Source organism: Pseudomonas sp. FW306-02-D09B, assembly GCF_058782685.1.
On the sequence record NZ_JBYSXY010000006.1, the window covers coordinates 228,646 to 284,434 of the forward strand.

55 protein-coding genes, 1 tRNA gene and 4 pseudogenes (1 of these 60 cut by a window edge) are annotated in these 55,789 nt (G+C 59.1%); 29 read left to right on the plus strand and 31 right to left on the minus strand.

Annotated features, from left to right (window positions below):
* The 8 genes from AC3WK5_RS12955 to kdgK form a co-directional block, all read left to right on the plus strand.
* Window positions 1-574: the 3' portion of a transporter substrate-binding protein gene (locus AC3WK5_RS12955; protein ID WP_054596801.1), read on the plus strand. It extends 275 nt beyond the left edge of the window; the window shows 574 of its 849 coding nt (coding positions 276-849); its start codon lies off the left edge, out of view; the stop codon is at window positions 572-574.
* A gap of 52 nt (window positions 575-626) precedes the next feature.
* Window positions 627-1,289, plus strand: a complete 663-nt coding sequence (locus AC3WK5_RS12960) for an amino acid ABC transporter permease (RefSeq protein ID WP_054596802.1) — start codon at window positions 627-629, stop codon at window positions 1,287-1,289.
* Window positions 1,290-1,299: 10 nt separating this feature from the next.
* Entirely contained in the window at window positions 1,300-1,962 is a 663-nt protein-coding gene (locus AC3WK5_RS12965) for an amino acid ABC transporter permease (protein ID WP_103315229.1), read from the plus strand.
* The gene (locus AC3WK5_RS12970) at window positions 1,959-2,756 is read left to right on the plus strand and encodes an amino acid ABC transporter ATP-binding protein (protein ID WP_103315230.1); all 798 of its coding nucleotides are present in this window, start codon (window positions 1,959-1,961) and stop codon (window positions 2,754-2,756) included. The genes AC3WK5_RS12965 and AC3WK5_RS12970 overlap by 4 nt, the downstream gene beginning before the upstream one ends.
* Window positions 2,757-2,785: 29 nt before the next feature.
* On the plus strand, window positions 2,786-3,175 hold the full coding sequence (locus tag AC3WK5_RS12975; RefSeq protein ID WP_054596805.1) for a RidA family protein: 390 nt from the start codon (window positions 2,786-2,788) through the stop codon (window positions 3,173-3,175).
* A gap of 148 nt (window positions 3,176-3,323) precedes the next feature.
* Window positions 3,324-4,088: an IclR family transcriptional regulator gene (locus tag AC3WK5_RS12980; protein WP_103315231.1), complete on the plus strand. Its 765-nt coding sequence runs from the start codon at window positions 3,324-3,326 to the stop codon at window positions 4,086-4,088.
* Window positions 4,089-4,125: 37 nt separating this feature from the next.
* Window positions 4,126-5,343 (plus strand): amino acid deaminase, encoded by a 1,218-nt coding sequence (locus tag AC3WK5_RS12985; RefSeq protein WP_103315232.1) that lies wholly within the window; start codon window positions 4,126-4,128, stop codon window positions 5,341-5,343.
* 141 nt (window positions 5,344-5,484) lie between these two features.
* The gene (gene kdgK, locus AC3WK5_RS12990) at window positions 5,485-6,420 is read left to right on the plus strand and encodes a 2-dehydro-3-deoxygluconokinase (protein WP_103315233.1); all 936 of its coding nucleotides are present in this window, start codon (window positions 5,485-5,487) and stop codon (window positions 6,418-6,420) included.
* Window positions 6,421-6,477: 57 nt separating this feature from the next.
* Here kdgK and AC3WK5_RS12995 read toward each other — a convergent pair whose 3' ends face one another.
* Complete coding sequence (locus AC3WK5_RS12995) at window positions 6,478-6,753, minus strand: peptidylprolyl isomerase (protein WP_103315234.1); 276 nt, start codon at window positions 6,751-6,753, stop codon at window positions 6,478-6,480.
* A gap of 53 nt (window positions 6,754-6,806) precedes the next feature.
* Window positions 6,807-9,344, minus strand: coding sequence for a PAS domain-containing hybrid sensor histidine kinase/response regulator (locus AC3WK5_RS13000; protein WP_103315235.1), 2,538 nt, complete (start codon window positions 9,342-9,344; stop codon window positions 6,807-6,809).
* 143 nt (window positions 9,345-9,487) lie between these two features.
* On the opposite strand from AC3WK5_RS13000, the gene AC3WK5_RS13005 reads away from it, so the two are divergent.
* Entirely contained in the window at window positions 9,488-10,606 is a 1,119-nt protein-coding gene (locus AC3WK5_RS13005) for a PilT/PilU family type 4a pilus ATPase (protein ID WP_103315236.1), read from the plus strand.
* Between the two features lie 19 nt (window positions 10,607-10,625).
* Here AC3WK5_RS13005 and AC3WK5_RS13010 read toward each other — a convergent pair whose 3' ends face one another.
* From AC3WK5_RS13010 to AC3WK5_RS13060, 11 genes are all read right to left on the minus strand, one after another.
* Window positions 10,626-12,581 carry an acetoacetate--CoA ligase gene (locus AC3WK5_RS13010; protein WP_103315237.1) on the minus strand — a complete coding sequence of 652 codons (1,956 nt, stop codon included), beginning with the start codon at window positions 12,579-12,581 and terminating at the stop codon, window positions 10,626-10,628.
* A 191-nt stretch (window positions 12,582-12,772) separates the two neighbouring features.
* Window positions 12,773-13,546 (minus strand): 3-hydroxybutyrate dehydrogenase, encoded by a 774-nt coding sequence (locus AC3WK5_RS13015; RefSeq protein WP_103315238.1) that lies wholly within the window; start codon window positions 13,544-13,546, stop codon window positions 12,773-12,775.
* 7 nt (window positions 13,547-13,553) lie between these two features.
* Complete coding sequence (locus AC3WK5_RS13020) at window positions 13,554-14,945, minus strand: GntP family permease (protein ID WP_103315239.1); 1,392 nt, start codon at window positions 14,943-14,945, stop codon at window positions 13,554-13,556.
* Between the two features lie 338 nt (window positions 14,946-15,283).
* Window positions 15,284-16,699 (minus strand): sigma-54 interaction domain-containing protein, encoded by a 1,416-nt coding sequence (locus AC3WK5_RS13025; RefSeq protein ID WP_103315240.1) that lies wholly within the window; start codon window positions 16,697-16,699, stop codon window positions 15,284-15,286.
* A gap of 136 nt (window positions 16,700-16,835) precedes the next feature.
* Window positions 16,836-18,416, minus strand: a complete 1,581-nt coding sequence (locus AC3WK5_RS13030; protein ID WP_103315241.1) for an ABC transporter ATP-binding protein — start codon at window positions 18,414-18,416, stop codon at window positions 16,836-16,838.
* Between the two features lie 53 nt (window positions 18,417-18,469).
* Window positions 18,470-19,492: an ABC transporter permease gene (locus AC3WK5_RS13035; RefSeq protein ID WP_054596816.1), complete on the minus strand. Its 1,023-nt coding sequence runs from the start codon at window positions 19,490-19,492 to the stop codon at window positions 18,470-18,472.
* Window positions 19,492-20,550: a microcin C ABC transporter permease YejB gene (locus AC3WK5_RS13040; protein ID WP_103315242.1), complete on the minus strand. Its 1,059-nt coding sequence runs from the start codon at window positions 20,548-20,550 to the stop codon at window positions 19,492-19,494. The genes AC3WK5_RS13035 and AC3WK5_RS13040 overlap by 1 nt, the downstream gene beginning before the upstream one ends.
* On the minus strand, window positions 20,550-22,418 hold the full coding sequence (locus AC3WK5_RS13045) for an extracellular solute-binding protein (RefSeq protein ID WP_103315243.1): 1,869 nt from the start codon (window positions 22,416-22,418) through the stop codon (window positions 20,550-20,552). Before AC3WK5_RS13045 ends, AC3WK5_RS13040 begins: the two co-directional genes overlap by 1 nt.
* A gap of 137 nt (window positions 22,419-22,555) precedes the next feature.
* Window positions 22,556-22,837: a peptidylprolyl isomerase gene (locus AC3WK5_RS13050; protein ID WP_054596819.1), complete on the minus strand. Its 282-nt coding sequence runs from the start codon at window positions 22,835-22,837 to the stop codon at window positions 22,556-22,558.
* Between the two features lie 141 nt (window positions 22,838-22,978).
* A complete protein-coding gene (locus AC3WK5_RS13055; protein ID WP_103315244.1) occupies window positions 22,979-23,860 on the minus strand; it encodes an esterase/lipase family protein in 882 nt (293 codons plus the stop codon).
* Window positions 23,861-24,123: 263 nt separating this feature from the next.
* The gene (locus AC3WK5_RS13060) at window positions 24,124-25,203 is read right to left on the minus strand and encodes a 3-deoxy-7-phosphoheptulonate synthase (protein WP_103315245.1); all 1,080 of its coding nucleotides are present in this window, start codon (window positions 25,201-25,203) and stop codon (window positions 24,124-24,126) included.
* 626 nt (window positions 25,204-25,829) lie between these two features.
* Between AC3WK5_RS13060 and AC3WK5_RS13065 the strand changes: the two genes are divergently transcribed.
* The 8 genes and pseudogenes from AC3WK5_RS13065 to AC3WK5_RS13100 all read left to right on the plus strand — a co-directional run.
* Window positions 25,830-26,588 carry a carbon-nitrogen hydrolase family protein gene (locus AC3WK5_RS13065; protein ID WP_103315246.1) on the plus strand — a complete coding sequence of 253 codons (759 nt, stop codon included), beginning with the start codon at window positions 25,830-25,832 and terminating at the stop codon, window positions 26,586-26,588.
* Between the two features lie 9 nt (window positions 26,589-26,597).
* Window positions 26,598-27,032 carry a GNAT family N-acetyltransferase gene (locus tag AC3WK5_RS13070; protein ID WP_103315247.1) on the plus strand — a complete coding sequence of 145 codons (435 nt, stop codon included), beginning with the start codon at window positions 26,598-26,600 and terminating at the stop codon, window positions 27,030-27,032.
* A 135-nt stretch (window positions 27,033-27,167) separates the two neighbouring features.
* Window positions 27,168-27,809, plus strand: coding sequence for a response regulator transcription factor GacA (gene gacA / locus AC3WK5_RS13075; RefSeq protein WP_081013790.1), 642 nt, complete (start codon window positions 27,168-27,170; stop codon window positions 27,807-27,809).
* A gap of 2 nt (window positions 27,810-27,811) precedes the next feature.
* Window positions 27,812-29,635: an excinuclease ABC subunit UvrC gene (gene uvrC / locus AC3WK5_RS13080; RefSeq protein ID WP_054596825.1), complete on the plus strand. Its 1,824-nt coding sequence runs from the start codon at window positions 27,812-27,814 to the stop codon at window positions 29,633-29,635.
* 33 nt (window positions 29,636-29,668) lie between these two features.
* Window positions 29,669-30,229: a CDP-diacylglycerol--glycerol-3-phosphate 3-phosphatidyltransferase gene (gene pgsA / locus AC3WK5_RS13085; protein ID WP_054596826.1), complete on the plus strand. Its 561-nt coding sequence runs from the start codon at window positions 29,669-29,671 to the stop codon at window positions 30,227-30,229.
* Between the two features lie 63 nt (window positions 30,230-30,292).
* Window positions 30,293-30,368, plus strand: a tRNA-Gly gene (locus AC3WK5_RS13090).
* 86 nt (window positions 30,369-30,454) lie between these two features.
* Window positions 30,455-30,664: pseudogene (locus AC3WK5_RS13095) on the plus strand (Arm DNA-binding domain-containing protein); the annotation flags it as partial.
* 151 nt (window positions 30,665-30,815) lie between these two features.
* Window positions 30,816-31,025 (plus strand): annotated as a pseudogene (locus AC3WK5_RS13100) (PAAR domain-containing protein); the annotation flags it as partial.
* Between the two features lie 310 nt (window positions 31,026-31,335).
* On the opposite strand, the gene AC3WK5_RS13105 reads toward AC3WK5_RS13100, so the two are convergent.
* From AC3WK5_RS13105 to AC3WK5_RS13130, 6 genes are read right to left on the minus strand one after another with little or no spacing between them, the layout of a single operon-like run.
* Window positions 31,336-32,850, minus strand: coding sequence for an ABC transporter substrate-binding protein (locus tag AC3WK5_RS13105; RefSeq protein WP_103315248.1), 1,515 nt, complete (start codon window positions 32,848-32,850; stop codon window positions 31,336-31,338).
* A gap of 32 nt (window positions 32,851-32,882) precedes the next feature.
* A complete protein-coding gene (locus AC3WK5_RS13110) occupies window positions 32,883-33,854 on the minus strand; it encodes an ABC transporter ATP-binding protein (protein ID WP_103315249.1) in 972 nt (323 codons plus the stop codon).
* Window positions 33,851-34,837 (minus strand): ABC transporter ATP-binding protein, encoded by a 987-nt coding sequence (locus AC3WK5_RS13115; protein WP_103315250.1) that lies wholly within the window; start codon window positions 34,835-34,837, stop codon window positions 33,851-33,853. The genes AC3WK5_RS13110 and AC3WK5_RS13115 overlap by 4 nt, the downstream gene beginning before the upstream one ends.
* A complete protein-coding gene (locus AC3WK5_RS13120) occupies window positions 34,834-35,691 on the minus strand; it encodes an ABC transporter permease (protein ID WP_103315251.1) in 858 nt (285 codons plus the stop codon). Before AC3WK5_RS13120 ends, AC3WK5_RS13115 begins: the two co-directional genes overlap by 4 nt.
* Complete coding sequence (locus tag AC3WK5_RS13125; protein ID WP_054596831.1) at window positions 35,688-36,635, minus strand: ABC transporter permease; 948 nt, start codon at window positions 36,633-36,635, stop codon at window positions 35,688-35,690. Before AC3WK5_RS13125 ends, AC3WK5_RS13120 begins: the two co-directional genes overlap by 4 nt.
* A gap of 3 nt (window positions 36,636-36,638) precedes the next feature.
* A complete protein-coding gene (locus AC3WK5_RS13130) occupies window positions 36,639-37,526 on the minus strand; it encodes a proline iminopeptidase-family hydrolase (RefSeq protein WP_103315252.1) in 888 nt (295 codons plus the stop codon).
* A gap of 182 nt (window positions 37,527-37,708) precedes the next feature.
* Here AC3WK5_RS13130 and AC3WK5_RS13135 point away from each other — a divergent pair, with 182 nt between their 5' ends.
* Both AC3WK5_RS13135 and AC3WK5_RS13140 read left to right on the plus strand, forming a co-directional pair.
* Entirely contained in the window at window positions 37,709-38,470 is a 762-nt protein-coding gene (locus tag AC3WK5_RS13135) for a LuxR family transcriptional regulator (RefSeq protein WP_103315253.1), read from the plus strand.
* Window positions 38,471-38,560: 90 nt separating this feature from the next.
* Entirely contained in the window at window positions 38,561-39,460 is a 900-nt protein-coding gene (locus AC3WK5_RS13140) for a proline iminopeptidase-family hydrolase (protein ID WP_054596834.1), read from the plus strand.
* A 15-nt stretch (window positions 39,461-39,475) separates the two neighbouring features.
* Here AC3WK5_RS13140 and AC3WK5_RS13145 read toward each other — a convergent pair.
* A pseudogene (locus tag AC3WK5_RS13145) lies at window positions 39,476-39,772 on the minus strand (integrase core domain-containing protein); the annotation flags it as partial.
* A gap of 228 nt (window positions 39,773-40,000) precedes the next feature.
* Between AC3WK5_RS13145 and moaC the strand changes: the two are divergent.
* The 7 genes and pseudogenes from moaC to AC3WK5_RS13180 form a co-directional block, all read left to right on the plus strand.
* Window positions 40,001-40,474 carry a cyclic pyranopterin monophosphate synthase MoaC gene (gene moaC, locus AC3WK5_RS13150; RefSeq protein WP_054598297.1) on the plus strand — a complete coding sequence of 158 codons (474 nt, stop codon included), beginning with the start codon at window positions 40,001-40,003 and terminating at the stop codon, window positions 40,472-40,474.
* Window positions 40,471-40,716, plus strand: a complete 246-nt coding sequence (locus tag AC3WK5_RS13155; protein ID WP_054596835.1) for a MoaD/ThiS family protein — start codon at window positions 40,471-40,473, stop codon at window positions 40,714-40,716. Before moaC ends, AC3WK5_RS13155 begins: the two co-directional genes overlap by 4 nt.
* Before the next feature lie 4 nt (window positions 40,717-40,720).
* Window positions 40,721-41,167, plus strand: coding sequence for a molybdopterin synthase catalytic subunit MoaE (gene moaE / locus AC3WK5_RS13160; protein ID WP_103315254.1), 447 nt, complete (start codon window positions 40,721-40,723; stop codon window positions 41,165-41,167).
* Between the two features lie 54 nt (window positions 41,168-41,221).
* A complete protein-coding gene (locus AC3WK5_RS13165; RefSeq protein ID WP_054596837.1) occupies window positions 41,222-41,665 on the plus strand; it encodes a CopD family copper resistance protein in 444 nt (147 codons plus the stop codon).
* Window positions 41,666-41,784: 119 nt separating this feature from the next.
* Window positions 41,785-43,152: an oxygen-independent coproporphyrinogen III oxidase gene (locus tag AC3WK5_RS13170; RefSeq protein WP_103315255.1), complete on the plus strand. Its 1,368-nt coding sequence runs from the start codon at window positions 41,785-41,787 to the stop codon at window positions 43,150-43,152.
* 2 nt (window positions 43,153-43,154) lie between these two features.
* Complete coding sequence (hemN, locus tag AC3WK5_RS13175; protein WP_054596839.1) at window positions 43,155-44,543, plus strand: oxygen-independent coproporphyrinogen III oxidase; 1,389 nt, start codon at window positions 43,155-43,157, stop codon at window positions 44,541-44,543.
* 16 nt (window positions 44,544-44,559) lie between these two features.
* Window positions 44,560-44,664 (plus strand): annotated as a pseudogene (locus AC3WK5_RS13180) (short-chain dehydrogenase); the annotation flags it as partial.
* 17 nt (window positions 44,665-44,681) lie between these two features.
* Here the strand turns inward: AC3WK5_RS13180 and AC3WK5_RS13185 are convergent.
* The 11 genes from AC3WK5_RS13185 to AC3WK5_RS13235 form a co-directional block, all read right to left on the minus strand.
* Window positions 44,682-46,175 (minus strand): cytochrome D1 domain-containing protein, encoded by a 1,494-nt coding sequence (locus AC3WK5_RS13185; protein WP_103315256.1) that lies wholly within the window; start codon window positions 46,173-46,175, stop codon window positions 44,682-44,684.
* Window positions 46,172-47,011, minus strand: a complete 840-nt coding sequence (cobA, locus tag AC3WK5_RS13190) for a uroporphyrinogen-III C-methyltransferase (protein ID WP_103315257.1) — start codon at window positions 47,009-47,011, stop codon at window positions 46,172-46,174. The genes AC3WK5_RS13185 and cobA overlap by 4 nt, the downstream gene beginning before the upstream one ends.
* A 70-nt stretch (window positions 47,012-47,081) precedes the next feature.
* Window positions 47,082-48,260: a heme d1 biosynthesis radical SAM protein NirJ gene (gene nirJ, locus AC3WK5_RS13195; RefSeq protein WP_103315258.1), complete on the minus strand. Its 1,179-nt coding sequence runs from the start codon at window positions 48,258-48,260 to the stop codon at window positions 47,082-47,084.
* A 26-nt stretch (window positions 48,261-48,286) separates the two neighbouring features.
* Window positions 48,287-48,790, minus strand: coding sequence for a siroheme decarboxylase subunit beta (gene ahbB / locus AC3WK5_RS13200; protein WP_054596843.1), 504 nt, complete (start codon window positions 48,788-48,790; stop codon window positions 48,287-48,289).
* Complete coding sequence (locus AC3WK5_RS13205) at window positions 48,765-49,208, minus strand: Lrp/AsnC family transcriptional regulator (RefSeq protein ID WP_054596844.1); 444 nt, start codon at window positions 49,206-49,208, stop codon at window positions 48,765-48,767. The genes ahbB (AC3WK5_RS13200) and AC3WK5_RS13205 overlap by 26 nt, the downstream gene beginning before the upstream one ends.
* Window positions 49,201-49,716: a siroheme decarboxylase subunit beta gene (gene ahbB, locus AC3WK5_RS13210; protein WP_103315259.1), complete on the minus strand. Its 516-nt coding sequence runs from the start codon at window positions 49,714-49,716 to the stop codon at window positions 49,201-49,203. Before ahbB (AC3WK5_RS13210) ends, AC3WK5_RS13205 begins: the two co-directional genes overlap by 8 nt.
* Window positions 49,713-50,171, minus strand: a complete 459-nt coding sequence (locus AC3WK5_RS13215) for an Lrp/AsnC family transcriptional regulator (protein ID WP_054596846.1) — start codon at window positions 50,169-50,171, stop codon at window positions 49,713-49,715. The genes ahbB (AC3WK5_RS13210) and AC3WK5_RS13215 overlap by 4 nt, the downstream gene beginning before the upstream one ends.
* 1 nt (window position 50,172) lies before the next feature.
* Window positions 50,173-51,351, minus strand: a complete 1,179-nt coding sequence (locus tag AC3WK5_RS13220) for a cytochrome D1 domain-containing protein (RefSeq protein ID WP_103315260.1) — start codon at window positions 51,349-51,351, stop codon at window positions 50,173-50,175.
* Window positions 51,348-51,674: a c-type cytochrome gene (locus AC3WK5_RS13225; RefSeq protein ID WP_103315261.1), complete on the minus strand. Its 327-nt coding sequence runs from the start codon at window positions 51,672-51,674 to the stop codon at window positions 51,348-51,350. The genes AC3WK5_RS13220 and AC3WK5_RS13225 overlap by 4 nt, the downstream gene beginning before the upstream one ends.
* 16 nt (window positions 51,675-51,690) lie before the next feature.
* Window positions 51,691-52,005, minus strand: a complete 315-nt coding sequence (locus tag AC3WK5_RS13230; protein WP_103315262.1) for a c-type cytochrome — start codon at window positions 52,003-52,005, stop codon at window positions 51,691-51,693.
* A 24-nt stretch (window positions 52,006-52,029) separates the two neighbouring features.
* On the minus strand, window positions 52,030-53,721 hold the full coding sequence (locus tag AC3WK5_RS13235; RefSeq protein WP_103315263.1) for a nitrite reductase: 1,692 nt from the start codon (window positions 53,719-53,721) through the stop codon (window positions 52,030-52,032).
* Between the two features lie 199 nt (window positions 53,722-53,920).
* On the opposite strand from AC3WK5_RS13235, the gene AC3WK5_RS13240 reads away from it, so the two are divergent.
* From AC3WK5_RS13240 to AC3WK5_RS13250, 3 genes are read left to right on the plus strand one after another with little or no spacing between them, the layout of a single operon-like run.
* Window positions 53,921-54,724, plus strand: a complete 804-nt coding sequence (locus tag AC3WK5_RS13240) for a CbbQ/NirQ/NorQ/GpvN family protein (RefSeq protein ID WP_054596851.1) — start codon at window positions 53,921-53,923, stop codon at window positions 54,722-54,724.
* Window positions 54,708-55,295, plus strand: coding sequence for a cytochrome c oxidase subunit 3 (locus AC3WK5_RS13245; protein WP_103315264.1), 588 nt, complete (start codon window positions 54,708-54,710; stop codon window positions 55,293-55,295). Before AC3WK5_RS13240 ends, AC3WK5_RS13245 begins: the two co-directional genes overlap by 17 nt.
* A gap of 11 nt (window positions 55,296-55,306) precedes the next feature.
* Window positions 55,307-55,564 carry a cytochrome C oxidase subunit IV family protein gene (locus tag AC3WK5_RS13250; protein ID WP_103315265.1) on the plus strand — a complete coding sequence of 86 codons (258 nt, stop codon included), beginning with the start codon at window positions 55,307-55,309 and terminating at the stop codon, window positions 55,562-55,564.
* The last annotated feature ends 225 nt before the right edge of the window (window positions 55,565-55,789 follow it).

Below are 55,789 nucleotides of genomic sequence, written 5' to 3' on the forward strand. Positions count from 1 at the left end.
GCGGATTCCGAATTTGCTGACCGACAAGGTCGACATGAGCTGCCAGTTCATTACCGTCACCGCCAGCCGTGCGCAGCAAGTGGCGTTCACCCTGCCGTACTACCGCGAAGGCGTTGGCCTGCTGTTGCCGGCCAACAGCAAGTACAAGGAAATCGAAGACCTGAAGGCGGCCGGCGACAGCGTCACCGTGGCAGTACTGCAAAACGTCTATGCCGAAGAATTGGTGCACCAGGCGCTGCCCAAGGCCAAGGTTGACCAATACGACAGCGTCGACTTGATGTACCAGGCAGTGAACTCCGGCCGTGCCGACACCGCTGCCACCGACCAGTCTTCGGTCAAATACCTGATGGTGCAGAACCCTGGCCGCTATCGCAGCCCGACCTATGCCTGGAGCCCGCAAACCTACGCCTGCGCGGTCAAGCGCGGCGATCAGGACTGGCTGAATTTCGTCAATACCGTCTTGCATGAAGCCATGACCGGCGTTGAGTTCCCGACTTACGCGGCGTCCTTCAAACAGTGGTTTGGTGTCGATCTGCCTTCCCCGGCAATTGGCTTCCCTGTCGAATTCAAATGATCCCGTGAGAGTGGGGCGCCAATAACGCGCCCCGCTCAAGGTACTGCTGACCATGAACTATCAGTTGAACTTTGCCGCCGTCTGGCGCGATTTCGACACCTTGCTGGCGGGGCTCGGCCTGGGTCTTGAACTGGCGTTGGTGTCGATCGCCATCGGTTGCGTGATCGGCCTGCTGATGGCGTTTGCTTTGCTCTCAAAGCACCGCGCATTGCGGGTGCTGGCGTCGGTGTACGTGACGGTGATCCGTAACACGCCGATTCTGGTGTTGATTCTGCTGATCTACTTTGCGCTGCCGAGCCTGGGTATCCGGCTGGACAAGCTGCCGTCGTTCATCATCACCCTGTCGTTGTATGCCGGGGCGTACCTGACCGAAGTGTTCCGTGGCGGGTTGTTGAGCATCCCCAAAGGCCTGCGTGAAGCCGGGCTGGCGATTGGTCTGGGGGAGTGGCAGGTCAAGGCGTACGTCACCGTGCCGGTGATGTTGCGCAACGTGTTGCCGGCGCTCTCGAACAACTTCATTTCGCTGTTCAAGGACACCTCGCTGGCGGCGGCGATTGCCGTGCCGGAGCTGACCTATTACGCGCGCAAGATCAACGTCGAAAGCTACCGGGTGATTGAAACCTGGCTGGTGACGACAGCGCTCTATGTTGCGGCCTGTTATCTCATCGCGATGCTGCTGCGTTACCTCGAGCAGCGTCTGGCGATTCGCCGTTAGGAGCGCTCCGATGTACGAGTCCCCAAGTTGGTTGCATGAGTTATGGGTCGCCCGCGACACCCTGTGGTCGGGCTTTTTGACCAGTGTGCAGTGCTCTGTCCTGGCGATCATGCTGGGCACCCTGATCGGCATCGTTGCCGGGCTGGTGCTGACCTACGGCAAGTTCTGGATGCGCGCGCCGTTTCGTTTTTACGTCGACCTGATCCGTGGCACGCCGGTGTTTGTGCTGGTGCTGGCCTGCTTCTACATGGCGCCCGCACTGGGCTGGCAGATCGATGCGTTCCAGGCCGGAGTGCTGGGGCTGACGCTGTTCTGCGGTTCGCACGTTGCCGAGATCGTTCGCGGTGCGTTGCAAGCGCTGCCACGTGGGCAGATGGAAGCGAGCAAGGCCATCGGTCTGACGTTTTATCAGGCTCTCGCTTACGTGCTGCTGCCTCAGGCGCTGCGGCAGATTTTGCCGACCTGGGTCAACTCGTCGACCGAAATCGTCAAGGCTTCGACCTTGCTCTCGGTGATCGGTGTGGCCGAGTTGCTGCTGAGTACCCAGCAGATCATCGCCCGGACCTTCATGACCCTGGAGTTTTACCTGTTTGCCGGTTTTCTCTTTTTCATCATCAACTACGCCATCGAATTACTCGGCCGGCATATTGAAAAGCGGGTGGCCTTGCCATGACTCAAGCTCAAGTTTCGACAAAGAACGCTAGCCAGGCCCTGCTGGAGATTCGCGATCTGCACAAGCAATACGGCCCGCTCGAAGTGCTCAAGGGCGTCGACCTGACCATGCAGCGTGGCAACGTGGTCACGCTGATCGGTTCCAGCGGCTCGGGCAAGACCACGCTGCTGCGCTGCGTGAACATGCTCGAAGAGTTCCAGGGCGGGCGGATCCTGCTCGATGGCGAGTCCATCGGTTACCACGAGGTCAACGGCAAGCGTGTGCGCCACTCGGAAAAAGTCATTGCCCAGCACCGGGCGATGACCGGCATGGCGTTCCAGCAGTTCAACCTGTTTCCCCATCTCACGGCGTTGCAGAACGTCACCCTTGGCCTGCTGAAAGTCAAAAAGCTGCACAAGGACGAAGCGGTGGTGCTGGCGGAAAAATGGCTGGAGCGTGTCGGCCTGCTGGAACGTCGCGATCACTATCCGGGTCAGTTGTCGGGTGGTCAGCAACAGCGCGTGGCGATTGCCCGGGCGATTGCGATGAACCCGAGCCTGATGCTGTTCGACGAAGTGACGTCGGCGCTCGACCCGGAGCTGGTCGGCGAAGTATTGAGCGTGATCAAGGGCCTGGCCGAGGATGGCATGACCATGCTGCTGGTGACCCACGAGATGCGTTTTGCCTTTGAAGTCTCGGACAAGATCGTTTTCATGAATCAGGGGCGTATCGAAGAGCAGGGGCCACCCAAGGAATTGTTCGAACGCCCGCAATCTCCGCGTTTGGCGGAATTTCTCAAGAACACGCGTTTTTAACATTCAATTTCAGATCAGGAGAAACACTCATGAGTATTACTCGTTACGGCACCGGTAGCACCGCCGGTGGCGGCCAGCCTCGTCCTTTCGCCCGTGCGGTGGAAGCCGATGGCTGGCTGCACGTATCTGGCCAGGTGCCAGCGGTGGACGGCGAAATCATTGCCGGCGGGATCGTCGAGCAGACTCACCAGACCATGCGCAACCTGATCGCGATCCTCGAAGAAGCCGGCTATGGCCTGGAAGACGTGGTGCGTACGGGCGTATGGCTGGAAGATCCACGGGATTTCTGGAGCTTCAACAAAGTCTTCTCCGAATACTTCAGCCCGGAACACGCCCCGGCCCGGGCTTGTGTGCAGGCGAACATGATGGTCGACTGCAAGGTCGAGATTGATTGTGTGGCGTACAAGAAGAAGGCCTGAACCGCGGTGACCCGATCGCGGGCAAGCCTTGCTCCTACAGGGGATCGCGTTTCTCTGTAGGAGCATGGCTTGCCAGCGATGGCGGCCTAACGGTCGGTACAGGACTCTGGTTAAACTCACCGGCGAATTTGAATGAGAACCCACTGACATGACCGAAGACACCATCAAGCGCCGGGCTCGCGGTCTGGACCGGGCGTTCGATATTCTCGATTTCCTCAAGGAAATTGGCCAGCCGCTGCGCCCGAACGATATCGCCAGCGGTATCGGCAGCCCGAAATCCACGGTCTACGAACTGGTCGCGTCGCTGCTTGAACGACGGATTCTCGAACCGGTGGGCAAGGAAGGTCACGTCTATCTTGGCCGGCAACTGTACTTTCTGGGGCAAGCGCATCTGCGTCATTTCGACCTCAGCCGCGAGGCCGATCATGCCTTGCAGGAAATCGTCAGCCAGACCCGTGAAACCGCGCAGATGTGCCTGCTCAATGGGCGCAAGTACACGGTGGCGCTGATGAAGGAGGGCGAGCGGCATTTCCGCATTTCCTCGGACATTGGCGAGAACGCGCCGATCCCGTGGACCGCTTCCGGGCGCTTGTTGCTGGCGCACTTGAGTGACCAGCAAATCGTCGACCTGATCGATGAAGAGGACTTCATCCTGCCTGATGGCGAACGCCTGCCGCTGGAGCGTTTTCTGGCGGAAATCCGTCAGGCCGCTATCGACGGGTTCTTCTCCTTCGACAGCGTCGCCGACACCTTTACCCACTGCTTTGCCGCACCGGTGAAAGACCCGAGTGGCGTCGCCATTGCGACCCTGTGCATCGTCGCCCCAAGGGCCGATGCGAAGAACAATTACAACGACTATCGCCGGGTGCTGATCGACAGCGCGAACAACCTGGCCCGTCGCATCAACGAATAACAGTGGCCGTTCGCGGCCGCGTGTGAGGAGTTAGAACATGCCTTCTGCCTTGAACATCGCTGCCGTGGAAAAGGGCAACGGCCAGCCCGGTGCCAACCTGGTGCGTGACGTCAGCCTGCCGGCGCTGGTGCTGCACCGCGAAGCGCTGGAGCACAACATTCACTGGATGCAGGCATTCGTCAGCCACAGCGGTGCCGAGCTGGCGCCGCACGGTAAAACCAGCATGACCCCGTCGTTGTTTCGTCGCCAACTGGAGGCGGGCGCCTGGGGCATTACCCTCGCCACTGCGGTGCAGACTCGTGCCGCCTACGCCCATGGCGTGCGCCGGGTGTTGATGGCCAATCAGTTGGTGGGGGCGCCAAACATGGCGCTGATCGCCGAGTTGCTGGCAGATCCGTCTTTCGACTTTTACTGCATGGTCGATCACCCGGACAACGTTGCCGACCTCGGGGCATTTTTCGCCGCGCGCGGCCTGCGCTTGAACGTGATGATCGAGTACGGCGTGGTCGGTGGCCGTTGCGGCTGCCGCAGCGAAGCCGAAGTGCTGGCACTGGCTGAGGCGATCAAAGCGCAGCCGGGGTTGGCATTGACCGGCATTGAAGGCTACGAAGGGGTGATTCACGGCGACCAGGCGGTCAGCGGCATCCGCGAGTTTGCTGCATCCCTGGTACGCCTCGCGGTGCAGTTGCAAGACAGCGGCGCTTTCGCGATCGCCAAGCCGATTATCACGGCGTCGGGCTCGGCCTGGTATGACCTGATCGCCGCGTCGTTCGAAGCCCAAAACGCCGGCGGACGTTTCCTCAGCGTGCTGCGCCCCGGTAGTTACGTGGCTCACGACCATGGCATCTACAAGGAAGCGCAATGCTGCGTGCTCGATCGTCGTAGCGACTTGCATGAAGGCCTGCGTCCGGCACTGGAAGTCTGGGCGCATGTGCAGTCGTTGCCGGAGCCGGGGTTTGCGGTGATTGCCCTGGGCAAGCGCGATGTAGCGTATGACGCGGGGCTGCCGGTGCCGTTGCTGCGTTACCGGGCGGGTGTGCTGCCAGCGATCGGTGATGACGTCAGTGCCTGCACAGTGACGGCGGTGATGGATCAGCATGCGTTCATGACGGTCGCGCCCGGGGTTCAGTTGCGTGTGGGCGACATCATCTCGTTCGGTACGTCTCACCCGTGCCTGACCTTCGACAAATGGCGCACCGGTTGCCTGGTGGATGAACAGTTGAACGTCATCGAAAGCATGGAAACCTGCTTTTAAGGTTTGAGACCGAGGCGCGGCCTTCGCGAGCAAGCCCGCTCCCACATTGATCTTGTGAACACTGGAGATCCAATGTGGGAGCGGGCTTGCTCGCGAAGGCGTCCTGCCAGACAACATTGAATCACCAGAGACCCCACAACCATGAACACCCTCAGCCATCTCGGCCCCAACACTCCACGCATCGCGCTGATCGGCGAGTGCATGATCGAGTTGCAGCAGCGCGCCGACGGCAATCTGCAACAGAGTTTTGGCGGCGACACCCTGAACACCGCGGTCTACCTGTCTCGTGAAATGGGTGATGGGGCCACGGTGGATTACGTCACCGCGCTGGGCGATGACAGCTTCAGCGATGCCATGTGCCAGAGCTGGTCCGAAGAAGGTATCGGCCTGGGCATGGTCCAGCGGCTGCGGGGACGTTTGCCCGGTTTGTACTGCATCCAGACCGATGCGTCGGGTGAACGTCGTTTTCTCTATTGGCGCAACGAAGCCGCTGTGCGCGATTGCTTTACCACGCCGGCGGCGGCACCGATTCTTGCGGCGCTGGCGGATTACGACGTGCTGTATTTCAGTGGCATCACCCTGGCGGTGCTGGGCGAAGCAGGGCGTAAAAAGCTCATCGAGACACTGATTGAAGCCCGTCAGCGGGATGCGCGGATCGTCTTTGACAACAACTATCGGCCGCGTTTGTGGAGCAGCGTCGAACAGGCTCGGACGGCGTACCGCGAAGTCTTGCCCTATGTCGATCTGGCACTGCTGACAGTGGATGATGAACAGGCGTTGTTCGGCTTTTCCGATGAGGCGGCGGTGTTCGCGGCCTACGAGCAGATCGGCATACCGGAAGTGGTGCTCAAGCGCGGCGCCGAGCCGTGTCTGATTCGCTGTGACGGTGAGTCGTTCGAGGTTCCGGCGCTGCGCGTCGAACGGGTGGTGGACACCACGGCGGCGGGGGATTCGTTCAGCGCGGCATATCTGGCCAGTCGGCTCCGTGGCGCAAGCCCGGCAGAGGCCGCAGAAGCCGGGCATCGGTTGGCGAGCCGGGTGATTCAGGTGCCGGGGGCACTGATCCCCAAAGATTGAAATACAGTCAATGTGGTGAGGGGGCAACCCCCTCACCACAGGGCCCCCTCTGTGTTCTCAATCGCGGTAAAACACCTGCACCAGGTGATAACCAAACTTGCTTTTGATCGGCCCATGCACGACACGCAGCGGTTTCTTGAAGATCACCGCATCGATGGCGCCAACCATCTGCCCGGGCCGGACTTCGCCCAGGTCACCCCCGCGTTTGCCGGACGGGCAGGTGGAATACTTCTTGGCCAGCACATCAAAGGCTTCACCCTTGGCGATACGTTGTTTGAGCTGTTCGGCCTCATCAAAGGTTTTCACCAGAATATGGCGGGCTTGAGCTTTCATTGGGGCAGTTACCTTGGAGCGGTGGTGGCGGCGGGGCGCGATTATGCCTCAAATCATCCGGTTCGGCGGATCATGTGGCGAATCTTGCCGGCCAGTTGTTCAAGGGTGAAGGGCTTGGCCAACAGGTCCATGCCCTCGTCGAGAAAACCCTGACGTTCGGCGGCTTTTTCCGCGTAGCCGGTCATGAACAGCACGTTAAGCCCAGGTCGATGCTGACGGGCGATTTCCGCCAGTTGCCGGCCATTCATGCCGGGCAGGCCGACATCGGTTACCAGCAGATCGATACGCAGGTCAGATTCCAGCAGCGGCAGGGCGTTTTTGGCGTCTTGCGCCTCATGGGCGATGTAGCCCAGTTCGTTCAGCACATTGAGCACCAGCATACGCACCGCAGGGTCGTCTTCGACCAGCACCACCGACTCGCCCGCCGTCGCATAGGGGCTGCCCAGGCTGACTGCCGCCAGCGAGCTGTGCTGAGGCGCGTTGTGCAGGCGTGGCAAATACAGGCGCACCGACGTGCCTTGTCCCGGCTGACTGCTGAGGGTCACATGGCCGCCGGATTGCTGGGCGAAGCCATAAATCATCGACAACCCCAGCCCGGTGCCCTGGCCGATGGGTTTGGTGGTGAAGAACGGATCGAAGGCCTTGGCCAATACGCGCGGGGTCATGCCGGTACCGTTGTCGCGTACGCCGAGCATCACATAGTCACCGGCCTTGACCGGCTCAAGGGTGCTGATGTCGTTGCCATCGAGGTAGCTATTGGCGGTTTCAATCACCAGCTCGCCGCCCTCAGGCATTGCATCGCGGGCGTTGATCACCAGGTTGAGCAGGGCGTTTTCCAGTTGGTTGGCATCGGTGTTGACCGGCCAGACTTCCGGTGCCAGCTGAAACTTCAGTTCTATATGCTCGCCCTTGGTGCGGCGCAACAGCTCTTCGAGCGAACGCACCAGCGTGTTGGGCTCGAGCGGTCGACGGTCCAGCGATTGTCGGCGGGAGAATGCCAGCAGCCGGTGAGTCAAGGCGGCAGCCCGATTGGCTGACGACACGGCCGCATCGGCAAAGCGGCCGATCTCATCGCTACGCCCATCGGCAATGTAGCGCTGCATCAGGTCCAGGCTGCCAATAATCCCGGTCAGCATGTTGTTGAAGTCGTGGGCGATACCGCCAGTGAGTTGGCCGACGGCTTCCATTTTTTGGGCATGGCGCAACGCATCTTCGGCGCGTTCACGCTCAAACATCTCGTTTTGCAGGCGATGGTTGGCTTCAGCCAGTGCCTTGGTGCGTGTGTCGACCCGTTCTTCCAGCGTCTCGTTGAGGTTGCGCAAGGCTTCCTCGGTCTGTTTGCGCTCGGTTTCGTCGATCACGAAAATGTAGAACCCATTGACCGCACCGTCAGAACCAAAGCGTGGCAGGTACTTCATAAGTGCGTAACGCGGTCGGCCGTCGCGGTGCGGTGAATAGGCCTCGAAACTGCAGGCTTTGCCCGCCAGCGCGGCGCTGATGTGTTCGACGCGGGTGGCATAGAGTTCGTCGCCGAGAATTTCGCGAATGGTTTTGCCGTACAGCTCCTGCGGGGTCATGCCGTACCAGTCCAGGTACGCGCTGTTGTTCAGGCGAAAGCGTTGTTCATGATCGACATAGCCGATCAGCACCGGCATGGCGTTGATGATCAGCTGCAGCTCGGTCTGGCTTTGCCGTAACGCTTGTTCGGTGTGCTTGCGCTCGGTCAGGTCCAGAGCGGCACCGAGAAAACGCAGGGGGCGACCGTGGTGATCCTTGTAGCAGCGGCCTCGGGCAAAGACCCAGCGCACTTCGCCACTGGCTTGCAGCAGTCGGTATTCCTCGGCGTATTCGCTGCCATGGCTGATGCAATGCTTGATGCTGCGGGCGACCATGCCCCGGTCTTCCGGGTGCACGCCGTTGAGGTATTCGGTGATGGGCAGTTGGCTGGCCAGTGCCGGATCAACACTGTGCAACTGGGCGAAGTGAGCATCGGCAATAAAGCGATCTTCGCCGATATCCCAATCCCAGGTGCCCACCGCGTCGGTGGCGGCGAGGGCCAGTTGCAGGCGCTCTTCGGTTTCGTGTTGGGCCTTGAGACTGGCCTCAGAGCGTTGTTTGAGTTCCAGGGCGATGCGTCGGCGCTCATTGGTTTCGATGGCAGTGACCAGGATCCCGGCGACCTGCCCGCGTTCGTCACGAATCGGGCTGTAGGTCAGGTCCAGCCAGACATCCGATTCGCCACCATCGCGTTGCAGGCTGAAACGCTGCTCGCTGTAGGAACGCACTTGGCCTTGTAAGACAGCGCTATAAATGGGGTCGGTGAAGTCTTTAAGTTCTGGCCATGTCTGGTGCGTGGGTTGTCCGAAAGCCTGCGGATGCTTGTTGCCGGCCAGCAGCGCAAAGCCGTCGTTGTAGATCTGCGACAGCTCCGGCCCCCATAACAACAGCATGGGCATGGGCGAGTGAATCACGATGTCCACGGCGGTACGCAGGCTCTGCGGCCAGTGGCTGGCAGAGCCCAGTGGGCTTTGTGCCCAGTCGAGTCGGGCAATCAAGGCCTGGGCGTCGCTGCCGGTAGGGGATCCGTTCATTGGGGTTCCTGCATTAGGGCGGTGCTACCTGTCAGTACTGGTGCATCTACTATTCTTCGAGGGAGTAGACGCTCGGACGCGTGAAAAGTGGCGTGCCTTGGCAATTTTCGTTCAATGGAAGGCTCAATGGATATTTTTTTGCCATGGAAATTCACTCGCTGCTAAGAATGCTGGCCAGCCAGGATGGCTCGGATCTTTACCTGTCGACTGGCGCACCGCCTACCGGGCGCTTCAAAGGGGTACTGCGAGCACTGGCCCATGAAGTGTTCAAGCCCGGCGAGATCGCCCTGATTGCCGAGGCCCTTATGGACGTCGAGCAGCGTGCAGAGTTCGACCGCGAGCTGGAAATGAACCTGGCGGTTTCTCTGGTCGGAGTCGGGCGCTTTCGCGTCAACATCTTCAAGCAGCGCAATGACGTGTCGATCGTGGCGCGCAATATCAAACTCGATATCCCGCGCTTTGAAGACCTCAAACTGCCGGCCGTGTTGCTTGAGACGGTGATGCTCAAACAGGGACTGATGTTGTTCGTCGGCGCCACGGATTCGGGCAAGTCGACATCGCTGGCAGCGTTGATCGATTACCGCAATCGCCACAGCAGCGGGCACATCATCACCATCGAAGACCCGGTGGAGTATATCCATCGCCATCAACAGTCGATCATCAACCAGCGTGAGGTGGGCGTCGATACGCGCAGCTTTCATGCTGCCTTGAAGAACACCCTGCGTCAGGCCCCGGATGTGGTGCTGATCGGTGAAATTCGCGACCGCGAAACCATGGAGCATGCATTGGCTTTCGCCGACACCGGGCACCTGGTGCTCTCCACCTTGCACGCCCACAACGCCAGTCAGGCGCTGGACCGGATCATCAACTTTTTCCCGGAAGAACGCCGTGGGCAGTTGCTCAATGATCTGGGTAACAACCTCAAGGCCTTCGTTTCCCAACGTCTGGTACGCACCCGCGATGGGCAGCGCCGGGCGGCGGTGGAGGTGATGCTGGGTACGCCAACCATTGGCGATCTGATACGGCGCAATGAGCTTCACCAGCTCAAGGAGATCATGGAAAAGTCGGCAGAGTCGGGAATGAAGACGTTTGATACGGCGTTGTTCGATTTGGTTGTCGAGGGCGCGATCGATGAAGAAGAGGCGTTGAAATTCGCCGATTCGGTGAATAACTTGCGCTTGCGTCTGAAGTTGCACGCGGACAGTGTGCCGAATGCCGCCCCCCCATCCACCGAAACCGGTGAATGGGGGCTGATGGACTGACATTCTCTTACGCGGATTTTTAGTTCGCCAGCTCCGGTCGATCCCGAAATTGCTCCAGCGCTTCGGGGTTGGCCAGTGCATCGGTATTTTTCACCGGCTGGCCGTGCACAACATTTCTGACGGCCAGCTCGACCACCTTGCCGCTGATGGTTCGCGGTATATCCGTCACTGCGACGATCTTCGCCGGCACATGCCGAGGCGTGGTATTGGCGCGGATGACCTGGCGAATCTCCTGCTCAAGTTTTTCGTCCAGCGTTACGCCGTCACGCAGGCGCACGAACAACACCACGCGCACGTCATCCTGCCATTGCTGGCCGATGGCGACCGAGTCCAGTACCTGATGGATTTTTTCCACCTGACGGTAGATCTCCGCGGTGCCGATGCGTACGCCGCCAGGGTTGAGTACTGCGTCGGAGCGCCCGTGGATCAGCCAGCTGCCATTGGGCCGTTGTTCGGCGTAGTCGCCCTGAGCCCAGACGCCCGGAAACTGGCTGAAATAGGAGGCGCGGAGTTTTTCCTGCTGCGAGTCGTTCCACAGGCCGATCGGCATCGCCGGGAAGTGCCGGGTGCAGACCAGTTCGCCTTTTTCACCGATCACCGGCTGACCGGCCTCATTCCAGACTTCAACCGCCATGCCCAGGCCCTTGCACTGCATCTCGCCACGGCGGACCGGCAGGACCGGATTACCGGCCAGAAAGCAGGAAATGATGTCGGTACCGCCGGACATCGACGACAGGCACAGATCGCTTTTGATCTCGCGATAAACGTAATCGTAGCTTTGCGGCGACAGTGCCGAGCCGGTTGAGAGCAGGGCTTTCAGGCTGCCCAGGTCGTGGCTCAGGCGCGGCTGGATCTCATTGCTTTCAAGGGCCGCGAGGTATTTCGGGCTGGTGCCGAAGACGCTGATGGCTTCGCTGTCGATCAGGTCGATCAAGCGTTGCGGGCCGGGGTGGAAAGGCGAGCCGTCGTACAGCACCACGCTGCTGCCGACCGCCAATGCCGAGACCAGCCAGTTCCACATCATCCAGCCACAGGTGGTGTAGTAGAACAGTCGGTCGTCAGGCCCGAGGTCGACGTGCAAGCCGTGTTCCTTGACGTGTTGCAGCAGCACGCCACCGACGCTGTGAATGATGCATTTCGGCACGCCAGTGGTGCCGCTGGAGTAGAGAATGTACAGCGGATGCGCGAAGGGCACCGCGACGAACCCGGGCTCGCCGCCCGGACGATAAACGCTGTCCCACAACGCGACGTTGGCTTGGGTTTTGTAATCGTCAACGCGGGCCTGTGGCCGGGCATAAGGCACGATGATCAGTTGCTGCAGCGATGGCAGGCGCTCGAGGATTTCGTTGATCTTGGTGGTCTGGTCGATCTCTTTACCTGCGTAGCGATAACCGGCGCAGGTGATCAGCACTTTCGGTTCGATCTGGCCGAAGCGGTCGACCACTCCATGCGTGCCGAAATCCGGTGACGAGCAGGACCAGATCGCGCCCAGACTGGTGGTCGCGAGCATGCCCACCAGGGTCTGCCAAGTGTTCGGCATGCACGCCGCCACCCGGTCACCCTGGCCGACGCCAGCGGCTCTCAGGCTTTTTTGCAGGCCGGCGACGTGTTCGGCCAGCTCACGGTAACTCAAGCTTTCGCGCTGGCCATTCTCGGCGATGGCAATTACGGCAGTTGCGTCATCGCGACGACGCAGCAGGTGTTCGGCGAAGTTCAGCGTGGCGCCGGGGAACCACTCGGCGCTGGGCATCTGTGGGCCTTCACGCAGCACCGCGCTCGCTGGCTGGTGAAACTTGATCTCGAAAAAATCGACGATGGCCTGCCAGAAATCTTCGCGCTGATCGATGCTCCATTGGTGCAGGGCGGGGTAGTCCGCGAGTGCCAGGTTGTACCGCTGATTGCTGAAGCGCCGGAAGGCATCCATGCGGGTCTTGCCGATGCGTTCGGCGCTGGGTTGCCAAAGAACTTCTGACATGATTGGCCTCTTTTTTATGACTGCACGCACGCTGTTGTGGCGAGGGGGCTTGCCCGCGTTGGGCTGCGAAGCGGCCCCAATAATGGCATGCGTACTCTCGGACAACGCATTAGCCGGACTTGCGACTGCTGCGCCCGAACGCGGACCGGCCGACGGGGGCAAGCCCCCTCGCCACAGAGTTTGGGTAAAGGCTACTGCGCCAGCCACCCGCCATCAATATTCCACGCCGCGCCACGCACCTGGCTGCCGGCTTCACTGCACAGGAACAGCACCAGTTCGCCCAGTTGTGACGGAGTGACGAATTCCAGCGACGGTTGCTTTTCGGCCAGCAAATCATGTTGTGCCTGTTGTGGGTCAATCCCTGCTGCGGCGCGGTCGTCAATCTGCTTCTGCACCAGCGGTGTCAGTACCCAGCCGGGGCAGATGGCGTTGCAGGTGACGTTGCTGGTGGCGGTTTCCAGGCCGACCACTTTGGTCAGGCCGATCACCCCGTGCTTGGCGGCGACGTAGGCAGCCTTGCCCACCGAGCCGACCTGGCCGTGTACCGAGGCGATGTTGACGATCCGTCCCCAACCTTTGGCACGCATGCCTGGCAGGCTGAGACGGGTGCTGTGGAAGACCGACGACAGGTTGATCGCAATGATCGAATCCCAGCGCTCCACGGGGAAGTCTTCCACCGCAGACACGTGCTGGATGCCCGCGTTGTTCACCAGAATATCGATGCCGCCGAACTCACGCTCGGCGTAGGCGATCATCTCGGCAATTTGCGCGGGGTCGCTGACATCGGCCGGGTGATGGCCGACCTTGCCGCCGAACTGTTGCACCTGGGCGATGACGGTGGAGGCATCGCCGAAACCATTGAGGATCAGGTTGGCGCCGGCCTTGGCCAGGCTCAGTGCGATGCCCAGGCCGATGCCGCTGGTGGAGCCGGTGACCAATGCGGTTTTGCCCGAAAGAGTTGTCATGAATGCCTCACACAATGCCGGTGGCGTAGAAAGTACCGATGACTACGAAGACCGCCAGGGTCTTGATCAGCGTAATACAGAAAATGTCTTTATAGGCTTCGCGGTGGGTCAGGCCCGTTACCGCGAGCAAGGTAATGACGGCGCCGTTGTGCGGCAGGGTGTCCATGCCGCCACTGGCCATCGCCGCGACCCGGTGCAGCACTTCCAGCGGAATGTTCGCCGCATGGGCCGCCGCGATGAAGTCATTGGCCATCGCCGCCAGGGCGATGCTCATGCCGCCCGAGGCTGAACCGGTGATACCCGCCAGCAGGGTCACGGTGATCGCTTCATTGACCAGCGGGTTAGGGATGCTTTTCAGCCAGTCGGCCAGTACCAGAAAACCGGGCAACGAGGCGATGACCGCGCCAAAGCCGTATTCCGATGCGGTGTTCATCGCCGCCAGCAAGGCGCCACTGACCGCGCTTCTGCTGCCCTCGGCGAGCTTGCCGCGGATTGCCTGGAAGCCGAACACCAGCACCATGACGATGCCGACCAGCAACGCAGCCTGGACCGCCCAGATCGCGGTGAGCTTGGCGATTTCGGTGGTCACCGGCGCGGCCATGCCCGGCAGGCTCAGGCTGTGGGTCTTGCCGTACCACAGTGGAATCCAGTGGGTGAACAGCAGATTCATGATGCCCACCAACAGCAACGGCGAGAGCGCGATCCACGGGTTCGGCAGCTTCACGTCTTCGGCGGTTTCCGGCTCGTTGCGTAGCGTTGTGCCGTAGCCTTCACCCTTGCGCTGGGCTTTGTTGCGCTGACGCTGGAGGAACAGCATACCGGCGCAAAAGACGAAGATCGTGCCAATCAAACCCAGCCACGGCGCGGCCCAGGCGGTGGTGTTGAAGAAGGTGCTGGGGATGATGTTCTGGATTTGCGGGGTGCCGGGCAGGGCGTCCATGGTGAAGGAAAATGCGCCGAGAGCGATGGTCGCCGGGATCAGCCGTTTCGGGATATTGCTCTGACGGAACATCTCCGCGGCAAACGGATACACCGCGAATACCACGACGAACAGCGACACACCGCCGTAGGTGAGCAGGGCGCAGACCAGCACGATCACCAGCATCGCCTGGCGGGTGCCGAGCAGGCGAATCGCAGCAGCGACGATCGAACGTGAGAAGCCCGACAACTCGATCAGCTTGCCGAACACCGCGCCGAGCAGGAACACCGGGAAGTACAGTTTGACGAACCCGACCATTTTCTCCATGAACACCCCGGTGAAGGCGGGCGCAACGGCAGAGGGGTCAGTGAGCAGGACCGCGCCAAGGGCGGCAATCGGAGCGAAGAGAATGACGCTGTAGCCACGGTAAGCAGCCAGCATCAGCAGCGCGAGGGCCGCCAAGGCAATGATCACACTCATGGTGTGTCTCCTGGATTGTTATTTTTTTTGGGGTGGAGCGGGTGTGGAGGGGGCTATAGCGAGTTTTGTGCCAACTTGTTAAGTTATTGATAAGTAAGGATGTTTTTATCTGTGGCGATGATTCTTGAAATATTTGTCTCTGTTTTGAGATTGTGCTGTTCGAGCTGACGCCATCGCGGGCAAACGGAACGCCGCCCGGCCGCTCCTACAGATTTTGTGCCGATCGCGGATGATGCGTACACCCGAAACCTGTAGGAGCGGCCGGGCGGCGTTCCGTTTGTCCGCGATGGCCGCGACGCGATTTCAAGTCATGTCTATAAACAGAGACAAGCATCTCTTTATAGAGACTCGGCAATCCCCAGCGCCACCATCTTCTTGTACAGCGTCGAACGCCCCAGCCCCAGCCGCGCCGCCGCGTCGATCACCTTGCCACCACAATGCGCGAGCGTACTTTCAATCAACTGCCGGTCGAAGCGTTCGCGTGCGGCACTGAAGGTCTCGTTGGCATGGGTTTCAATGGCCAGTGATGCGCAACGCTGTACCGGCACAAAGCTGCCAATCGCCGCGCGAATTTCCGCAGCATTGAGGATCAGGTCATCACTGAGCAAAGCGGCCCGTTCCAGCACGTTGCGCAGTTCACGAATGTTACCCGGCCAGGCGTGTTGGCCGAGCAACTCCAGGGCCTGGCTGTCGAGCTCATGCTGACTGCGCAGCTCTTCCAGGATCGCTTCGCTCAGGGCCGGCAGGTCGTCGAGGCGCTCGCGCAGGGGCGGCACCTGGATCGGCAACACGTTGAGGCGGTAATACAGGTCGGCACGAAACTCGCCGCGTTTGATCGCCGCTTCAAGGTCGGTGGAGGTCGCGGCGATCACCCGTACGTCGCTCTGGATCACTTCGTTGGAGCCGACCGGTTCGAATTCTTTTTCCTGCAATACCCGCAGCAGTTTGCTTTGCAACGGCAGCGGCATGTCGCCGATTTCGTCGAGAAACAAGGTCCCGCCCTGAGCGATCTGCAGCTTGCCGGAGCGGCCCTTGCGATCTGCACCGGTGAAGGCGCCAGGCGCGGTGCCGAAAAATTCGGCTTCGAGCAACGCTTCGGGGATCGCCGCGCTGTTGATGCTGACGAAGGCTTTGTGCGCCCGTGGCGAGGCACCGTGAATCGCCTGGGCCAGCAGCTCTTTGCCAGTGCCGGTTTCACCCAGCAACAAGACCGGGGACTCAGTGCTGGCGCTACGTCGGGCGCGGCGTTTGACCTCCAGGCTGGCAGCGCTGGTACCAATGAAGTGGGCGAAGGTGTACTTGGCTTGCCGGGCCCGTAGCAGCGAACGCGTGGACGCAAGCTCTTCCTGCATGCTCAGGTAACGCTTGAGCATCGGCGACAGGCTGCGCAGTTCATCGAACAGTGCGAAGCCGATGGCGCCGATCACCGCACCGGTGTCATCGTGAATCGGCAGGCGCATCACCACCAGCGGTTCTTTGGACGTGTCCTGCATGTCCAGCAGGATCGGTCGACCGGTACGCACCACCTCGCGCAACAGGCTGCCGGGGATCACGCTTTCACAAGGCCTGCCGATTGCCACTTCAGCTGACGCCAGACCGAAGCGCTTGGCATAACGTTCGTTCATCCAGACGATGTTCGCGTCGCGGTCGACGATCACCGTGCCTTCGCTGGATTGCTCGATGATCTCGAACAGCGAGCGGATCGCCAGCATGCGCACACGTTGGTAGTCCTTGAGGCTTTCGGTGGTGTTCATGGTTTCATTTCCAGAATGTGTATTGCCTGTTCAGGCCCCTTCGCGAGCAAGCCCGCTCCCACATTGGATCTGCGGTGTTAACAAGACCCTGTGGGAGCGGGCTTGCTCGCGAAGGCCATAACGCGGTCTGGCGGGATCATACCCAGCCCGGATGCGCTGCGGCCAACAGCTCTTTGGTATAGGGGTGCTGCGGTGCGGCGAACACGTCATGGCTGGCGCCGCGTTCCACGACTTTACCGTCCTTGATCACGATCATGTCATGGGCCAGGGCGCGAATCACTGCCAGGTCATGGCTGATAAACAGGTAGGTCAGGCCGTATTTTTCCTGAAGCTGGCGGAGCAGGGCGACCACCTGTTTTTGCACCGTGCGATCAAGTGCCGAGGTCGGTTCGTCCAGCAGAATCAATGCCGGTTTCAGTACCAGGGCGCGGGCGATGGCAATCCGTTGGCGTTGGCCACCGGAAAATTCGTGCGGGTAGCGGTGGCGGCTTTGCGGGTCAAGGCCGACCTCTTTCAGCACCTGAATGACCTGGGTCTCGCATTCGGCAGCGCTTGATTGGCTGTGGACTTCCAGCCCTTCGCTGATGATCTGTGCGACTGACATTCGCGGGCTGAGGCTGCCAAACGGGTCCTGAAAGACTACCTGCATCTGCTTGCGCCAGGGCCGCAGTTGCTTCTGGTTCAGGCTGTCGAGCGCCTCGCCCTGAAAGCGGATGCTGCCGTCGGAGTCGAGCAGGCGCAGGATCGCCTGGCCGAGGGTGGATTTGCCGGAACCGGATTCGCCAACGATGCCCAGCGTCTTGCCACGTTGAATACTCAGGCTGATGCCGTCGACTGCATGCAGCCAGGTTTTGCGCTGGAACAATCCGCCGCCTAGCGGAAAGCGCACGTTGAGGTCGTTGACTTCCAGCACCACTTCACGCTCGTCACGAGGCAGGGGTTCGCCTTCCGGTTCGGCGTTCAACAGCAGGCGACTGTAGGGATGTTGCGGGTGGTTGAAGAGGCGCTCGCACTCGGCTTGCTCGACGATTTCCCCAGCGCGCATGACGCAGACACGCTGGGCGATGCTGCGCACCAGATTAAGGTCGTGGCTGATCAACAGCAGCGACATGCCCAGGCGTTGTTGCAGTGATTTGAGCAGCCGCAGGATCTTGCGCTGTACCGTCACATCGAGCGCGGTAGTTGGCTCATCGGCGATCAGCAACTCGGGTTCGCAAGCCAGCGCCATGGCGATCATTACCCGTTGCCGCTGGCCACCCGAGAGCTGGTGCGGATAGGCCTTGAGGCGCTCTTCGGGTTTTTTGATGCCCACCAGTTCGAGCAGCTCAAGGGTGCGTTTTTGCGCCGCCTTGTCACCCAGTCCCTTGTGCACCAGCAGGGTTTCGCCAATCTGCTTTTCGACGCTGTGCAACGGATTGAGGGAGGTCATCGGTTCCTGGAAAATCATCGCGATGCGATTGCCGCGCAATGCTCGCAGGGTCGCGACGTCCGCGCCGATCAGTTCCTGGCCACGATAGCGAATGCTGCCCCGGGTTTCGGTGCCGCCGTCAGGTAGCAGTTGGAGGATCGATTGGGCGGTCACCGATTTGCCCGAGCCGGATTCGCCGACCAGCGCCAGGCACTCGCCGGGACGGATGTCCAGGCACACATTGCGCACTGCAGCCTGACCACTGAAGGCCACGTTGAGGTCACGGATTTCGATCAGGTTGTCGCTCATGTCCAATGTCCAGCTCAAATTCGTGGATCAAGATCGCGGCTCAAGAGCGCGGATCAAGATCGCGGATCAAATGCATCGCGCAATGCTTCACCGATAAACACCAGTAAGGAAAGAATCAGCGCCAGGGTAAAAAACGCCGTCAGCCCGAGCCACGGGGCTTGCAGATTCTGTTTGCCCTGACCGATCAACTCGCCCAGCGAGGCGCTGCCTGCGGGCATGCCAAAGCCGAGGAAGTCGAGGGCGGTGAGGGTCGAGATCGCCCCGGTGAGAATGAACGGCAGGTAACTCAAGGTCGCGTTCATCGCATTGGGCAGAATATGCCGCACGATCACTTTACGGTCGGTCAGGCCCAGTGCGCGCGCCGCTTTGACGTACTCCAGGTTGCGCCCGCGAAGGAACTCGGCGCGCACCACGTCCACCAGTGCCAGCCAGGAAAACAGCGCCATGATCCCCAACAGCCACCAGAAATTCGGCTCGACGAATCCCGACAGGATGATCAGCAGGTAGAGCACCGGCAGCCCCGACCAGACTTCCTGCAAACGCTGACCGAGCAGGTCGACCCAGCCGCCGTAGTAGCCCTGCAAGGCGCCAGCGGCGATGCCGATCAGTGCGCTGATGAAGGTCAGCGCCAACGCAAACAGTATCGACACCCGGGCGCCGAAAATCACCCGCGCCAAGACATCGCGCGCCTGATCATCGGTGCCCAGCCAGTTGACCTTCGAGGGTGGACTCGGCGCCGGCTGATTGAGGTCGTAGTTCGGCGTGTCGTCGCTGAACGGGATCGGCGGGAAGAGCATCCAGCCGCCATCCTTGTGGATCAGCTTCTGCACGTAATCACTGCGGTAGTCGGCCTGGAACGGCAGTTGCCCGCCGAACTCTTGCTCGGTGTAGCGCTTGAACGCCGGGTAGTACAACGAACCCTGATAGCTGAGTACCAGTGGCTTGTCATTGGCAATCAACTCACCACCGAGGGTCAGGACGAACAGGCCGATGAACAGCCACAGCGACCACCAGCCTCGACGGTTTTTCTTGAAGCGTTCGAAGCGTCGGCGCGCCAGGGGCGAGAGATTGAGCATCAAGCGTTCCTCGCGGCGAAGTCGATGCGCGGGTCGACCAGGGTGTAGCAAAGGTCGCCGATGATTTTTATCAAGAGACCGAACAGGGTGAAGATGAACAGCGAACCGAACACCACCGGGTAGTCCCGGGACACCGCCGCTTCATAACTCATCCGTCCCAGGCCATCGAGGGAAAAGATCACCTCGATCAACAGGGAACCGGCAAAAAATACGCTGATCAACGCCTGGGGAATGCCCGAAACCACCAGCAGCATTGCGTTGCGAAACACGTGGCCGTAGAGCACTCGGCGTTCACTCAGGCCTTTGGCGCGGGCGGTGACCACGTACTGACGGGTGATCTCGTTGAGGAACGAGTTCTTGGTCAGAATGGTCAAGGTAGCGAAACCGCCGACTACCAGCGCCGTCACCGGCAGCACCAGGTGCCAGAAGTAGTCGGCCACTTTTCCCAGTGTCGACAACTGATCGAAATTCTCCGAGACCAGTCCCCGTACCGGAAACCAGTTCAACGACGTACCGCCGGCAAATACCACGATCAGAAACATTGCAAACAGGAACGCCGGCAACGCGTACCCGATGACGATTATGGTGCTGCTCCAGATATCGAAGAGGCTACCGTGATGCACAGCTTTGCGAATGCCCAGCGGAATCGATACCAGGTAGGTGATCAGTGTCGCCCAAAGCCCGAGGGAGATGGTCACCGGCATTTTTTCAAGGATCAGGTCGGTGACCGTGGCACCGCGAAAGAAGCTCTTGCCGAAGTCCAGTCGGGCGTAGCTGGTGATCATCAGCCACAGGCGTTCCGGTGCCGGTTTGTCGAAACCGTACTGTTTTTCGATGTCCTTGATCAATTGTGGATCAAGCCCGCGGCTGGCCCGCGAGCCGTGGCTGATGGCATCACCGGAAGACCCGATGCTTGCGCCGCCGATGCCTTGCAGGTGAGCGATGGCCTGTTCGACCGGGCCACCCGGTGCGGCCTGCACGATCACGAAGTTGACCAGCAGAATGATCACCAGCGTCGGAATGATCAGCAGCAAACGTCGAACTATATAAGCCAGCATCAATGCGGCCCTCCGGGTTTGCCACGGCTGATGCGTTCGACGGCCATCTGTTCGTTGGTCAGCGGCGTTGGGCTCATTTCCCACCAGCTCTCGATGGCTTCGTCATTGCTCGCTTGTATCGCCGGAATGCCGAAACGGTTCCACCACACGGTCGAGGAGCCTGGCGGGTAATAGTTGGGAATCCAGTAGTAGTTCCATTGCAGCACCCGGTCCAGTGCGTGGGCATAACGCAGCATGTCAGCCTGGGTGGTGGCTTTGACCAGACCGGTAATCAGCGTGTCGACGGCCGGATTTTTCAGCACCATGTAATTATTGGAGCCGGGGTCGGTGGCGGCGGCCGAGCCGAAGTAGTTGTACAGCTCGCTCCCAGGCGAGGTAGTCACCGGATAGCCGGTGACGATCATGTCGTAGTCACGGCTCATCAAGCGGTTTACGTACTGTGACGAGTCGATCCGGCGGATGTCCAGATTGATCCCGATCTGCGCCAGGTTGCGCTTGTACGGCAGTAGCAGACGGTCCATGCCGTTCTGGCCGATCAGGAAGGTAAACGCCAGTGGCTCGCCTTCGGCGTTGACCAGTCGATCGCCATCGGCTTTCCAGCCAGCTTGTTCGAGCAGCGCCAGTGCCTGCAATTGCTTGTCACGGATCAGGCCGCTGCCGTCGGTCTTCGGTGCTTCGAAAACCTCGGTAAAGACCTCGTCTGGAATCTGCCCGCGCAAGGGTTCGAGAATCGCCAGTTCGCCGGCATCGGGCAGTTGCCTGGCTGCCAACAGGCTATTGGAAAAGTAACTCTGCTGGCGAATGTACATATCGCGCATCATCTGCCGGTTACTCCACTCGAAATCCCAGAGCATCGCCAGGGCCTGACGTACACGGCGGTCCTGGAACATCGGCTTTTGCAGATTGAACACAAAACCCTGGGAAGGTTGTGGTGCCTCTTTGGCCAGATGAGCTTTTTGCAGGCGACCGTCGTTCAACGCCGGACCTTCGTAACCGATGGAATACGCAGTGGCCGAGAACTCGCGGTTGTAGTCATAGGCACCGCCGCGCAAGACCTGACGAGCGACGTCGGTGTCGCCGAAGTACTCGATGCTGAAATGGTCGAAGTTGTACAGGCCACGGCTGACAGGCAAGTCCTTGCCCCACCAGTCTGCGTTGCGCTCGAAGGTAATGCTGCGCCCCGAATCAACCTTGCCGACGCGGTACGGGCCGCTGCCCAGGGGGGCTTCGTAACCACCGCCATTGGCGAAGTCGCGGGTTGTCCACCAGTGCTCGGGAAATACTGGCAGAGTCGCAATGTCCAGGGGCAGGGTGCGGTTTTCGTTGCTCTTGAAGTCGAAGCGAATAGTGCTCGGCGACTCGACTTCGACGCCTTTGACGTCGGCGAATTGGGTGCGATAGCGCAGGCTGCCCTGGGTCATCAGCAGGTCAAAGGTGTAGCGCACGTCTTCGGCGGTGATGGGCGTGCCGTCGGCGAAGCGAGCCTTGGGATTGAGGTAGAAACGCAGCCACAGACCATCGTCGGCACGCTCCATTTTCTCTGCCACCAACCCGTACACGGTGTAGGGCTCATCCAGCGAACGCTGGGCCAGCGGCGAGTAAATCATCCCGTCGACCTGAGTCACGCCAATCCCCTTGTCGATGTACGGCAACACGTGGTCGAAGTGGCCGATTTCCATCGCCGAGCGGCGCATGCTGCCGCCCTTGGGGGCTTGCAGGTTGGTGTAGGCAAAGTGACTGAAACCGGCAGGGTACTTGGCTGGTTCGCCATACACGGTCAAGGCGTGTTGTGGCGCAGCGTTCACGCCTGCGGTGTTCAGCAGCAAGGCCAGGGCCGTGAAGATCAATGAGGGGAAAGCCAGTCGCATTGTCAGCCTTAAGAGCCGGATGATCGATAAGCACAATTTGTACGCTAGCAGCGCGTGACTCGCCAGCCATAATCATTCGATCCAAACGCAACGGCCCACCAGAAGGTGGGCCGTTGTTTGAGCAAATCGCGGAATAATCAGTCCTGGCGGCTGGTCACTTCCAGCAGGTGGTAACCGAACTGGGTCTTGACCGGACCTTGTACGGTGTTGACCGGAGCGCTGAAGACCACGGTGTCGAATTCCTTGACCATCTGGCCTGGACCGAACGAACCGAGGTTGCCACCGTCACGGCTCGACGGGCAAGTGGAGTTGGCTTTGGCGATTTCGGCGAAATCAGCGCCGCCTTCGATTTGGGCTTTCAGTTCGTTGCACTTTGCTTCGGTGGCAACCAGGATGTGGCGGGCAGTGGCTTTGGCCATGAGAGAAATCTCCATTCAATGTTCAAGTAAGGTGCTGAGCCTACCGGATTCAGTGACCTATTTCTCGTCAAAGTTCCGTCAAACCATTGCCTGCTGTCGCGACGACTTGCCGTCGCCGCCGTCACCCAACGTCAACAAACCCTAGAGACCGATGCCTTTCAAGCGTTCGGCATGCAGCAAGTACAATTCGACGGGGTCGATGCCTTTGCGTATCAGACCGGCCGTTTGATTGATCGCATCCAGGTGGTCCATTGGGTAATCGGAGCGCAGGACGGTGCCCAGGTGCGAGCTGTAGCGGCCGACCATCCCGTCGTTTTGCTCGGTCTCGCGAGTGAAAAACCTGGAAAACCCTCGACAAAAAGCGTGCAGTGGATCGAGCGCATGCAGCCCTGTATCCAGCAGGTTGCCCTGCAATGTGCCACTCCAGGAGTAGTAACGAACGCCGTTGACCAGTTCTTCGCCGTTGCCACCCCAGGTCTTCGGCAGGCCTTGAGGGTATTTGGCATTGAAGGCCGCGACGCCTTCAGTCGTTAAAGCGTTGAGGGCGGCGACGGCGTTCTGCGGGATATTCGGGTTGCCACTGATAAACGACAGGAATTCGACAAACAACGTCGAGACTGCCACTGCGACGTGTTCTGGCAGGTGGCCGGGGGTCAACGCTTTGCGCAAGCAGTCGGCGAGCTCGGAGCCATGGTTCGGTCCGCTGACCGAGGTCACCGAAGCGATGTTCTGGGGGGCCATCGCTGCGGCATAACGAGCGGTCAGTGCACCTTGGCTATGACCGATCAGATTGACTTTGCTCGCGCCGGTGCCTGCCAGCACCCGATCGATTTGTGCCAGCAGTTGCTCGCCACGGACCTCATTGCAGTGAGTGGCCGAGAGGTGGGGTATGAACACTTGAGCACCAGTGTTCCTCAGTGCCTGTTTCACGCCATGGAAGAGTTCCAGTTTGCCGATGCTTTCGAATCCGAAGAGACCATGGACCAGCAGGATCGGGTGTTGCGTGATTGCATTCCGTTGCATGGGCGTACCTGTATTCCGTAAGTTCGAGTGGGGTTCACGTCCTCACTCTAATGCAGGGCGACAGGCGAGCGGTGTGGGAAAAAACCGCTAGAAACTGTTGAAAGCGGAATAGAAATAGCGGGAAAGATCAGATTTTTTCGAGGCATTGCTCGGAACATTTTGAGATCTTTTCGTCAGTGATTGTCTGGCACTGCCGTTCCAGAGGTGCAACTGGAACGGCAGTGCCGGGCAATTGATCGCTGAGTACTTGTATGTGGGTTTGTTCAGATGCCCGCTTCAGATCCGCGCAGTTTCAGGCTGGCGTTGCGCAACAATTGCTCGGTCGCCTCCCACCCCAGGCAGCCGTCAGTCACCGAAACGCCATAGCGCAGCGACGTGCTTAACGGTTGGCAGCCTTCGAACAGATGACTTTCAAGCATCATGCCGATCAGCGAGCGATTGCCGCTCAGGCGTTGCTCAAGCACTTCATTGAACACGGCTGGCTGGCGTAGCGGGTCTTTACCGCTGTTGGCATGGCTGCAATCGACCATGATCCGCGAGGCAATCTTCAGTTTCTGCAAGTCGTTCTGTATTTGAGCGACGCTCTGAACATCATAGTTTGGCCCGCGATGCCCGCCGCGCAGTACCAGATGCGTATCCGGGTTGCCCTGAGTCTGAATGATTGCCGGGTGCCCCTGGCTGTCGACACCGAAGTGCCGATGCGGATGCGCTGCCGAGCGCATGGCATCAGTGGCGACGCCGACACCGCCATCGGTGCCGTTCTTGAAACCGACCGGCATGCCCAGGCCGCTGGCCATCTCACGGTGAATCTGTGATTCGGTGGTGCGCGCGCCGATTGCGACCCAGCTCAGCAGGTCATCGAAGTAGCTGGCGGCCATGGGTTGCAGCAGTTCAGTGGCGATCGGCAAACCGAGGCGAAGCATTTCGCGCATCAATTCACGGGAGAGGGTCAAGCCACCGACCATGTCGTCGCTGCCATCCAGGTGCGGGTCGTAGGCCAGGCCTTTCCAGCCCACCGTGGTGCGAGGTTTTTCGATGTAGGCGCGCATTACCACGAGTATTTCATCGCTGACGTCGGCCGCAAGCCGGGCGAGCTTGCCAGCGTATTCGAGGGCGGAGTGCGGATCGTGTATCGAACAAGGGCCGACGACGACCAGCAGACGGGAGTCTTCACCGTCGAGAATCGCGCGAACCGCTTCACGGTGGGCAGCGACCTGTTGGGTCAGCGTGAGGCTGAGTGGCAATTGGTGCTTGAGTTGCAGCGAGCTGGGCAAACGCTGGGTCAGCGCTTCATTGGCCGGGCTCAAGGTGGACAGTGGCAGAGCAGAGATGGACGAGTTCATATTCAGGCTTCCTGGGCTGGCAGCGGGTTCGGTCCCGCGCGCTCGGCCCTACTGGGGTGTTCGACAATTGGCCGGGTTGGCTTCGAGTGTGTGCATGCCACCTGTGGGTGACCGATCGGAGGCGGCAGGCTGTCCCGAGCGGAGGCTGCTAAATCGCCAGGCGGAAAAACTGTCGTAACGGTAATAAGTGGCGTAGTTCATGTCGTGATTCCTTGAAGTCAGTGATGTCGCTAAAAATGTATGGGGCTGAAAAAACAAAACCCCCGGTCGGGAAGCCGACCGGGGGTTGAGAATTCTCTGGTAGGCGACCCCTTGAGTAGTGGGCGCCGTGTGGGTATCAGGCGCGCCAGTGGCTAAACCAATACCCAAAATAAAAGTTTACCGGTGCGCAGACGCCATTTACCCGTGCAGCCGCAACCGAGCGCGGGGCGCTGGCGATGCGAAGCTGTGAAGGGGTATGCAGCATGGTCTGTCTCCGATGAATGCGCCGAGCTTACTAGAGGCGGGTGTGCAGATTCAATCAGTAAATACTATCGGCTCGCAGGTCGGTTTCTATGGCTTAAGCACGGCGTAGCTTTGTGCCACACTTCGTGATTGCTCGCGGACACTCATCAAGGACAACGCAGATGACGACACTGACCATCGCTGCCGCACAATCGATCTCGATTGCCGGGGACCTTCGCGCCAACATGACTCGGCACCAGCACTTCATCCAGGTCGCCGCCGAGCAGGGCGTACAACTATTGGTGTTCCCCGAGTTGTCACTCACGGGGTATGAGCGTGGATTGGCGGCGCAATTGGCGATCGCGCCGGATGCAGCGGTTTTGCAGCCACTGCGGGATCTGGCTCAAGAGCTGGGTATCACCGCTGTGGTCGGAATGCCAATTCGCCTGGCGGCCGATTCGCCGGTACTGATTGGCGCGCTGGTACTGGCTGCCGATGGTTCGCTGGGGGTCTACAGCAAGCAGCATTTGCATTCGGGCGAGGAGGTGGCGTTTGCACCGGGGTCGGGCGGTTCGCTGCTGACAATAGGTGACGATACGATCGCGTTGGCGGTGTGCGCTGACTTTTCGCATGCCAGTCATGCCGTTGCGGCCGCCGACATGGGGGCGAACCTCTACGCCGCAGGCGTGCTGATTACCGAAGGTGGCTATGCTCCGGACACCACATTGCTGCAGGGGTATGCCGGCGAGCACTCGATGGTGGTGCTGATGGCCAATCATGGCGGTGCGACGGGCGGTTGGGAGTCGGCGGGGCGCAGTGCAATCTGGGCGCCGGACGGTTCGCTGATCACAGCGGCCCCGGGAACCGGGGATTTACTGGTGATCGCCCGTCGAAATGCCAGCGAATGGAGCGGGGAGGTCCTGCCCGTGGTCAGTGCATGAGGAGGGCAAATGGATCTTGAACTGCGGCCGGCCTCGGCGGAACATTTGTCATTTGCGCGAGCACTGACGTGCCAGACGATGCTTGGCTATTACATTCGCCATGACCTGCCGTGGATCGACGAGGCTTTCGATGTTGCCTGGGCAGGTCGGGAAAACTGGCTGATTTGCCAACATGCATCGGTGCTGGGTTTTACCAGCCTGAGCCGCGACTCGAAGGCCCTGTACATTCGCGAGTTGCATGTGGTCGAGGCCTCTCGCGGTCAGGGCGTTGGCACCTGGGCCATCGAACAGGTGTTTTCGAAAGCCTGTGCAGAGCGACGTCCGGCGTTGCGTTTGACGGTGTTCGAGGACAATCCCGCGCAAGCGCTTTATCAGCGCATGGGCTTGCAGATTGTCGGGCAGGACGACTGTTTCCTGAGGATGGAGCGTAAATGTCTGCGCTGAAAGGTCTGCAAAGCCTGTAGCTCAAGCCATTCAAGACGAATTGAAACTTTTTATATAGCGCTTGCTGCTAGGTCTACCGGATGCTTTTTGCTAAGGTGTTCGGCAACCAATAAGACCATATCGCGAGGTGTCTGCTTGATTAGGGTGCTAGTAGTCGATGACCATGATCTCGTTCGTGCAGGTATTACACGAATGTTGGCTGACATCGATGGTCTGCAAGTAGTCGGCCAGGCTGAGTCGGGGGAGGAATCCCTGCTTAAAGCGCGTGAGTTGAAACCGGATGTGGTGCTGATGGACGTCAAGATGCCTGGGATCGGCGGTCTTGAAGCCACGCGCAAGTTGCTGCGCAGCCACCCGGACATCAAAGTCGTCGCTGTAACCGTGTGCGAGGAAGATCCGTTTCCTACCCGACTGTTACAGGCAGGTGCCGCGGGCTATCTGACCAAGGGCGCAGGGCTTAATGAAATGGTGCAGGCGATTCGCCTGGTATTTGCCGGGCAGCGTTATATCAGTCCGCAAATTGCCCAGCAGTTGGCGATCAAGTCGTTCCAGCCGAGCAATGATTCGCCCTTCGACGCACTGTCCGAGCGGGAGATCCAGATCGCCCTGATGATTGTCGGCTGCCAGAAAGTCCAGATCATTTCCGACAAGCTATGCCTGTCGCCAAAAACCGTGAACACCTACCGTTACCGCATTTTCGAGAAGCTTTCGATCAGCAGCGATGTTGAGTTGACGCTGTTGGCGGTTCGTCACGGCATGGTCGATGCCAGCCTCTGACAATGACTGACCCGTTTGATCCAAGCGCCTTCCTTTCGACCGTCAGTGGGCGCCCTGGTGTGTATCGCATGTTCGACAGCGATGCGCGCCTGCTGTATGTGGGCAAAGCCAAGAACCTGAAGAAACGTCTGGCGAGTTATTTCCGCAAGACCGGTCTGGCACCCAAAACGGCTGCATTGGTTGGCCGGATTGCCCAAATTGAAACCACCATCACTGCCAACGAAACCGAAGCACTGCTGCTTGAGCAGACGCTGATCAAGGAATGGCGGCCGCCTTACAATATTCTCCTGCGAGACGACAAGTCCTATCCGTACGTATTTCTTTCGGATGGCGATTTTCCACGCTTGAGCATCCATCGCGGTGCGAAAAAGCTGAAGGGCAAGTACTTCGGTCCTTACCCGAGCGCCGGTGCGATTCGTGAAAGCCTGAGCCTGCTGCAAAAGACCTTTTTTGTTCGTCAGTGCGAAGACAGCTACTACAAGAACCGCACGCGACCTTGCCTGCAGTACCAGATCAAACGGTGCAAGGCACCTTGCGTTGGCCTGGTCGAACCGCAGGTGTACGCCGAGGATGTGCGTCACTCGGTGATGTTCCTCGAAGGTCGCAGCAATGCGCTGACAGACGAGCTGTCCGCAGGCATGGAGCAGGCGGCGAGTACCCTCGATTTCGAGCGGGCGGCCGAGCTGCGGGATCAGATTTCCCTGCTGCGCCGGGTGCAAGATCAACAGAGCATGGAAGGCGGAACGGGGGATGTCGATGTCATCGCGGCGTTCATCAACCCGGGCGGTGCCTGTGTTCATCTGATCAGTGTGCGTGGCGGACGGGTGCTGGGCAGCAAAAACTTTTTCCCACAGGTGGGTATTGAAGAAGATGTTGCCGAGGTGATGGCGGCGTTTCTTGGCCAGTACTTCATCAGCAGTCCCGAACGCGACTTGCCGAGCGAATTGATCGTCAATGTGGTCCACGAGGACTTTCCGACCCTGATTGCGGCCATTGAAGAGCTGCGTGGTCGCGAGTTGACTATCAGCCATCGGGTCCGCGGTACGCGAGCACGCTGGCAGCAACTGGCCGTGACCAATGCCGAGCAGGCGCTCGGGGCGCGTCTGGCCAACCGTCAGCACGTTGCCGCACGGTTTGAAGCCTTGGCGCAAGTGCTTGACCTGGATGAGCCGCCGCAACGGCTGGAATGCTATGACATCAGTCACTCGAGCGGCGAAGCGACAGTGGCGTCTTGCGTGGTGTTTGGCCCGGAAGGGCCGCTGAAGTCCGACTACCGCCGCTACAACATCGAAGGTGTCACACCGGGCGATGACTACGCGGCGATGCATCAGGCGCTGACTCGACGCTTCAGCAAGCTGAAGGACGGCGAGGGCAAGTTGCCGGACATCTTGCTGGTGGACGGCGGCAAGGGGCAGTTGTCCATGGCGCGTGATGTGCTCAACGAGTTGGCCGTGCCTGACCTGATTCTTCTGGGCGTGGCCAAGGGCGCGACGCGCAAGGCCGGGTTTGAAACGCTGTATCTCAATGACGCCGCCCACGAGTTCACCTTGCGCGGAGATTCTCCGGCGCTGCACTTGATCCAGCAGATCCGTGATGAGGCTCACCGATTCGCCATTACCGGTCACCGCGCGCGACGTGGTAAAACCCGTCGCACTTCAACGCTTGAAGGCGTTGCCGGGGTAGGGCCGACACGGCGGCGTGACCTGTTGAAACATTTTGGTGGATTGCAGGAGCTGTCTCGTGCAAGCATCGAAGAGATCGCCAAAGCACCGGGGATCAGTAAAAAGCTCGCTGAGTTGATTTATGCAAACCTGCACAGCGAGTAGAATGCCCAACTCACCTCGTAGCCAGTTGTGCCGATGAATATCCCTAATCTGATCACCGTTCTACGCGTTCTACTTATCCCGATCTTCATTTTGCTGTTTTACCTGCCGTACCAATGGAGCTACCTGGCGTCCGCCTCGGTCTTCGCGTTCGCTGCGGCTACCGACTGGCTGGATGGCTATTTGGCCCGCCGCCTGGAACAAAGCACACCGTTCGGCGCATTTCTCGATCCGGTAGCCGACAAACTGATGGTCGCAGTGGCATTGGTGCTGCTGGTGCAAGAGCATGGCAACCTGTGGCTCACGCTGCCGGCTGCGGTGATCATCGGCCGTGAAATCGTCGTCTCCGCACTCAGAGAGTGGATGGCCGAACTGGGCGCGCGTGCGCATGTTGCCGTCTCGAACCTGGGCAAATGGAAAACCGCTGCGCAGATGCTGGCGCTGGTGATCCTGCTGGCCAATCCGTCGGACTTCAGCTTTTGGGTTCTGGTGGGTTATACCTTGCTGATGGTCTCCGCAGGCCTGACGTTGTGGTCCATGGTGCAATATCTGCGTGCTGCCTGGCCGCATCTGAAAACCGATGTAGAAAAAAAATAAAACTTTTTTGAATCAAGGGGTTGACGAGACTTCCAAATTCTATAAAATGCGCCACACCAAGACGCGGGAATAGCTCAGTTGGTAGAGCACGACCTTGCCAAGGTCGGGGTCGCGAGTTCGAGTCTCGTTTCCCGCTCCAAATACAGAAAAACGCCACTCAATGAGTGGCGTTTTTTTTGTGCGTTATTTTATTGGTACGTCCATTCGCAACGTAAAAAACCTCGTAAAAATTACAGCCTCAAGGACATGGATGGCTTGCACCTATTCGTCAGCTCGAAGGGTGCCAAGAGCTGGCATTTTCGTTTTAACTGGCTGGGTAAACCGGCTCGCATTTCCTTGGGAATGTATCCGGAAATAAGCCTTAAAGACGCTAGGCTGGCACGCGATCAAGTTCGAGCCTTGGTTGCCAAGGGCGCTGACCCTCGCGCAGCTTGAAGAGAGGATCGTTTTACCGCTTTGGCGGCTGATGAGAACTCCTTTACAGCGGTCTTCCTCGCATGGCGAACCTTCAAGGCAGTCACACTGAAGCTGGGACGCCCTTGATGGATTGATGAGGGGTAGAGGACGTTGAGTCCGGTGCTGACAGGCGGTTGTTGGTTACAAAGTCAGCTGCCCGCTGTGCAAAGGCGTCTTCCCCATAGCTGAGGGCAGCAGCACCTACACGGTGGGCGGAATTGCTGTGGCGCTGGACGGTATGAAAACCGCCTGTGGTGCCAGCCTGATCGCCAGTGATCCGAAGGGGGCTGTGATCAGCTGGCAGCCAAGCACTTCAAGGCGGGGTATCCGACTGTTGTGACTACTCGATGTCGTGCAAACGTAATCACAGGACGAACGAGAATACAGTGAACACCCCGCCTGGGCAGGCACAAGGCGATGAGTTGATTGAGTAGATCGAATAGGCCGGGGCGCCAAATGAAATGTAACCGGTTTTTAAGGGGGTATAGTTTGTGTTATCAGCTGTGGCCACAGCCTTGTCCCCTATGCAAAGGGGCGTTTCCCAACGACGGCCACAGTGATCTACCCGACTACGATGTATGTCTCCGGTGAGCCTACCCCCCGACGCTGATCGCTTAGGGGCGGATGAATAACCTCTTGAATCACAACAACTAGTTCTTCACCGTTTCCTCAAGACTAAAACGTCCCAACGGATTTTGCTGGAAGTGTTCGATGTTTTTGCGCGAAACGTTGATGTACGGGCTGTAGTAGAGGTCGATCCAGTTGACGTCCTGCTTGGCCATCGTCTGCAGGTCGGTATACATCTGCTTGCGCTTGCTCGGGTCCACTTCGACTCGTGCGGTAGCGACCAGATCCTTGACCTTGTCGTTCTTGTAGCGGGTCATGTAATTCATGTTGGTGTCGTGCCCCAGAACGAAGGTGGTCTTCTGGTCCGGATCAAGGATGTCGTTGGTCCAGTACATCACGGACAGATCGTAATCGCCGTCGATCAGCATTTGCCAGCTCTGGGTCGGGTCGACTTTCTGCAAGGTGACAGTCACCCCCGCTGCTGCGAGCTGCTGCTGAACCAGTACGGCGATCTGCTCATCGGCCTCGTTGCCAGCGTTGACTACATAGTTGAGCTTCAGGCGTGAAGCGCCAGCATCCGCCAACATTTTTTTTGCTTTTTCCGGGTTATACGGGCGCTGCAGATTATCGGCATTGTGATAAAGCGCACCTTTAGGGATATATGAATAAGCCACTTGGCCATGGCCGAAAGTCACGGTATCGACCAGGGACTTTTTGTTGATTGCAAGATCCAGTGCTTGGCGCACTTCAGGCTTGGCCAGCAGTCCGTGTTCATGATTGATCAATAAGTGATCTTCCCGGGTGGAGGGGTTCATGTGCACGACCAGGTTGGAGTCCTTCTTCAGGGTTTCGACGCGGGAGAAGGGGACGAAGATTGCCGAGTCCAGTTCGCCTGCCTGTACCTTCAGCATCCGCGTATTGTCATCCGGTATGGAGATCCACTCCACGCCATCCAGACTGACTTTGTCGGCCTGCCAGAAGTTTGGATTCTTCTCCAGTACTACGCGATCCCCACGCAACCACTCTTTGACGGTAAAGGCACCGGACGCAACAGGCTCCTGGGCGTAGGCCTCCTCACCCATTTTTTCCATGGCTTTCTGCGATAGGATGGAAACATTGGGTAATGCCAGTTGCGAGAGGAACGGCACAGAAGGGGTTTTGAGCGTCACTACCAGTGTCTGTGGGTCGATCGCTTCAGCTTTGTCGATAATCTTGTAAGAGTCGCTCCATAGCGACCCTTTGTTGTCGCGAATGCGCAATAGGCTGAACACCGCATCGCTGGCGGTAATCGGTGAGCCGTCGGAGAACTTGGCCGAGCGCAGCTTGAAGGTGTAGGTCAGGCCGTCATCGGAAATTTTCCAACTTTCAGCCAACCCCGGTACCAGCTTGGTACCCGCGTTGTCGACACGCACCAACACATCATAAACATTGGAGAACACCCAGTTATCACGGTTCTGTGCGCTTTTGATCGGGTCGAAGGTTGTGCTTTCTTCACGGCAACCGATGGTCAGTACGCCTGCCGCCTGGGAGACGCCGGCTGCAAGTGTGCAAGCAGCCAGCGTAGCGGCGGTCAACAGTTTCAGATGTTTCGATTTCATGGTCAAAATCCCTCTTGATGAATGTGTTGGTTCTATAACAACGGCTCTCCGAGCACGCAGCTGTAGCGGTGCCCCTTGAGGTTATGGGTTGGCGCGAGCGTTTCGGCGCAGATGGGTTGCGCATGCTGGCAGCGTGGGTGAAAGGCGCAACCGGATGGACGATTCAAAGGACTGGGCGGCTCACCCGGCAGGGGCATGCTCGGCAACGGGCGAGTCGGATTGATGTTCGGAATGGACTGGATCAATGCGGCGGTATAAGGATGGCGCGGGGAGCTGAATACGGCCTCCACTGGGCCCTCTTCAACGATCTGGCCGAGGTACATTACCGCTACTCGATCACACAATCGCTGAATGATTGCCAGGTCGTGGGCGATGAACAGAATCGCCAGGTTCATGCGCTGGCGCAGCTCCAGCAGCAGGTTGATGATCTGTCCCTGGATGGAAACATCCAGAGCGGCCACGCATTCGTCGGCGATGATCAGCCGCGGCTCGATGGCCAGCGCCCGGGCAATACCTACACGTTGGCATTGGCCACCACTCAACGAGCCGGGCTTGCGGCTGGCCAGCTCCGACCGCAGACCGACCTGTGTCAGCAATTCATCGACTCGGCGGGGAATCAGTGGTGTAGCGACCTTGCGTTGCACCCGCAGTACCTCAGCAATGGTTTCACCGATGCTCAGCCGCGGATTAAGGGCAGCATAAGGGTCCTGGAATATCATGGCGGTCTCGCGCCGCAGCCGTTCGATGTTGATCTTCCCGCCTAGGGCCATGTCGACCCCATCGAACAGTACTTGCCCGGCGGCAATATCATTGAGGTGCAAGATGGCCCGGCCAAGGCTGCTCTTGCCACTGCCCGACTCCCCCACCAACCCAAGAACTTCCCCTGCGGCCAGACTTAGCGATACACCGTTGACTGCATTCACCCATTGCCTGTTCATCCTGAACAGGCCACTGCCGGGAGCGGCGAAGCGCACCTGCAGATCCTTCACTTGCAACAGCGTCATAACTGACCTGCCGCAGTCAGCGGGTAATGGCAGGCTACCCGCTGCCCCTCAGCCATGATTTGTAAATCCGGCAACAACATCGTGCATTGGCTGCCTTGCTGCAGGCAGCGTGGATTGAAGCGGCAACCGGAGGGCAACGCATCCAGCAGAGGAGGCTGGCCGGCGATGGTCCTGAGCATGGCATGGCCGACGCTGGAGGCGGGTTGGCAGTCGATCAGGCCGGCCGTATAGGGATGCCGCGGTCGAACCAGTAGTTCATGCTTGCTACCGTGCTCGCAGAGCCGACCGGCATACATCACTGCGATGGAATCACAGGTTTGGGCGACGACACCCAAGTCATGGGTGATCAAGATGATCGACAAACCGCGTTGGTCGCGCAAGTCCAGTAGCAGGCGCAGAATTTGTGCCTGCACAGTGACATCCAGAGCGGTGGTCGGCTCGTCAGCGATTAGCACCTGGGGGTTGCAAGCCAATGCCACAGCGATCATCGCCCGCTGACGCATGCCGCCGGAAAACTCATGGGCATAACTGTCGACCCGCCGCGGCGGGTCGGGAATGCCCACTTGACGCAGCACCTCGATGGCCTGTGCCCGCGCTTCACGTTTGGACGCGCCCTGATGCAGGCGAATACCCTCGCCAATCTGCTCACCGATACGCATTAACGGATCAAGGTGACTGCTGGGATTCTGAAAAATCATCCCCAACCGTCGACCACGTATGGCGCGCATTCCGGCTTCGTCCAGCTGTAACAGATTCTTACCGGCAAGCTGCACGGCCTTGCCCTGGACCCGCAGGCTTGGCGATGGCAGCAGACGCATCAAGGCGCGGCAGGCCATAGTCTTGCCTGAACCGCTTTCGCCGACTAGACCGAGGATTTCGCCTTCGGCCAGGTCAAACGACAAGCGATCTACCAGAGTGACGTCGCGCTCACCGTTATGGGCGATCACGCTGAGCTCCTCGACGTGCAGCGCCGGTGTACTCATGAGCGCTCTCCGAGGTGTTCGGCAACACCGTCGGCCAGCAGGCTGAAACCCATTGCCAGGGTGACGATCGCCAGCCCAGGGAAGGTGCAGATCCACCAGGCACTGGTGATAAAACTCTGACCTTCAGCGACCATCGTACCCCACTCGGCGGTAGGTGGCTGAACCCCTAAACCGAGGTAACTGACCGCTGCACCGTTGAGCAATACCAGCACCGCATCGGACATGGAAAACACGATCGAGCCGAATAAGGCGTTGGGCAGCAGATGCCGAAACAGAATGCGTCCATGGCCGAACCCCAGGCTTTTCGCTGCCAAGGCGAAATCGCTTTCCTTGAGCACCAGGATCTGTGAACGGATCAACCGTGCATAGGACACCCAGCCCACTAAGGCCATAGCAACGTAGAAGCTGCTCAAGCCTGGCCCGAGAATGGCCATGATTGACAACATCAGCACCAAAAAGGGGAAGGCCAGGATGATATCGATCAGGCGCATGCAGATCGTGTCGAAGCGGCCACCGATATAGCCGGAGAGTGCTCCAATACAGGTGCCGATCAGGAAAGGGAAAACCACTCCTATAACCGATATCTGCAGGTCGATGCGGGCTCCCCAGATCACTCGGGAAAGAATGTCACGGCCGAAATTATCCGTGCCGAACGGATGCACCAGACTCGGCGCCAGCAGGCGGATATCGGTGTTCTGGGCGATCGGATCGAAAGGCGCGACCCATGGTGCGAAGAGCGCCAGCAACAGCCAGCCAAATAGAATCACCAGCCCCGACACGATAGCCAGACGGCCGTTGCGCACGCTGAAACGCAGGCGCAAGCACCAGCCTGGAATCATGACCTGGCTGCTCATCGCATGTTCACCCGCGGATCGATCGCCACCGTTACCACGTCGGCTAGGAAGTTGACTACCACGGTGGCACAGGCCAGCACCATGGCGACTCCCTGCACCACCATGTAGTCACGGGTGAAAATGCCACGCACCAGCAATTGGCCGATACCGGGAATGGCGAACAGACTTTCAATGACTACCGTACCGCTGATCAACCAGCCGATATTCACCGCCAGCAGGTTGATTGCTGGCACCAGCGAGTTGGGTAGCACGTGTCGCCGAAATACCGCCCCCTCGGGCAAGCCGCGGGCCCGAGCCGCGGTGACATGATCGGCCTGTAACTCCATGAGCATACTGGCTCGCAGGTTGCGCACCAGAACCGCGGACAGCGCCAAGGCAATAGTCAGGCACGGCAGGAGCATGTGATGCAGCTTGTCCAGCCAGGTACGTCCATAACCCGAGACCGGAAACAACCCCAGTTGCACACTGAACAGCAGTATCAACATGATTCCCAGCCAAAACGCCGGCATCCCAAGGCCGGCGGTGGTGAACAGACGAATCAGGCTATCGCTCCAGCCGCCTTTGTTGCGTGCGGCCACCGTTGCCAGAGGCACGGCGATCAGTAACGCCAGCAACACGCTGCCCAGTACCAGGAACAGGGTGGGTTCAATGCGGGTACTGATCAATTTTAGGGCATCGACCTTATAGAGCAGCGATTGGCCGAGGTCACCCTTCAACAGGTTCTTGAGAAAGAAGAAATATTGCATCCACAGCGGCTGATCGAGACCGTACTGAGCACGAATCCTGATCAGCGCATCCGGCGTGCTGCGTGAGCCCAAGAGTGCCCGAGCCGGGTCGCCAGGAATCGAACGCACGAGCACAAAGGTGATCACGCTGATCCCAAACAGCACCGGTAACAACTGCAGCGGACGGGACAGGATGAAACGATAGCGCGCCAGATTCATTGGCTAGCTCCGATGGCGCTGCAGGAAGTCCAGTAACACCGGGAAATAGGCTTGAGGCTCTTCGTAGAACGGCATATGGCTGCTATTGGGGAAAACATGCAGCTCGGCATCCTTGAGCGCCATTTTCATACGCATCGCGCAGGCCGGCGTCTGTTCGTCATGCTGGCCGGTAGTGATCAGCACCGGCATGTCGAAATCGATCATCTGCTCGATGCGATTCCAGTTCTTGAGATTGCCGGTGTAGAGAAACTCGTTAGGGCCCTGCATCGTCACGTAAGGCCCCATGTTCCAGTTACTCAGGGAGCGTGCCAACGGCGCAGGCCATTCGTCCAGGCGGCAGACATGGCGATAGTTGAGCAGTGTGATGGCCGCCTGGTATTGGGGGTGGTTGAGGGTGCCCAAGGCTTCATGGCGTTGCATCATCGCCACAGTTTCGCTGCCTAGGGCACCGCGCAGACGCTCCAGTTCCTGGGACAAGTGCGGGATATCGCCGGCGGTATTTTCCAGAATCAGGGTTTTCACCGACTGGGGGTGATGAATGGCATATTCGATCGCCAACCAGCCGCCCCATGAGTGCCCAAGCAGGTGTATTACGCCCAGATCGAGGGCTTCGCGGACGGTTTCCACCTCCGCGACATAACGCGTAATGTCCCACAGAGATTTGTCGACAGGCTTGGCCGATGCACCAGTGCCCAGTTGATCAAAGGCGATGACGCGCAAGCCCTTGTCCTTGAGCCAACCGTGAGCATCACGTAGGTAATCGCAAGGCAAGCCCGGGCCGCCATTGAGGCAGAACAGCACCTCATGGCCGTCACCGAAGCCATAAACCGCCAGATTGTGGCCATCAACCTCCACGGTATATCGCTGGTCCGGCTCGATCTCACGCCACATTGTTACTCTCCCTGTCAAATGTCAGCCGTGCCGGGTATACGACGCCGTCGTCCCAATTCTACTGGAGGAACCGAGACCCCATAAGCTAGCAATTCTTATAGGTTTGTCTGGCAGTCCCTCGCCCAAGCGTGGCATTCTACTTGCCCGATTTCAGGATTGAAATTAATAAGGGAGCTGAATGGATGCAGACCAAGCTGTCCGACTTCAATAGTCGTCTTCTGTCCGGCAGGAATCTGGACGAACAGATGGACAATGCGTTGCTGATGGTCAAGGAGCTGGGCTTCGACGCCCTGGTTTACGACTACAGTCCTGTGCCGCTGGACCATGAGGGCGCGCTGATTACGCCTTCGGTGCTCAAACTGCGCAATACCCCCCGTGATTGGTATTCGCTCTGGTGTGGGGAGGGCTACTACCAAATCGACCCTGTCCAACATCTGGCGGTGAATGCTGTTTCACCCTTTGTCTGGTCCTATCAGCGAGATGCCGACACCATACTGCGGTCGTTCATCGGCCAGAGTCATGCGCCAGTGGTGAGCTATCTGCAGGACTCTCAGATGACTTGTGGTGTGACTGTGCCGATTCATCTACCCAAAGGCGGCTTCGCTACCCTGACAGGCCTGCGTTCAGACAGTTCCGCAAGTGCATTACAGGATGTCCGTCAGACGCTGGGAGACTTCAGTCTGATTTCTCATTCCCTGCAAGAAGTGGCCTATCCACTGCTCAACAAGGAAGTTCGTGCGAGCCCGTTCCGCCTGACCAGGCGCGAGCGTGAGTGCTTGAGTTGGGCGGCTGAAGGCCTGACCACCGTTGAGATCGCCACTCGACTGAATCGCTCATTGGCCACCATCACCCTGCATCTGACCTCGGCCATGCATAAGCTCGGTGCCAAGAATCGGGTCCAGTCAGTGGTTCGGGCTACGCACTATCGGTTGCTCGATAGCTGAAATAGGGCAAAACCTATCTTTTTCTCTAGTTATTTCGTGGCTTCGCTCCCGCTATCGTGTGCCGTATGGTTTTCAGGGGCGGCACACAAAATGGAATTTATCGGAATACGCGAAGGCTTCGCATCTTTTGGCCCGTATCGGACGTGGTATCGCATTACTGGTGACCTCGGCGATGGCCGCACTCCACTCGTGATCCTGCATGGAGGTCCGGGCTGCACGCACGATTACGTTGACGCTTTCAAGGATATTGCCACGAGTGGATATCCAGTAATTCATTACGACCAACTGGGCAATGGTCGCTCCACCCACCTACCGGAAAAAGACTCCTCGTTCTGGAACGTAGCGTTGTTTCTCGATGAGCTGGAGAATCTGCTGGATCATCTCGGCATTAGCGACAATTACGCACTCCTGGGGCAGTCCTGGGGTGGAATGCTGGCCAGCGAACATGCGGTACTTCGGCCTACGGGGCTGCGGGCATTGATTGTCGCCAACTCCCCGGCGGATATGGGTGTCTGGATCCGTGAAGCTCACCGCTTACGCCTGCTTCTACCTTACGACGTGCAGCAAACCCTCCTTAAGCATGAACGGGCCGGTACTTTGAAATCTGCCGAGTACCTTGAGGCAACACGCGTCTTTTATGATCGCCATGTCTGCCGAGTTACTCCGTGGCCAGGAGAGGTTTCCCGCACCTTTGCCCAGATCGATGCCGATCCTACCGTTTATCACGCCATGAACGGCCCCACCGAATTTCATGTGATCGGCAGCATGAAAGACTGGACCATCATTGATCGGCTATGGCAAATCAGCGTGCCGACCCTACTGATTTCTGGCCTCTACGATGAAGCGACCCCGACCGTGGTCAAACCCTACCTGGATCACATTCCGGATGTTCGCTGGGCACTGTTCGAAAACTCTAGTCATATGCCCCATGTCGAAGAGCGGATGGCTTGTATGGGGACTGTGGTGAGGTTCTTGGATGAATGTTTGTAAGAGGGGGTGTAGTGGTCAACTGATCCCGGACACGACGTTAAGTTTTTTCTCGGCCTGAGCGGGTGCCAGCCCACCGTTGAATTGATGGGGCCAAATTCAGTTGTACCGATGCATCAAAAAATGACTGATATCGCGTTGGGCCTCTTGGGCCGTTCGGTAGCCCGTGGTTGGTATCCATTCGGTTTTCAAACTCCGAAATACCCGCTCCATCGACGCATTGTCCCAGCAATCTCCCCGGCGACTCATGCTGTGGGGCATGCGATAACGCCAGAGCCGCTGGCGAAATAAACGACTCGCATACTGGGCGGATTCAACCGGTCGTCGCAACATTTTTGATCGAGATGTTTATGGGACGACCTGCAGGCTGGATGGAAGTTGACAAGACGAGGAACGATACGTTCGTCCAGATTTACGCAAGGTTGTAGCAATGGCCTTGTCTGGATTACTTGATTGACGTCAACCGTATGTGTCGACCCGCTCTGTATTCTGCGCTGAAACCGACTGTTGGTAGCGCAAGGCTTATCGCTTATGACTGAATTGATGCTGACTCACCTCGACTCACTGGGACGCGCACGAATGGTCGATGTTACGGATAAAGACGTGACGTCCCGAGAAGCAGTGGCTGAGGCATGGGTTCATATGCTTGCCGAGACCCGACAACTGATTGCCAGTGGTGCTCACCCTAAAGGTGATGTCTTTGCGGTAGCGCGGATCGCTGGCATTCAGGCGGCCAAACGCACGAGCGAGTTGATTCCGCTCTGTCATCCGCTGCTTTTGAGCAGTGTTAACGTTGAGTTGAGTTTTGAAGGTGACCAACGCGTACGCATTGTTTCTCGGTGCAAGTTGTCTGGACAGACCGGTGTCGAGATGGAGGCACTGACTGCCGCGAGTGTGGCGGCCTTGACCCTGTATGACATGTGCAAGGCCGTGGACCGGGGCATGAGTATCGAATCGGTGCGGCTGTTGGAGAAACGGGGTGGTAAAAGCGGTTGGTATCAGGCGTTGGAACAATGAAGCTGAATGTTTTGTATTTCTCGCGGTACCGCGAAACGCTGGGCCGTGACGATGAAACGATTGAAGGTGATTTCACTTCTGTCGATCAGTTGCGTCAGCACCTGATACATCGTTCCGGTGTCTGGCGGGTGCTGGCCGAACAGAACCTCATGTGTTCCCGCAACCAGGACATGTGTGGGCTCGATGAGCCGTTGATAGACGGTGATGAAGTGGGTTTTTTCCCAACCGTAACGGGAGGCTGAATCGATGATTCGAGTCCAGACAGGCAGCTTCGACCCCGGTACTGAAATCAACACGCTGCATACTTTGAGTCTTGATGTCGGCGCGGTGGTGAGCTGTGTAGGGTATGTGCGTGACTCCAGCGTCGGACGGGAAGTCGCCGGCCTGTTTCTTGAACATTACCCCGGGATGACCGAAAAGGTGCTTGGCAAGATCGCCGATGAAGCCCGACAGCGCTGGCCGTTACTTGGATTGGTGTTGATCCATCGAATCGGAGCGTTGCAACCGGGAGAGCCTATTGTGTTTGTCGGCATCAGCAGCAGTCATCGTCAGGCGGCTTTCGAGGCCTGCGCGTTCGTGATGGATTACCTGAAAACCCGCGCGCCATTCTGGAAGAAAGAACAGACGGCCGAGAGTTCCCATTGGGTCGAGGCTCGCAACAGTGATCGCGAGGCGGCGCAACGATGGGATTGACGTTTCCCTCGCTGTGAGTGAATCGTGTTCAGCTGTATTGAGAGCGAGAATCCCATGCTCTATCCGCTATTTGTGACGTTGCATCTGTTTGCCGCACTGATTTTTATCGGCACGGTGTTCTTCGAAGTCCTGTTCCTTGAAAGCATCCGCAAGCAACTGCCCGTCAAGGTCATGTTGCTGGTCGAGCAGGGGATCGGTCGACGTGCCCGCACCTTGATTCCATGGGTTCTGCTGGTATTGTTCGGCGCCGGGCTGGGGATGGTCTGGCTGCGTTATTTGCCGGTCCTTGCAACGCCGATGAGCTCATCATTCGGCACATTGCTGATGTTGAAGATCGTGGTGGCCGTCAGCGTACTGCTGCATTTCCTGGTCGCCATGTTTTTGTTCAAAAGTGGCCGAATGAGTGCTCGATACCTGCATTTCATCCATGGCAGCCTGTTCTGCCACATGGTCGTCATCGTACTGTTGGCCAAGTGGATGTTTTACCTGACGTGGTGACTGTACGTACCGGGTGTCTGTTGCGCGACAAGCACCTTGCTCGCGCTTGATACAAATCAAGGAGCATTGATCGCCAAACCCCGACACTGGCGGTCCGCAGCCAGTCTCTGAGACCCGTCATGCTCAATTTATTCCACAACCCCGGCGAGCCGAACGCTCGGTGCGATCAAGGCGTGCTCGATCCCAACTGCCATGTCGACACTGAAAAGTTCCATGACGGTATCGGCTCTCTGGATTTGCTTCGTGCATTGCGCGTCAGCCGACAGAAGTGCCGTCCGCTGTCGCTGAATGTGCAACTGCCTTCTAACCTGAAGCCTTCCTTGTGTTCCCCTCGCGATATTTCATGCGAACACAGTGGTGTCGAACACTATCTTCAGCGTCTGCAACATGAGATCGACCTCGTCGGTTGTCACCTGGGGACCGGACAGCGGGTCGAGCAGTTTCATCTGGGGGGCGGAACACCTGCCATCGCCCACTTGAGACGGCTGATGAATCACCTTCGTGGTCGATTCAACTTTCTTGGACATGAGTGCGCTGACTACAGCGTAGAAGTGGACCTTCACCATACCGATTGGTCGACCATGGGCGTGCTGCGTGATCTGGGATTCAACCATGTCAGCATCGGAGTTCCAGACATCGGTGCCGACAGCGCGATGTCGGTGGCCTGCTACCAGAACCCGGCACCGATCCATTCGCTTATCGATGCCGCTCGTACCTTCGGTTATCGATCCATCAATGTCGATCTGGGTTATGGCCATGACTGGCAGACGCCAGAAAGTTTTGCGCTGAAACTGGCAACCATCATCGAACTGGAGCCGGACCGGCTGCTGGTGTTTGATTATGCCCGGCCACCTCAACGCCATCGGCCAAAGGCCGCAGACAAAATCAGGGCATTTTGCAGCGAGGAAGATAAAGGCGCCATGCGCCGGATCTGTTTTGAACAGTTGATCGGTGCCGGTTATCACTACATTGGGCTGGGGCAGTTTGTCCGGCCCGATGACGATTTGGCGATTGCTCAGGAGCGCGGCCGATTACGTCGCAATAGTGAGGGGTTTACCCGTCACGGATATTGCGACCATATCGGGTTCGGCTTGGGCGCTATCAGTCAGATCGACGATTTGTATGCGCAAAACACCGACAAGCTGGAGCTGTATCAGCAGCAACTGGACATGGATCAATTGCCGACTAGCCGTGGCTGGCGCTGTGAGACAGGGAATCAGGTCAGGCACATGGTCGTGGAGCGCCTGGCATGTGATCTGGAGCTGGATATCCAGGCAATCGAGACGCGCTATGGACTGATTTTTCGTCAGTACTTTTCCGCCGTCTGGCCTGTGCTGGAGCAATTGACCCGTGACGGGTTGATTGAGTTGTCTGATCGTTTCATCAGTATTCTTCCGGCCGGTCGGCCGCACGTGGATGCCATCTGCAACCTGTTTGAAAAGGATTCGGGCAGTGCGGGGCATGAACCCCCATTGCGAGTGGATTGATTATGACAATCTCGTTTGATTTCAATCGTGCCCTGGTCGAAAAGTATGACCGCCCGGGGCCGCGCTATACCTCTTACCCGACTGCGCCGCAGTTTCATCAGGCGTTCGCCGTCGATGACTATCAGCGTGCCGCCTCGGACAGCAACCAGGCGGCAACGCCAAAATCGCTGTCGGTGTACATCCACATCCCGTTTTGCAAGAGCCTTTGTTATTACTGCGCCTGCAATAAAATCATTACCCGGAAAACCCACCGCGCCGAGGAGTACCTGACGTATCTCAAGCGCGAAATCGTGATGCAAGCCGCCTTGTTCGACCGCACCCGCAAACTCACACAACTGCACCTGGGTGGTGGCACGCCGACCTATTTGACCAGTGAACAGCTGGCTGAGCTGATGGACTGTCTGCACCAGGCATTTGACATGGATGATAGCGATGACCATGAGTTTTCCATTGAAGTCGACCCTCGCACCATCAGCACTGAACAGATCCAGTCGCTGCGTCGGTTGGGATTCAATCGCCTGAGCTTCGGCGTGCAGGACTTCGATCCCGATGTGCAGGCCGCGGTCAATCGTCAGCAAAGTGAAGGGCAAATTTACGCACTGGTCGCTGCTGCGCGTCAGGCGCAATTCAAGTCGATCAGCGTCGATCTTATCTACGGCCTGCCATTGCAAACCGTGAACAGTTTCGACGTCACCCTCGGCAAGATCATCGCGTTGCGCCCGGACCGGATTGCCGCCTACAGCTATGCCCATTTGCCGGAGCTGGTGCGCGCGCAAAGGCTGATTCGTCCGGCCGATATGCCGCCACCTGAGCGCAAGCTGGAGTTGCTTGAACTGACTATCCGCCGTCTGACCGAGGCCGGTTATGTCTATATCGGCATGGACCATTTCGCCTTGCCGGACGATGAGTTGGCGTTGGCCCGGGCCAATGGCACGTTGCAGCGTAATTTCCAGGGATATTCCACCCACGCCGACTGCGATTTGATCGGTCTCGGGGTGTCTTCGATCGGCAAGGTCGGCGATAGCTACAGCCAGAGCGTCAAGGAGCTTTCGCAGTATTACGCACGACTGGATCAAGGCTTGTTACCGGTCCACCGAGGTTACCGCTTGAGCGCCGACGATCAGCTTCGCCGTGAAGTGATCAGCGATCTGATGTGTCATGGCCGGATCGACTTCGGCAAGTTTGAAACGCGTCATGCCATCTGCTTTACCGAGTACTTTGCCGATGCGCTGATGCAACTGGACGAGCACGTTCGCGATGGATTGCTGGAGATTCACGAAGATGCGTTGGTGTTGTTGCCCCATGGGCATTTGATGATGCGCAGCGCGGCGATGGCGTTTGACGCCTATCTGGACGGTGATCAAAAAGGCCGGTTTTCACGCACCGTTTGAACTCCCCGGCACCGGGGACGTGTCAGCGGTGGCCAACGTGGTTGTTTTTCAGCTGTCCCAAGGTGCTCGGGGTGTCTACGGTCAGGGCTGGGAAGTCGACAACGGTTACACCTTGGGGTAGAGCGATCGGCACAAGGTCTAGTGTGAAGTGCCCTCGGCAAACTCGATTTTGTTGCCGACGTTGTACTTGCCCGAGGGCTTGTTCATCGGCAGGCGCTTGATCTCTTTGAGAGTGTTGCTGTCGTAGACAATCAGCGCACCGTCGGTGGCCCAGATACTCAGCAGCAGGTAGCGACCGTCGCGGGTGAATTCGACGTGGGCGGCGGTCTTGCCGGGCATCGGGCGTAGTGTGTGGGCGATTTCCAGGGTCTGTTTGTCGATCAGGTGAATCGCATCGTTGTCGGGACCGAAAAATACATCAGTCCAGGCATACCGCGAATTGACATGACTGCGCATGAAGAATCCTGGCCCCAGGGTCGGTATTTCCTTGATCAGTTTCCAGGTCTTGAAGTCGATGACCGAGATCAGGCCCTTGCTGATGTTCGGCGTGGCGAACACCCACTCACCGTTACGTTTCCAATACGTCCCCGACCCCAGGTGCGGCATGCCTGGCAGCGGAATGTCGGTGACCACCTTGCCACTGTCGAGGTCGATCACCTGGCCGCCCTTGGCTTTGCGCGATGTGGCCAGCAGTTGCTTGTAGTCCGGTGAAAAGGAAAAATCGTCCAGCACATCCTCTGCCTTGATCCGTCGCGGTTCAAAGTCCGGTGTGCCGGCGCAGGGCAGCTCCCAGACTTCCTTCACATCCTTGAGTGCGACGATGAAGCTGTTACGCGGCGGGGCTGTGTACACCGCGCTGACCCGCGACGCGGTACCGTCCTGACCGATCGCCGGGATCGTTTTGACCAGCGACAGATCGTGGGCATCGAGCACCACGAGATTGCCTGGCAAGTAGTTGCCCACCAGTACCCAGCGGCCATCCTTGCTCACCGCCAGGTTGCGGGTGTTGAGCCCGGCGCGGACCTCGGCGATCAGTTTCAGGTTGTGCAAGTCATACAGACTGATCCAGCCATCGCGAGAGGCCACGTAGACGAAACGTCCATCCGGCGAGAACTTCGGCCCGCCATGCACGGCAAAGCGCGAAGTAAACCGTGCCAGCACTTCAAAACGGTCACCGTCAAGGATGTCGATGTGATGATCGCCGGCTTCGACCACCACGAACAGGTTCAGTGGATCGGCGCCATGCTGAGGAGTGTCGGGCAGCTTGTTGATATCGGCGAGAATGGAATGACTGCCGCGAATGTCATCGTTACTCCAGGTGGGAGGGGTGGCGGGTGGTTGCTGAAGGTAATCCACCATCGCGTCGATCTGCGTGGGGTTGAACACGTTGGCATACCCGGTCATCTGACTCGCGGGGCGACCGTTCTGGATAACGCTGCGGATTTCGTCAGGTTTGATCCGGCTCAGACTCTCCGGCAGCAAGGCCGGCCCCGCACCGCCGAAACGGTTGGCGCCATGGCAGCTCTGGCAATGCTGTTGGTAGAGGTTGGCGGCCGCGTCGGAGGGCGGAACCGCCGCACCGGCATGAGCCGGACCGATCCACAATAATGGGGCAAGCAGCATCCGCCTCATATCGCCACCTTGCGGTGGCGTTGCAGCGCTGGGGCGGGGTAAAAACGCGCCGGGTATTCCTGTTGTTGAGTAGCGAACAGATCAACCACTTTGCCGATCACCGTCAGCGTCGGAATGCCAGGTGGGCAATCCTGCGCCAGGGTCGGTAACTGGTGCAGCCTGCCTCGAGCAACATGCTGGTCGGGCCGCGTACCGTTGCTGATCAGCGCCGCCGGCGTGTCGGCGGGCATTCCGGCCTCGATCAAGCGCTGCGCGATAATCCCAAGGTTCGATAACCCCATGTAAAACACCAGGGTCTGAGTGCTGTCTGCCAGGCTGCTCCAGGGCAGTGCCAACTCTCCATCGCGTTGCAGGTGCCCAGTGATGAAACGGCAGGAGTTGACCAGATCCCGATGGGTCAGCGGAATGCCGGCGTAAGCGCTACACCCGGAGGCGGCAGTAATGCCGGGGACCACCTGGCAATCAATGTTACGTTGCAGCAGATACTCCAACTCCTCGGCGCCACGGCCGAATATGAACGGGTCGCCACCCTTGAGCCGGACCACGCGCTGCCCCAGATCGGCGAGGTCGGCGAGTAGTTCGTTGATCTGTTCCTGGGGCAGGCTGTGGCAGCCGCTTGCCTTGCCGACGTAATGCCGGGCGCAGGTGAGGGGGATCAACGTCAGCAGCTCGGGGCTGATCAGGCGGTCGTAAACCACGGCGTCGGCTTGCATCAACAGGCTCCAGGCACGCAGGGTCAGCAAGCGTGGATCGCCGGGGCCGGCGCCGACCAGGGCAACTTCGCCCGGTCTGAACGGGGACTCAAGTGCAGCCGGTAAAATAATCGATGGATGCATGGGACGTCCTTGGTGCTTCATCAGGTGGTCCGGCCCCATCCTGTGTCAGATGGCTCGCCAGGCGGGTGCTTCAGTGCATGACGCAAGGGATGATCGTTGAGGGTGGTATGCCAATTTCTTCATCGCTGAGGTGGCAACCGGGGTCCTGGCCCCAGAGATCACCTTCGGCCCAGGCGCGGGTGCGGGTATTGCCGTTGCAGATGCTTAGCCAGCAGCATTGACCACAGCGGCCACCGACGGCCCGAGGATGCGCGCGCAGCTGCTGCAACAAGGTGTCTGGACGGTCCAGCCACAGCGTGCGAAACGGCGTGTGCCGGACATTGCCCACCGAGTGCTGCCACCAATAGGTGTCGGGGTGCACTTCACCGGTGTTGTCGATGTTGGCGATGCCACTGCCCGAGGCGTTGCCGCCCCAGGCGCGGAGCATATGTTCCAGACGCGGGTAATGTTCGGGTAGATGCAGGCCCACCCATTGCAGCAAGAGAATCGCGTCGGCATCGTTGTTGCCGCTGACAAAATCGCTGTCGCGACCGTGCTGGATGTCTTCCCAGGCCCGTTCGAAGATCAGCGTCATCGCTTCGCGGCTCATCTGCTGCCGGGCATCGAGCTGGCGGCTGCGTTTGCCTCGACCGCTGTAGTTGAGGTGCGACAGATAAAACTTCTGCACGTCGTACTCGCGCATCAACGCCAGCAGTTGGGGCAGTTGCGCATGGTTCTCCTGGGTCAATGTGGTTCGCAGACCGACGCGAATGCCTTGTTCGCGACAGAGCTGGATCGCGTGCATGGAGCGGGCGAAGCTGCCCTTCAGCTGGCGGAAGGTGTCATGGGTGGCTTCCAGGCCATCGATGCTGATCCCGACATAGTCGAACTTCGCCGCGCTGATCTGCGTGATGTTCTGCTCATCAATCAGCGTGCCATTGGTGGACAAGGCCACAAAGAAACCTTTGGCGCGGGCATAGGCGCCGAGCACAAACAGATCCTCGCGCAACAGCGGTTCCCCCCCGGAAAGAATCAGTACCTTCACACCAGCGTCGTGCAGGTCGTCAATCACGGTCAGCGCGGCGGCCGTATCCAGTTCGTCGCGAAAGACACTGTCGGCCGAGGTGGCGTAGCAGTGTTTGCAGGTCAGGTTGCAGCGCCTGAGCAGGTTCCAGATCACCACCGGCGGCCGGTTGCTGCCCGGAGGGCTGGTTCTGGGGGCAGGCACCCGGCCGGTCAGGGCGCGCAGATATTGGCTGATCCTCAACATGCAAATCTCCTTGAGCCAGCGTGTGTTCAGCGTGGTGCTGGCGGTAGCCGTAAACCGGTTTTTTTCAGGATGCGACTGCTCACCAGCATCTCGTCGGCGACACAGGCGTCGCCCAGCAAGTAGCGCAGGTGTTCGCGGTAGCTGTCGATTTCCTCGCGGCTGCGACCGTGAACCATGGCGAACAGGTTGTAGCGCCACGCGGTTCGTCGCGGGCGTCGATAACAGTGGCTGACAAAAGGCTGCGCACCGATCAGCGCACCGAGGCGCGGCATATCGGTGTCGCGCACATCCCAGACTGTCATGCCGTTGTAGCGATATCCGAGGCGATAGTGGTTGGGGACGGCGGCGATGCGTCGGATCGCGCCCTCGGCCTGCAAGCGCTTGAGCAAATCCAGGGTCGATTCGATACTCAGGTTCAGCTGTTCGGCTAGCCAGGTCCAAGGGTCGTCCAGCAGCGGCAGGCCCGCTTGGGTCAATTCGATCAGTCGGTGTGCCAGGGTGTCTTCAGACCGGGAAGTACAGACCGACATGGTAAGTCTCCTCTTTGGGCACGTTGAGCAGCGGCAAACCGGTCAGGGTTTCGATGTGCTGCAAGGTTTCGGTGATGCCTTGTTCGGTCGCGCAGCCGAGCACGAACCACATGTTCCAGGCGTGTTCGCGTCGATAGTTGTGCGCCACTTCAGGCAGGGCGTGCAGTTGCTCAGCGACCTCTTCGAACCGTTCTTCCGGCACCGCCAGCGCCGCGAGGGTGAAGGCGCCACCGAGGCGTTCGATGTCGAACATCGGACCGAAGCGCGTGAGTATTCCCTCACAGAGCAGTTCGTGGACGCGGTGGAGCAATTCAGTACTGCTGCTGTCCAGTTCGCTGGCCAGTGCCTGCCAGGGGTTACGCACCAGCGGCAGGCCCAGTTGCAAACGGTTGATCAGCCGACGGTCAAGATCATCCATGGGGCGTGGTTCCCGTTGAGGAGGCGGCAAAGCGTCCGCCGCACTGTTTAAAGACGTGGGTGCTGAACAGCAGTTGGTGGGACAGGTCGCTCAGCAAGTGTTCTTCCAGCAACGCCTGGATCTGCGCCTCGACCTGCGCGCGTTGGCGCCCGTGAACCATGCAGAAAAGGTTGTAGCGCCACTGCGGCAGGCGCCGCGGCCGTTGATAGCAGAGGGTGATACCGGGCGCTTGCCCCAGGCGTTGGCCGACTTCGTCGATCAGCGCGTCCGGAACATCCAGCACCAGCATGGCGTTGGCAGCAAAACCCAGCGCGCGATGGTTGAGCACCAGACCGACCCGCCGAAACAGCCCTTGTTCGTGCCACTGATGCATTTGCGCGAGCACCTGGTTTTCATCGGCGCTTATCCGTTCCGCGAGGGCCTGATAAGGCCGTGATACTCGCGGCAATCCGCCTTCCAGATGCCGACGTAGCGCCAGTGCCTGTTTGGGGCTCAATCCCGGCTTCATGGGCCTTCTCCCAGGGCAAAACCGAGGTTGATGCGGTAAGCGGTCAACATCGGCAGATCCAGCGGCGTGAGGCCGGTATCTTTCTCGAGTTCGTCGAGTACGCGTTCGATGTGTGGGCGATCAGGCCCGGTCAACACAAACCACAGGTTGTAGAAATGCTCCCGTGCGTAGTTGTGATTGACCTCGGGATACTGGCTGACGCGCTCGGCGACTTGTTGCAGGCGTTCGGCGGGCACGGCGAAGGCGGCGAGGGTGCTGGCCCCGGCGCGGCTGTGTTCGAACACCGGGCCGATCCGCGAGAGGGTGCCGGCCTGATCCATTGCTTGCAGGCAGGCCAGCACTTGCGCCTCGTCGCAACCGAGGACTTTGGCGATCTCTTTATACGGTTCCGGGCACAGTGGCATGTCGTGCTGGAAGCGATCGATCAGTTGGCGGCTGAGCAGGTCGAGGTTCATTTCAATAGCCCATTTTCTGTGCGCGACTGCTGAAGAAGATGCCACTCGGCGCGATGGCGGGAAGGGTGCTCAGCAGCTTCAGGCTGTACGGGTCCCAGACCTGAATCTGATTGCCATCGCGTAATGACAGCCACAACTGGTCGCCGCGCGCGGTGAACTCCATGTGCAGCACCGCCGGCCCCGGTCGCAGGTCGGCGACCACGGCGTGGGTTTCGGTATCGATCACCTGAACCCGATCGTTGTCCGGGTAGGCGAAATTGACCCACAGCTGCCGACCGTCTGGCCGTGAGGTGACGAACACCGGCTGCCCGGCCACAGGGATGGCCGCGGTCTGCTGCCAGCTGCGCGAATCCATCACCAGCACTTGATGGTGGCCGACGGCGGGCACGAAGGCCTGGTTGTCAGCAACCGCCCAGCCTTCCAGATGGGGCATCTTGTAGACGGGTAATTTCACCTGGCCGCGCCCGTAATCACCAAGCACCCGCTGCACGCCACGCTCCAGATGCCAGAGGTCGAGTTGGGCCATGCCGTCTTCGCCGAACAACCCGGCCATGTAATAGCGCCCATCCGGGGTAATCAAGGCATCGTAGGGTTGTTGGCCGATGTTCTTGAAGCGGTTGATTTGCGGTGTGTTGCCTCGGCTGAAGTCGGCGGTCCAGATTTCGCCGCTATCGAACAGGCTGAACACGAAGCGTTGTCCGGGGGCATCCACCAGCCCAACCACCCGAGAGCGTTTGCTGCCATCGGCCAGGGCTGTGGCGGGAATGTCGGCCACCTGTTGCAGGGTGTTGGCATCGAATACCTTGACGCCGCCGGGCACATAGTTGGACACCGCGATCAACTTGCCGTCCTGACTGATGGCGCCGCCGATGCTGTTGCCCCCCTGGATGACCCTATGGTCGATGCGTTGGGTCAGCAGGTCGATTTTGCTCAGTCCGCCGTCGCGACCGAACACATAGGCATAACGCTGGTCGTGGGAGAACACCACCGAGGCATGGGACAGGTCGCCCAAACCTTCGAGGCGAGCCAGCGCGGTGCGGGTGTCGCTTTTGATGATTTGTACGCTACCGCTGGTGCGCTCAATCACTACGCCCAGGTCGCCCGTGCCGCGCAGGGGGGACTGAACGCAGGCGGATAACAAGAGGCCGGTCGCCGCTGACAGCAGGATTGAACGGATCATGATGCGGGATATCCCTGGAGAAGAAGATTGACCAGCCAACGGATGTCGTCAGCACTGAGCAGCGGGCCCCAGCCGGGCATGGCGGTGCCGGGGCGACCTTGGGTGACGGTGGCAATCAGGCTGTCCCGGGGCTTGCCGGACAATGCGCTACGGGTCAGTTCAGGGCCCAGCCCACCGGTCATTCGCAGCCCATGACAGGCACCGCAATCCTGGGCCAGCAGGTGTTCGAGTTGCGCCTGACGCTTGGCGTCCGGCGTCGCTACCGAGGTCGCGCAAATGAGGAGGAGGGCCGCCAGAAGCACCGCGTGTCGATAAACCTTCATGACGCCCTCCCGTTGGCTATTTGAGACTCAAGACCCAGGTCGCGAGGGTCTGCGCTTCGTCATCCGTTACTGGGTTGGCCGGCATCGGTATCGGTCCCCAATTGCCTTGTGTGCCGTTCTTGATGTGGTTAGCCAGGGTATCGGCGGCACCGGCGACACCAGCGTTCTTGGCGGCTACCTCCTTGAGCGCCGGGCCGACGAGCTTGGTGTCGATGGCATGGCAGGCGGCGCAGGGTTTGCTCTTGAACAGCTCTGGCGCGTCTTGCGCCATCACCGGTTGCAGGCTCAATGCGCCAGCCAGGACGATCAGTGATATCAGCGTATTTTTCATGACGATTCCTTTCATTGATGGAGCTCAATAAATGTCGTGTTGGGTGTTGTAGACGTTGAATTTTCCGGTGGGCGTAATCAGCCGTTTGTCCTTGATGACTGATTTGAGCTTCAGGGTTTTGTCGTCGATCACCACCAGTGCCGACTCGTCTGCCTGGCCACTCCACACGGAGAACCAGACCTCATCGCCGGCCTTGTTGTACTCCGGTTGTACGACGCGCATGGCCCCTTGCTTGATGCCGGCGTACTCGGCGATGGGCAGCACGGTGTAGCCGGCGTCGAGCTTGTCGAGATTGAACACCGCCACCGACTGACTGAGCTTGGCGTCCGGGTTGAGGGTGGTGTCGACATACAGGTGGCGCGAGTTGGGGTGGGTCTTGATGAACAACGAACCGCCGCCCTGGCCCTTGAGCGAGGCGACCTGTTTCCAGGCGTATTGCGGGTGTTTGATCGGGTCGGTGCCGATCAGCGAGATACCGTCATCTCCCAGATGGCTGGTGGCCCAGACTGGCCCGTAAGCCGGATGGTCGAAGTTGGCGCCGCGGCCTGGGTGAGGGGTTTTTCCGACGTCCACCAAAGCAGTCAATTTGCGCTCTTTGGAGTCGATCACGGCGATCTTGTTGGAGTTGTTGGCGGCGGTCATGAAATACCGATGAGTGCTGTCCCAACCACCGTCATGCAGGAACGGCGCGGCATCGATGTAGGTGACGGTGAGGTTTTTGATGTCCTGGTAATTGACCAGCATGACCTTGCCGGTTTCCTTGACGTTGACGATGAACTCCGGCCATTCGTGGGAGGCGATGATCGCCGCGACCCGGGGTTCCGGGTGGTACTCCTGTTTGTCGACGGTCATGCCGCGGGTCGAGACGATTTGCTTCGGCTCCAGGGTTTCGCCATCCATGATGGTGAACTGCGGCGGCCAATAGGAACCGGCGATGGTGTATTTGTCTTGGTAGCCCTTGAACTTGGAGGTCTCCACCGAGCGTGCTTCGATGCCCACTTTGACTTCGGCGACCTTGGTCGGCTCCACCGGCCACAGGTCGATCATGTCGATCCGGGCGTCTCGACCAATCACCAGCAGGTAGCGACCGGAGGCTGAAATACGCGAGATGTGCACCGCATAACCAGTCTCGATCAGCTTGACGATTTTCTTGCTGTCACCGTCGATCAGAGCGATCTTGCCGTCATCGCGCAACGTCACCGAAAACAGGTTGGGTAGATTGAGTTTGCTCAGCTGTTTTTTCGGACGGTCCTCGGGCTTGACCAGTACTTTCCAGGTTTTCAGCGTCTCGGCCATGCCCCATTCCGGCGGCGTTGGCGGCGTGTGCTGAATGAACTTGGCCATTGCCGTGATCTGGTCCTTGGTCAGGGCGTTGGACGTCCCCCAATTCGGCATGCCCGCCGGTGACCCGTAAGTAATCAAGGCCTCCAGATACGGTTGCCCACGGGACTGGGTGATGTCCGGTGTCAGTGGTTTTCCGGTGGCACCTTTGCGCAGAACGCCGTGGCAACCGGCGCAGCGCTGGAAGTAGATCTCCTTGGATGCGTCGAAGTCGGCCTGGCTCAGGTCCGGCGCTCCCGCGGTTTTGACCATGGGCGGGGTGGCCGCTCCTGCGGCAGGTTCCTCAGCGGCAACGACATGACTCATTGCCAGGGCCAGCGTTGAACACAGTGTGGCGGCAGTCAGAGCAAACGTTTTTCTATTGCTGATCAGCATTCCATTTCTCCTCAGGCAAGACCTTTGCGATGTGCTTTGACGGCAGCGCAGAACGCAGGTTCTTAGTGCCGTGCAAGGCTATGCCCGAGCAGGCCAATGCTCGCTTGACCGCGATCAAGTTTGCCGGCCATGTCACTTGCCAGGTTGTCGCAGGCGCTCGTAGCGTGTTGCTTGAATCCGCTTTTGGAACAGGCAGCCCATGGACCGTATCCCGTCTTGCGAACACCACGTCGAACCGTTCTACCAACCGCTGAATAATGAGCAGGCGCTGTTCGAGCAGGCCTGGCGTCACGGCATGCCGGTGCTGATCAAAGGCCCGACCGGGTGCGGCAAGACCCGTTTCGTCCAGCACATGGCCCATCGGTTGAAACTGCCGCTCTACACCGTGGCTTGCCACGATGATCTAAGTGCCGCCGACCTCATCGGCCGGCATTTGATCGGCGCCCAGGGCACGTGGTGGCAGGATGGGCCGTTGACCCGCGCGGTGCGAGAAGGAGGTATCTGCTACCTCGACGAAGTGGTCGAGGCCCGTCAGGACACCGTGGTGGTACTGCATCCACTGGCCGATGATCGTCGGGAATTGTTTCTGGAACGCATCGGCGAAGTGTTGAAGGCGCCGCCCTCATTCATGCTGGTGGTGTCGTACAACCCCGGTTACCAGAACCTGCTCAAAGGCATGAAACCCAGCACCCGCCAACGCTTCGTGGCGATGCGCTTCGGCTATCCGCCGGTGGCTGACGAAGAGCGCATTGTCGCCAGGGAAGCGCAGGTGGACTGCGCCCTGGCGGCGCAAGTGGTCAGGCTGGGGCAGGCGCTGCGCCGGCTCGATCAGCATGATCTGGAAGAGGTCGCCTCGACGCGGCTGCTGATTTTCACGGCGCGAATGATCCGCTCCGGCATGAGTCCGCGTGAGGCGTGCATGGCCTGCCTGGCCGAGCCGTTGAGCGATGATCCGCTGACGGTTGCGGCGCTGATGGACGTGGTTGATGTCCACTTCGGCTGAGCCCAGGGGCGTAGCGCGTGGTCGCCTGCCGGGCGACTTGGCGATGTGGTTTTTTATTCTGGCCGAGCTGTCGGTGTTCGCCATTCTGATTCTGGCGTTCGCCGTGACCCAGGCGCTCAAGCCGCAGCTGTTCGGCGAAAGCCGCTTGTTGCTCAACACCTCTACTGGCCTGGCGATGACCCTGAGCCTGCTCACCGCCGGGCTGTTCGCCGCGCTGGCTCAGGAGCAAGTCAGGCGCTCTCGGTCCCGCCACGGCGCCGTGCTTTTGTTGGCAGCGTTGCTTGCCGGCAGCGTCTACGTGGTGTTGAAACTTACCGAATACCAGCACTTGCTGGCCTCGGGGCTGGGCATGGAGCACAACACTTTTTTCACCCTCTACTGGATCCTCACCGTTTTTCATTTTCTCCATGTATTGCTTGGCATGGTCATTCTCGGATGGTTGGCCGAGCGTTGTCGTCGTGGCTTGTACAACGAAGAGAACCGCAGCGGGTTTGAATCCGGCGTGCTGTATTGGCACATGGTCGACCTGATTTGGGTCGTGCTGTTTCCGCTGGTCTACGTGTTGAATTGACGGGAGGTTTTATGTCCGCTTCCAGGTTATTGCTGGTCTGCTGGGCCGCCCTGGCCACGTTAAGCGTGTGCACCGTCGTGTTGTCACAAGTCGGCGCGACGTGGCTGTTGTCCATTGCCATTTTGCTGGTGGCGGTTGGCAAGGCCTGGCTGATCACCGATGGCTTCATGGAGATGCGCCATGCGCCGCGATTGTGGCGCCGGTTGATGGTGAGCTGGGCGCTGGTTTTGGCAGTCGTTGTGGGGCTGACGCTGGTGTTGGTCGACTAGCCAACCTGTGGCGAGGGAGCTTGCTCCCGTTGGGGCGCGCAGCGGCCCTAAAACCAGTCACCGCGAATATTCAGATAGAAAGCAGGCACAGGTTTACGGCTGCTTCGCAACCGAGCGGGAGCAAGCTCCCTCGCCACGGGTAGTGCCTGGCGTCCTGGTGCCTATACCCGACCAAAACCATCTGGCTTTCTTGATCGCCATCAAGCGGGTTTCAACCCTTCGCTT

Coding starts and splice junctions, on each gene's coding strand:
- AC3WK5_RS12960 (WP_054596802.1), top strand. CDS start 627: ATGAACTATCAGTTGAACTTTGCCGCCGTCTGGCGCGATTTCGACACC.
- AC3WK5_RS12965 (WP_103315229.1), top strand. CDS start 1,300: ATGTACGAGTCCCCAAGTTGGTTGCATGAGTTATGGGTCGCCCGCGAC.
- AC3WK5_RS12970 (WP_103315230.1), top strand. CDS start 1,959: ATGACTCAAGCTCAAGTTTCGACAAAGAACGCTAGCCAGGCCCTGCTG.
- AC3WK5_RS12975 (WP_054596805.1), top strand. CDS start 2,786: ATGAGTATTACTCGTTACGGCACCGGTAGCACCGCCGGTGGCGGCCAG.
- AC3WK5_RS12980 (WP_103315231.1), top strand. CDS start 3,324: ATGACCGAAGACACCATCAAGCGCCGGGCTCGCGGTCTGGACCGGGCG.
- AC3WK5_RS12985 (WP_103315232.1), top strand. CDS start 4,126: ATGCCTTCTGCCTTGAACATCGCTGCCGTGGAAAAGGGCAACGGCCAG.
- kdgK (WP_103315233.1), top strand. CDS start 5,485: ATGAACACCCTCAGCCATCTCGGCCCCAACACTCCACGCATCGCGCTG.
- AC3WK5_RS12995 (WP_103315234.1), bottom strand. CDS start 6,753: ATGAAAGCTCAAGCCCGCCATATTCTGGTGAAAACCTTTGATGAGGCC.
- AC3WK5_RS13000 (WP_103315235.1), bottom strand. CDS start 9,344: ATGAACGGATCCCCTACCGGCAGCGACGCCCAGGCCTTGATTGCCCGA.
- AC3WK5_RS13005 (WP_103315236.1), top strand. CDS start 9,488: ATGGAAATTCACTCGCTGCTAAGAATGCTGGCCAGCCAGGATGGCTCG.
- AC3WK5_RS13010 (WP_103315237.1), bottom strand. CDS start 12,581: ATGTCAGAAGTTCTTTGGCAACCCAGCGCCGAACGCATCGGCAAGACC.
- AC3WK5_RS13015 (WP_103315238.1), bottom strand. CDS start 13,546: ATGACAACTCTTTCGGGCAAAACCGCATTGGTCACCGGCTCCACCAGC.
- AC3WK5_RS13020 (WP_103315239.1), bottom strand. CDS start 14,945: ATGAGTGTGATCATTGCCTTGGCGGCCCTCGCGCTGCTGATGCTGGCT.
- AC3WK5_RS13025 (WP_103315240.1), bottom strand. CDS start 16,699: ATGAACACCACCGAAAGCCTCAAGGACTACCAACGTGTGCGCATGCTG.
- AC3WK5_RS13030 (WP_103315241.1), bottom strand. CDS start 18,416: ATGAGCGACAACCTGATCGAAATCCGTGACCTCAACGTGGCCTTCAGT.
- AC3WK5_RS13035 (WP_054596816.1), bottom strand. CDS start 19,492: ATGCTCAATCTCTCGCCCCTGGCGCGCCGACGCTTCGAACGCTTCAAG.
- AC3WK5_RS13040 (WP_103315242.1), bottom strand. CDS start 20,550: ATGCTGGCTTATATAGTTCGACGTTTGCTGCTGATCATTCCGACGCTG.
- AC3WK5_RS13045 (WP_103315243.1), bottom strand. CDS start 22,418: ATGCGACTGGCTTTCCCCTCATTGATCTTCACGGCCCTGGCCTTGCTG.
- AC3WK5_RS13050 (WP_054596819.1), bottom strand. CDS start 22,837: ATGGCCAAAGCCACTGCCCGCCACATCCTGGTTGCCACCGAAGCAAAG.
- AC3WK5_RS13055 (WP_103315244.1), bottom strand. CDS start 23,860: ATGCAACGGAATGCAATCACGCAACACCCGATCCTGCTGGTCCATGGT.
- AC3WK5_RS13060 (WP_103315245.1), bottom strand. CDS start 25,203: ATGAACTCGTCCATCTCTGCTCTGCCACTGTCCACCTTGAGCCCGGCC.
- AC3WK5_RS13065 (WP_103315246.1), top strand. CDS start 25,830: ATGACGACACTGACCATCGCTGCCGCACAATCGATCTCGATTGCCGGG.
- AC3WK5_RS13070 (WP_103315247.1), top strand. CDS start 26,598: ATGGATCTTGAACTGCGGCCGGCCTCGGCGGAACATTTGTCATTTGCG.
- uvrC (WP_054596825.1), top strand. CDS start 27,812: ATGACTGACCCGTTTGATCCAAGCGCCTTCCTTTCGACCGTCAGTGGG.
- pgsA (WP_054596826.1), top strand. CDS start 29,669: ATGAATATCCCTAATCTGATCACCGTTCTACGCGTTCTACTTATCCCG.
- AC3WK5_RS13105 (WP_103315248.1), bottom strand. CDS start 32,850: ATGAAATCGAAACATCTGAAACTGTTGACCGCCGCTACGCTGGCTGCT.
- AC3WK5_RS13110 (WP_103315249.1), bottom strand. CDS start 33,854: ATGACGCTGTTGCAAGTGAAGGATCTGCAGGTGCGCTTCGCCGCTCCC.
- AC3WK5_RS13115 (WP_103315250.1), bottom strand. CDS start 34,837: ATGAGTACACCGGCGCTGCACGTCGAGGAGCTCAGCGTGATCGCCCAT.
- AC3WK5_RS13120 (WP_103315251.1), bottom strand. CDS start 35,691: ATGAGCAGCCAGGTCATGATTCCAGGCTGGTGCTTGCGCCTGCGTTTC.
- AC3WK5_RS13125 (WP_054596831.1), bottom strand. CDS start 36,635: ATGAATCTGGCGCGCTATCGTTTCATCCTGTCCCGTCCGCTGCAGTTG.
- AC3WK5_RS13130 (WP_103315252.1), bottom strand. CDS start 37,526: ATGTGGCGTGAGATCGAGCCGGACCAGCGATATACCGTGGAGGTTGAT.
- AC3WK5_RS13135 (WP_103315253.1), top strand. CDS start 37,709: ATGCAGACCAAGCTGTCCGACTTCAATAGTCGTCTTCTGTCCGGCAGG.
- AC3WK5_RS13140 (WP_054596834.1), top strand. CDS start 38,561: ATGGAATTTATCGGAATACGCGAAGGCTTCGCATCTTTTGGCCCGTAT.
- moaC (WP_054598297.1), top strand. CDS start 40,001: ATGCTGACTCACCTCGACTCACTGGGACGCGCACGAATGGTCGATGTT.
- AC3WK5_RS13155 (WP_054596835.1), top strand. CDS start 40,471: ATGAAGCTGAATGTTTTGTATTTCTCGCGGTACCGCGAAACGCTGGGC.
- moaE (WP_103315254.1), top strand. CDS start 40,721: ATGATTCGAGTCCAGACAGGCAGCTTCGACCCCGGTACTGAAATCAAC.
- AC3WK5_RS13165 (WP_054596837.1), top strand. CDS start 41,222: ATGCTCTATCCGCTATTTGTGACGTTGCATCTGTTTGCCGCACTGATT.
- AC3WK5_RS13170 (WP_103315255.1), top strand. CDS start 41,785: ATGCTCAATTTATTCCACAACCCCGGCGAGCCGAACGCTCGGTGCGAT.
- hemN (WP_054596839.1), top strand. CDS start 43,155: ATGACAATCTCGTTTGATTTCAATCGTGCCCTGGTCGAAAAGTATGAC.
- AC3WK5_RS13185 (WP_103315256.1), bottom strand. CDS start 46,175: ATGAGGCGGATGCTGCTTGCCCCATTATTGTGGATCGGTCCGGCTCAT.
- cobA (WP_103315257.1), bottom strand. CDS start 47,011: ATGCATCCATCGATTATTTTACCGGCTGCACTTGAGTCCCCGTTCAGA.
- nirJ (WP_103315258.1), bottom strand. CDS start 48,260: ATGTTGAGGATCAGCCAATATCTGCGCGCCCTGACCGGCCGGGTGCCT.
- ahbB (WP_054596843.1), bottom strand. CDS start 48,790: ATGTCGGTCTGTACTTCCCGGTCTGAAGACACCCTGGCACACCGACTG.
- AC3WK5_RS13205 (WP_054596844.1), bottom strand. CDS start 49,208: ATGGATGATCTTGACCGTCGGCTGATCAACCGTTTGCAACTGGGCCTG.
- ahbB (WP_103315259.1), bottom strand. CDS start 49,716: ATGAAGCCGGGATTGAGCCCCAAACAGGCACTGGCGCTACGTCGGCAT.
- AC3WK5_RS13215 (WP_054596846.1), bottom strand. CDS start 50,171: ATGAACCTCGACCTGCTCAGCCGCCAACTGATCGATCGCTTCCAGCAC.
- AC3WK5_RS13220 (WP_103315260.1), bottom strand. CDS start 51,351: ATGATCCGTTCAATCCTGCTGTCAGCGGCGACCGGCCTCTTGTTATCC.
- AC3WK5_RS13225 (WP_103315261.1), bottom strand. CDS start 51,674: ATGAAGGTTTATCGACACGCGGTGCTTCTGGCGGCCCTCCTCCTCATT.
- AC3WK5_RS13230 (WP_103315262.1), bottom strand. CDS start 52,005: ATGAAAAATACGCTGATATCACTGATCGTCCTGGCTGGCGCATTGAGC.
- AC3WK5_RS13235 (WP_103315263.1), bottom strand. CDS start 53,721: ATGCTGATCAGCAATAGAAAAACGTTTGCTCTGACTGCCGCCACACTG.
- AC3WK5_RS13240 (WP_054596851.1), top strand. CDS start 53,921: ATGGACCGTATCCCGTCTTGCGAACACCACGTCGAACCGTTCTACCAA.
- AC3WK5_RS13245 (WP_103315264.1), top strand. CDS start 54,708: ATGTCCACTTCGGCTGAGCCCAGGGGCGTAGCGCGTGGTCGCCTGCCG.
- AC3WK5_RS13250 (WP_103315265.1), top strand. CDS start 55,307: ATGTCCGCTTCCAGGTTATTGCTGGTCTGCTGGGCCGCCCTGGCCACG.